Origin of the sequence: Rhodococcus sp. KB6, assembly GCF_001445685.1 — a bacterium.
Lineage (GTDB): Bacteria > Actinomycetota > Actinomycetes > Mycobacteriales > Mycobacteriaceae > Rhodococcus_F > Rhodococcus_F qingshengii.
Genome location: NZ_LNAK01000112.1, coordinates 56,200 through 113,870 on the forward strand (window position 1 = coordinate 56,200; position 57,671 = coordinate 113,870).

Below are 57,671 nucleotides of genomic sequence, written 5' to 3' on the forward strand. Positions count from 1 at the left end.
GCTGGACGTACCGGCTCACTGACGGCAAGCTGGCCGCGGTCATCACCGACGGTCCGGATTCCAAGATCTGCGGCAAGCTGAACGTCCAGACCTATGCGATCGAGGAGCGACTCGGTCTGGTGTGGGTGTACATCCCGATCGCCAACGAGCCGGCGCCGTCCATCGACGACCAGTTGCCGCGTGAGCTGGTGGAGAACAAGGGTATCGTCGGTGGTCGGATTCAGCCCCGAGAAGGCAACTGGCGCTTCGCATGTGAGAACGGTTTCGACGAGGGACATGCGAAGTACCTGCACCGCACCGCATTGTGGCGTCTGTTCAAGCCGATGCCGACGTGGAACATCACGAGCATCGTTCCGGAGGGACGCTGGATCTACCGCGTGCAGGAAGAGGTGTACTGGGAGGCGGAATTCCCGGGCGTGGGAACCTGGACGAACAAGCGGTGGTGGAAGAAGAAGCCGGACGAGACCCAGATTTCTCAGATCGGAAACGTCGGCGCCGGTCTGGACGTCAATCCTGTGATCGCAGCTCAGAACTTCCCCGGTTTTGCTTCACTGTCCATGCCGGGTGTCCTGCGCATCGCGTACCCCAAGTTCATTCACTACGAGTTCTACGTCCCGGTGGACGAAGACAACCACAAGTACGTCGGCCTCATGGTCAACTTCGTCTCCGGCGCAGCAAAATTGGGCTTCTACGCCAAGTACCTCGGCGCGATCCGCTGGCTGTTCCACGGTCAGTTCTCGGGTCAGGATGCGTGGATGGTCGAGGTCACCGACGCACCGCCGGAGAAGCTGTACCGACCGGACGTGTCGCTGACGACGTGGCGAAATCTGGCAGAGGAAGAGTACGCCGAGAAGATCGCCGACGCGGCCAAGCTCACCCCCAAGGCGCCGGTCAGGCCCACCCGAGAGCGCCGGACGCCAACGCCCCGCTCGGCCCCTGTCGCCGACGCTCAGATTCCCACCGGCACCAGCGAATAGGAGAGATACATGTTCAAGATTCTGACGGCTGTCGCTATCGGTGCCGCTGTTGCAGTGGCAGTTCCCAAGCTGTGGCAGCTGGCCGGCGAGCGCAGCAATACTCAGGTACATCAGGTCAATCCATGAGCACTGCGAGGGCCGATGCTCTCGCAGGCCTAGGCGACGAGCGCCGGGAATGGGTCGAGCGAGCCTACGCCCATGTCGATCGTGCGCGATTGCGGGATCTCGCCACTTCGGTGGTCAACATTCCCAGTCCGACGGGTGACGAAGCACCGCTGGCCCGCCACATCACGGCGGTCCTGGCAGCGTCGGGCATCGAGGCCCACACAATGGATCTCGATGATCGGCAGGCGAACTCGTGGGGAAGGCTCCGCGGTGACGGGTCCGGACCGGACCTGTTGCTGTATGCGCCGATCGACACCGTCACGACCGGCGATCCGGCGGAAGACCTGCCGTGGGTGGGAAATGAGCTGCGAGCGGATCTGACGCCGCACGCCCAGTTCGACGAGAACTACGTGATCGGATTGGGTGCGTCGAACCCCAAAGGCCACGCCGTCTGCATTGTCGCGGCGGCCGAAGCAATTGCCGCAGCCGGTATTCCGCTCCGCGGTGACCTGGTGCTCGGATTCGGCGCCGGTGGTATGCCGACCAATGCCCGCCCCGGTGTCGGAAACCCCCGACGCAACACCGGCCAGGGCGTCGGCTGCTCGTTCCTCCTGGAACAGGGAGTGTGGGCGGACTGCGCGTTGATCGCCAAGCCCGGCTGGACGGTTTCCTGGGAAGAAGTGGGACTGGCCTGGTTCGAGATCACGGTGCACGGTCTGCACACCTACGTCGGCTCGCGCCACCGGTTGCCGTACCGCAACGCGATTACCGCAGCCGGCGAGGTGGTCGCCAAGTTGGAGGAATGGTTCCCGAAGTACTCGGCGGCGCATCAGGACGGTTTGGTTGCGCCTCAGGGGATCGTTGCCAACATCCGCGGCGGGTGGGAGCGAACAGCGTCGTTCACCCCCGAGCAGGTGCGCCTTACCGTTGATCTACGGCTCAGCCCGCGGACGACGCCCACCGCGGCCAAGCGCGAACTCAAAGCCGTCGTTGCGGAGATCGCACAATCGCTGGATCTGCAGATCGACGTCGAACAGGTTCTTGCCATCCCCGGTGAGGGTTCCGACCCTCGAATGTGGTTGCGCCGCGCCGCAGTCCACGCGTGGGAAGCTGCCGAAGGAGAGCCGCATCAGGACTTCTTCGACGCGAGTGGAGCCACCGACGCAAACATCCTGCGCAGCCGCGGCATCCCGACGATTCGGGTGGGTATGCCCAAGGTGGTCGACGCACCGTTCGAGGTGGACTTCGCGATGGGGATGAACACTGTGGACCTGGCTGCGGCGGAGAGATTTACGAAGTATCTGATCCGAGTGGCCCTCGACACCGTCACCCGCTCGCTCGAGGAAGTAGGAATCGACTGATGGCGAAGATAGTTCTGGGTATCGGTGCCTCCCACAGCACCTTGATGAACACCCATTGGGAAGAGACGACGCACAAGGCGGAGGCCGAACGCTTCCGGGACGCGCTGTATCTGAGCCGGGAGAAGATCGCGGCGTCGAAACCCGATGTTGTCTTGATTCTCGGCTCCAACCACTTTCGCGGTTTCTGGCTGGATCTGATTCCGGCGTTCACTCTCGGCGTCGGAGAGTGCATTTCCAGTGGCGAGTCAGGAACACCCAAGGGGCCGCAACGGGTCGACGTGGAGTTCGCCAGGCACCTTGCAAACGAGCTGATCGAAGGTGGCCGGTTCGATCTTGCCTACTCGGCGCGATTGCAGATCGATCATGGTCAGTCTCACGCGATTCAGTACCTTCTCGACGGAATCGATGTTCCGATAGTTCCGTTGGTGGTCAACGTATTCGCGCCGCCCCTCCCGACGTTCAAGCGATGTGAGGAAGTGGCGAAGGCCCTGCGGGATGCCGTTGCGTCGTATCCGGCGGATACCCGGGTCGTGGTGATCGCGTCCGGTGGATTGTCTCATCGTCTGCCCTGGCCGGACTGGCGGGATCCGCACGGTGAGGACGAGGATTTCATGGTTCAAGCCTGGCTGGACGGCCGGGAGAACTGGTCCGACTACGACGTCCGGCGACGCCAGATCATCCGCGCAGCCGATGCCGCGATCACTCCGGAGTTCGATGACCGAATTCTTGATCTGTTTGCCAGCGGCAAGGCAAGTGAGCTTGCCGAGTTCACGACGCAGCAGATCGAAGACGAGGCGGGCAACGGTGCGCAGGAGTTGCGGACCTGGCTCATGATGGCCGCGATGCTCGACTACGTTCCGGGTGAACGCCTTGCCTACGAAGCGATTCCCGAGTGGCTCACCGGTATGGGTGTCACGATTCTCGATCCAGCTGGAACAGACAGCGCAACAACATAATCTGCACCTTCAGTAAAGGAAGTTTCTCTGATGACAATCTGGAACGAACTTGCCGGGCTCGATTTCGAGTTGACGACCGTCGACGCCGGCGGTGTGCCCACGCGCTCTCTGCAGGCAGGATCCGGTGACGAGGCCGTGATCTTCCTGCACGGCACCAGCGGACACCTCGAGGCATTTGCACGCAATATTGCACCGCACGCCGAGTCTTACCGGGTTCACGCGATCGACATGCTCGGCCATGGTTACACCGGCAAGCCTGACTACCCGTACGAGATTCCGCGCTACGTCGAGCATTTGGTGAACTACCTCGACGCGGTCGGACTGGACCGTGTGCACTTGGTGGGTGAAAGCCTCGGTGGTTGGGTCGCTGCCTACCTGGCCAGCGAGCAGCCCGAACGTGTTCTGTCGCTGCAGTTGCTGGCAGCAGGCGGAACAGTCGCGAACCCGGTAGTCATGGAGCGCATCAAGACGTCGACCGCGAAGGCCGTCCAGAGTGACGACATCGAATTGACCCGCGCACGTATGCAGTTGCTCATGCATGATCCCGCCGATGCAACCGAGGAATTGGTTCAGGCTCGTCACCGGATCTACCATCAGCCTGACTTTGTCGCCAACATCCACAACCTCCTTTCCTTGCAGGAGATGGAGGTTCGCCAGCGGAACCTGCTGCGCCCGGATCGAATGGCACTCATCAAGGCGCCGACTCTTGTGGTCTGGGGTCAGGAAAATCCGTTCGGTGATGTTCCGGAAGCGAAGAAGATGGCCGAGGATATTCCGGGCGCTCAGCTCGAACTCTACTCGGAGTGCGGTCACTGGCCGCAGCACGAGCAGGCAGCGAAGTACAACCCGCTGAGCCTCGAGTTCTTGGCAAAGGCATCAGCCAGCGCGAAGGCAGCTATCTGAGAAGTTCCTGCCAAATATGCTGCTGCGTAATGGAGCCGGTCTCTCGATTGGGAGGCCGGCTTCCGCGTTTTCGAAGGTACAGTCATCGTCTTACAGCGAAGGAGTTCTCGTGAAGAAAGTACTTCTGCTGACGGCCGACGCCGACAACGGACTCGGTACCGCAATCCGTGATGCCGTCAGGGGTGAGGCGGAGGTAGTTCGATTACCTGAGCGCACCACGGGGGCGCTCCGTGCGGAGTTGCCGACATGCGACGTCGTGGTGGGGGACTGGAGTGGTGATCTGCCACTGGGCAAGGAGGAAGCAGAGCTCGGCCGGAATGTGCTCCTCGTCCAACAGCCTGGTGCCGGAACCAATTTCATCGATGCCGAAGCCTGGCGCGCCGCCGGAGTTCCGGTGGCGAATACTCCCGGTGCAAACGCGAACTCGGTTGCGGAGTGGGCAGTGCTCGCGGCAGGTGTGTTGTGCCGCTCCATGTTCTGGGCGCACAACGAGGTTACCGATGGTCGATGGCCACAGGAATCCATCCTGACGCGCGATTGCCGCGATCTGGCGCAGCGCCGGGTCGGCGTCGTAGGTGTTGGTTCGATCGGCCGCCGGTGTGCAGAATTGTTTGCCGCCTTCGGTTGCGACGTCTACGTCACCGCGCGTTCGAGACCGCGTGACACTGTGGCTGCGACGTTTGTGTCACTCGACGAGTTACTGCCTCTCGCGGATGTCCTGGTGCTGGCCGTCCCGCTTACGGAATCAACTCGGGGACTGATCAATTCCCATCGAGTTGCGCAGTTGCCCACCGGAGCGATCGTGGTCAATGTGGCGCGCGGCGCTGTCGTCGACGACGCGGCATTGGCGCGTGCCTTGCGTTCCAGGCATGTCGGCGGCGCTGCCCTCGATGTGTTCGACGTTGAACCACTACCGATTTCGAGCCCGCTCCGTGGATTCGATTCGACCCTCCTGAGCCCGCACGTCGCCGGCGGCAGCGCCGGAGCGCGTGCGTCGATCTATTCGATGACGGCGCAGAATGTCGCCAGTGCGCTGCGCTCGCAGACAATTCGGTGGACATTGTGATTCGGTGGACATTGTGATCGAGGGCCGTGTTACCGAAGTATTTCGGTCCGCACGTTCCTCCAGGTGCAGTGTTTCGCCGAGGTAAGTTCCTGTCCCCGGTCCGCACGGTGGACCCGGTTGGTTCTCGGGTGTAGGTACACACAGCTAAGTTTGCTCTCCACGACCCGCAACTGCGGCACAGATCACAAACAAAGGTGTGAGTAGATGGCCTCGCTGTCAAAGTTTGGAAGGACTGCTCTTGTTTCGGCTGCGCTGCTGCTGACCGTTGCAACCGGCGCATGCAGCCGCCCGGCGACGCAAAGCACAGCTGATTCTGCCGGAAGTGGACCACTGCGTATCGCAGTCGGAATCGATGCTTCCTACGCTCCGTTCTTCGTAGCGGATCAGGAAGGCATGTTCGACGCTGCCGGTTTGGACGTCGAACTCGTCCAGTTCGGTCGTGGTGGCGAGGCCGTCGACGCACTCTCGACCGGGCAGGTCCAGATCGCCGGTAGCTCCGATACGACAACGATCGCCCAGTTGCGTCAGAATCCGTCGTTGCGCGCGATGTACTCGTACGAGGCGTCGGGTGACTACATCAAGGTCGTGCTGCGTAACGGTGTCGACTCACCGGCTGCGATCAAGAAGATGGGCATCGTCCCGGGTCTCAGCCAGATTTCGACGGACAAGTACCTCGCTGCCAACTCCATTGCCCCCGGTTCGGTCGAGATGATCTCGGCGACCCCGACGGACATGCCCGCACTGCTCAGTCGCGGCGACATCGACGGGTTTGTCCTGTGGGAGCCGTGGCCGGCCACCGCCCTGGATCAGGGAACCGGCCACGTGGTGGCAGTAACCGGAGACTACGGCTGGTTCTATCATCATTGGGCGATCACGACGGCTCCGTGGTTGTCGGCCAACGAAGAGACAGCGCGAACCGTCGCGAAGGTGCTCGACGAGGCAACGCGCAAGGTCGAGTCGGATCCGGGCGTGGCAGCGTCCGCGACCAAGGCGGCTGTGAACGTCAGCGAGGATCAGACTATTGCCGCGGTGGACGAGATCGACTTCGCCGTGGTGAATCTCGAAGCTGCGGATGTCGAGTCGGCTCAGTCGATCGTAGATTTCTACAAGTCGATCGGTGTTCTCAGCGACCAGCCGGATCTCGAATCGGCAATGCTTCTGGATTGGTACAAGGATGGTGCACAGTGAGTATCGCAACAAGTGGTTCAACGACCAGCTCGACGAATAGCGCGGGGACAGCCGGCCCCGGCAAGAAGAACACCGGTGTTGCCATCGACGTGGTCGACCTCGGAATCAGCTTCGGCGCGGCGGAGATCGTCGCCGGAATCGACATGCACGTGCAGCCAGGTGAATTCGTCTGTCTGCTCGGTCCGAGTGGCTGCGGCAAGTCGACGCTGCTGTCGTCCATGGCCGGCTTCGTGGAACCCAGCGCCGGCGAGATCGTGTGCGACGGAGATGTCGTCGCCGGCAGTAACCGCCACGCCGGCATGGTGTTTCAGAGCTCCGAAGCGTTGTTCGAATGGATGACCGTGAGCCAGAACGTGGCCTACGGCCCCAGGATGCGTGGAGCGAACCGCAGCGAGCAGGCGAGTATCGCGGCCGAGTACCTCGCGATGGTCGGCTTGCCCCACGCGGGTGCGAAGTTCCCCTCGCAGCTGTCCGGCGGTATGCGGCAACGTGTTCAGATCGCACGAGTTCTTGCCAACCAGCCGTCGTTGGTTCTCATGGACGAGCCGTTCGGTGCGTTGGACGCTCAGACTCGTCAGGTTCTGCAGACCGAACTCGACCGTATCTGGCGGCACACCCGCTGCACCGTGGTATTCGTGACTCACGATATCGACGAGGCACTGACGTTGGCTGACCGTGTGATCGTGATGTCGGCCGGCCCGCGGGCCCGGATCAAGAGCGTCTACGAGGTCAATGCGGCTCGTCCGCGAGACCGCAACGATCCCGAGGTGATCGAGCTCTACGAGAAGCTGCGGGACGACATTCGGGCAGAAGTGGTTGCGTCGCTGCGGAACCAAGGCATTGAGGAGGACGAGCTGTGACGGCTGTAGTGACCGGTGGTTCAGCCGGTGTGAGAACAGCGAAGGTGGCGGAGACAAAAAAGCGTTCGTCGGCGCGGCGATCCAAGATTGTCAAAGCGACGCTGATGTATGCAGCCTCAGCGGCAATCGGTTTGGGCATCTGGTCGTTCCTGGCGTGGTGGTACGGGCCGACCACCATTGCATCACCGGCCGAAGTATGGTCGGCGGCACAGGAACTGTGGGAGAGCGGCGTTCTGTGGTCGTCGATCACCGCATCGGGTCAGCGAATTCTCATCGGCTGGTTCCTGGGTGTCGTGATCGGTGCTCCCGTCGGAATTCTGATGGGCCGCATTTCCATCGTGCGACAGCTCCTCGATCCGTACATCGAGTTCTTCCGGTTCATTCCGCCTATTGCGTTTGTCACTCTCGCCGTCGTCTGGTTCGGCATCGGTGAGACGTCGAAGGTTGTTCTGATCTTCTACACCTCGGTATTCATCGTCACGGTCAGCACGATTGCCGCGACTGTAGCGATCAGCGAGAACAAACTGCAGGCAGCGGCAAATCTTGGTGCCAACAAACTTCAGATCATGAAGACGGTGGTCTTGCCGTCGTCGATCCCCGGCATCGTCACGGGCGCTCGCCTGGCGATGGGCAACAGCTTCCTCACCATCGTGTCGGCGGAGATCGTCGCCGCCGACCAGGGTATCGGTTCGATGATCTGGCAGGCTCGAAACTACGGCCGGATCGACTGGACGTTCGTCGGCATCATCGTCCTGGGCATCATGGGCTTCATCTTCGACCGGATTCTCCGCATTCTGTCCTCGCGGTACCTCGCCCGTTACGGCGTCAAATAGTCAGGAGCGCAGCATGAATCACCCGCTGAGCATTGCCGAGCAGGCCGGAATTCCGGGACCGCCCGAGTTCACCGATATCGAGAGTGAGCGGCGTCGTCGCAAGACCGCTGTCATCGGCGGGTATCGGATTTTGTCGAAATTCGGTTTGGACGAGGGAATCTCGGGACATATCACCGCCCGAGACCCAGAAGATCCGGAGACTTTCTGGACTGCGCCGTTCGGGCGGCACTTCTCCCAAGTTCAGCCGGAGGAATTGCTGCATGTGGCGTCGGACGGCGCGGTCATTTCCGGAGACGGACCGCTCAACCGAGCAGCGTTTGTCATCCACAGCAAGGTTCACGAGGCTCGTCCCGACGTCATCGGAGCTGTTCACGCTCACGGTTTGAACGGTAAGGCGTTCTCCTCGCTGCACACCCGCCTAACGCCGATCACTCAGGACGCGTGCGCCTTTCACGAGGATCACTCGATCTACGAGGAGTATCACGGGGTGGCGCTGGACGAAGAGGAGGGGATTCGCATCGCGGATGCCCTCGGATCGAACAAGGCCGTGATCCTCACCAACCACGGTCATCTGACCGTCGGAACTTCCGTGGAGAGCGCAGTGTGGTGGTATGTGTCGATGGAGCGGTCGATGCAGGCGGAGTTGACGGCGCGAGCCGCCGGTGATCCGGTTGTCCTGCACGAGAAGATCGCGGCGCAGACCTACGAAGCAGTCGGCACCGAGAAGGTGGGGTGGTTTGCGTACTCGACCATCATCCAGAAGATCGCAGCAGACGAACCCGAGGTATTCGCGCACTGAATTCTTCGCGCACTGAATTCCTGCGAGCATTGGGCCCGTCGACCGAGAGGTCGGCGGGCCCTTTTCGTGCTGTCCCGCAACTGTTACCGAGGTCTGTTGAGCGGACCGGTTTCATTTGCGTGAGTCCGTCGGCGCAATACCGTATCGAGTGTGAACAAAACGTCTTCCACGGCGACCGACAACGAGATCGGCGTCGATATTCTGATCATTGGTGCCGGCCCCGCCGGGCTGTACGGCGCGTACTACGCAGGCTTCCGCGGCCTCTCGGTTGCCGTGATCGATGCCCTTGCGGAACCGGGGGGACAGGTCAGTGCGATGTACCCGGAGAAGGCGATCCTCGACATCGCGGGATTCCCTTCGGTCAAGGGACGCAACCTCATCGAGGGTTTGATGGCGCAGGCTGCCCCGTTCGATCCGGTGTACCTTCTGGGCATGCAGGCTCGTGAGCTGTCGCATGACGACGACGGCCGGGTGCGGATCACCACCAGCACGGGCCAGGTCGTGGTGGCCGGCGCGGTTGTCATCACCGGCGGCATCGGAACCTTCACCCCGCGTCCGTTGGCGAAGGGTTCGGAGTTCATGGATCGGGGGCTGAGTTACTTCGTCCCGGATTTGTCGGCGCACACCGGGAAAGACGTTGTCATCGTCGGTGGCGGCGACAGCGCGTTCGACTGGGCCGTTCACCTGGAACCGATTGCCAAGTCCGTCACCCTGGTTCACCGGCGAGATCGTTTCCGCGCGCACAAATCCACAGTCGCCAAGGTGCAGGAAAGCAGTGTCCAGGTTCTCGTCAACGCCGATGTCTCGGCGGTACGTGGAAACGGGTGGATCGGCGAGGTCGACATCACCCACAAACAAGACAAGAGCACGTCCACGCTGCCCGCTCAATCCGTCATCGCTGCATTGGGATTCACGGCCGACCTCGGTCCGATGATGGAGTGGGGAATCGAGATCGACAATCGCCACATCGCGGTGAACACACGGATGGAGACGAATGTTCCGCGTGTGTATGCCGCCGGGGACATCACGGACTATCCCGGCAAGGTCCGCTTGATCGCCGTCGGTTTCGGCGAGGCCGCGACTGCGGTGAACAACGCTGCGGCAGTGCTGGATCCGGAAGCAGAAATCTTCCCTGGACACTCCACCGAACAGGAGAGCTAGGCAATGGCATTTGTCATCGGTGAAGCATGCATCGACTACACGGACCGATCGTGCATGGAAGAATGCCCCGTGGATTGCATCTACGAGGGTGATCGCAAGCTCTACATCAACCCGAACGAATGCATCGATTGCGGCGCTTGCGAATTGGCCTGCCCGGTGGAGGCGATCACCGTCGACCGGAAAGCAGACCCGGATTTCAAGGAAGACAACAAGCGCTTCTTCCTCGAGGTCTTGCCTACCCGTAGCGAGCCCGTCGGAAATCCGGGTGGTTCGGCAAAGATCGACATCGTCGGCGTCGATACCCCGATGGTTGCGGCGTTCTGATGGTTGGCGGCCTGCAACTCGGATACGTTGATTCGTCTTTCGGGCAATTGCATTACGCGCAGCAAGGTTCGGGTGAGGCGATTCTCCTGCTTCATCAGGCGCCCCGGTCGTGGGACGAATTCCGCGAGTTCATTCCACTCCTTGCCGACGACTTCCGCGTTGTCGCGATGGACATGCCGGGGTACGGCAACAGTGCTCCGGTACCCGGCCCGCAGACCATCGAGACCTATGCGCGAGGCGCGTGGGAATTGCTCGACACCCTGGGCGTCGATCGAGTCACGGTCATCGGTCACCACACCGGTGCGGCAGTGGCGCTCGAGATGGCGGCATCACGCCCCGAGAGGGTGCACGCTGCCGTGCTCTCGTCGTGCCCGTGGACCGACCGCAACTACCGCGAGGGGCACTCGGGACCCGGTGGGATCGACTGCGTCGACCGGGCCGCAGACGGTAGCCATCTCACCAGGCTGTGGGAGATGCGTCGCCCCTACTACCCCGAACCAGGCACCGCACTGCTCGACAGGTTCATCCGAGACGCGCTTGCCTACCGGGTAGATCCGGCGGAGGGGCACAAAGCCTGCGCCCGCTACGTCATGGAGGCGAGAGTCGGTTCGGTGACTGCGCCGGTTTTGCTGATCGGCGCGCAGAAGGATCCCTTCTCGATGCCTAACATTGCGCCGTTGCGTGCACACCTGACGGGTGCGGCAGTGGTGGAAACGGAGATCGTCGAATCGGGGACCGTCGCACTCGTCGAGGAGCACGCTCCGCAGATTGCATCCGCCGTCCGCATGTTTCTGGAGAATTACGCAGGTAGGCGCCCCGTGTAAACTCTGCGGGACGGGTTCACTGAGCGGACCGTGTGGCGTGCGTCTCATCGTGTCGTCACCATAGTGTCAGTCTCGAAGCACCTGCACCTAACGAGGACCCCGACCGATCTCGGTCGTTGTGGCACTCGGTCTCGGCAGGCTGTCACAGATCGTTCAGGAGGACACTCATGGCCGCTCCACAACAATCCGTCGGGTTCGGATCCGTACTACCCATCGCGTCGGAAACGACCGCTGCATCGCAGCCTGCAGGTGAACTGTCCTCGGTCCTGGGCAAGGCTCGAATGATCTTGGACGCTTTCGACACCGACCACAGTGACCTGTCTCTGACGGAGCTCACCCGGCGCAGTGGGGTCGCGAAAGCGACGGTTCACCGGTTGGCCGGCGAGCTGGTCGAGTGGGGATTGCTCGAGCGCGCGGGTACCAAGTACCGGCTCGGCCTGCGATTGTTCGAGCTGGGCCAATTGGTGCCGCGTCAGCGGATTCTGCGCGACGCGGCGCTGCCGTACATGGAGGACCTACTGCTGGCGACGCAGGAGACGGTTCACTTTGCGGTTCGTGACGGCATCGACGTCCTCTACATCGAGAAGATCATCGGACACCGCGGGCTCAATCAGCAGTCGCGGGTGGCCGGTCGGCTCCCGCTGTACTGCACCGCCACCGGCAAGATCATCCTTGCCTTCTCCCCGCAATCGGTCTTCGACGAGGTAGTCGAGCAGGGTTTCACCGCCTTGACCAGTCGAACGACGATGTCCGTCAGCGTGCTGCGCCAGCAAACCGAGCGGATGCGTAAGGAACAACTCGCGGTGGAGGTCGAGGAGACACGGCTCGGGTACATGAGCGTCGCAGTGCCGGTGTTCAGCGGCCCGCGCACTCTGGCCGGCGCGTTGTCTGTGACAGCGCCGACGGCTCGCCTCAACGTCAGCCGCATCACCGGGGCCCTGCGCACTGCCGGCGCCGGAATCACCCGAAAACTTCATGCCATGAAGTGCACACATTCGCCGAGCGACCCGCTGGCTCTGCGCACGATCTGCAGTCCGGTGATGTGTTCGTTCAACGGTTGCGGCAAGTAGCGAGGCGCGGTCTATCGCCGGGCGCGGAACACGCTCTTCTCGCAGTCCCAGGTGTGTGGGCCGACGCCCCTCTCACGTAGCACTGCTTTCTGTACCTTGCCGGTTTCGGTGAGTGGCAACGTGTCCACGACGTCGATGTACCGGGGAAGTGCAAAGTACGGCAGCTGTTGCTGGGAGAACTCCAGAATCGAAATGGGGTCGAAAGATACTCCGGGGCGCAGTATTACAGTTGCCATGACGTCGTCCTCGGCCAGATCCGACGGTACCGGGAAGACGGCAACCTGACCGACCGACGGATGCAACGCCAGAACGGTTTCCACTTCGGCCCCGGAAATATTTTCACCGCGGCGCCGAATCACGTCTTTGATGCGATCGACAAATCGGAACCAGCCGTCTGCTTCCCGAATCACCCTGTCACCGGTCTGTATCCAACTCTCCGTCGCCGGAATCTCCTCGCCCAGATAGCCCAGTGAACAGGCGCCGGGGATCGTGCTGCGGACCACCAGTTCGCCGGGCTCCCCGTCTGCGGCAGCAGTACCGTCGTTGACGACTGCGGCGTCGTAGCCACTCATCACCCGCCCCATGTACCCGGCCCGCCGATCTCCCGGAAGTGTGCCGATCACGAGATTGGTTTCGGTACTTCCGAATCCGTCCACGAGTTCTACACCGAATCTCTGGGCAAACGGTTTGATCAGATGAGCCGGCGTTGCGGGGGCAAGTGCCACGTGGACGCTGTGCTGTCGGTCTTGCGGCGATGGGTCCGCGTTCATCAACATGGCCACCATCGCACCCAGCAGGTAGTCGACAGTTGCGCCGATCTCGCGAACTTCGCGCCAATGATTGCGGACCGAAAAGCGTTGTCCCAGGAAAAAAGTAGACCCGGCCCAAAGGGACTGAACAAAGGCATTGAGAGCATTGGTGTGAAACAGCGGCAGGCAGTTGTACAGCACATCGTCCCCGGTGAGCCCGAGTGAGGCGCCGACGCCTTTGCCCCACTGCAGGAACTGCGCGTGCGGGCATCGGACGCCTCGGGGCAGACCGGTGGTGCCGGAGGTGAAGAGTATCGCGGCCAGGTCGAGCGGATCGAGGGTCTCGGGCTCACAGCCCGGATGCGAACCGGCAGTGGGGACGCACTGTTCACCCATGACCCACACGGTGCCGTCGAATCCGGCTACAGCGCCTGAGTATTCGGGTGAAACCAGGATCCGTTGTACACCAGCCTGTTCGAGTGCGCTGGCAACACTGTCGGCTCGGAGGGCCGTATTGAGTGGGACGACAACCGCACCGATCCACGCGCATCCGAGAACAAGGTCTGCCAGTTCGATCCTGTTGCCGGACAGTGCCGCCACGCGCTCCCCACGGCCGACACCGTGATTACGGAGATCCGCCCCCATCGACGCTGCACGATCCCGCAATTCGCGGTAGGTGACCGTGATCCCGTCGACGACGAGCGCCGGGTGCTCCGGACGCTCCAAAGCTCGCCTCCGGATCAAATCCGGAAGCGAGCGCGGAATGGCATGTGCGTCGTGGTGCATGGGTAACTGTATCCCTCAGGGTACGACGACGGCCCGGCCGGCAACCTTGCCCTCACCCATCAACTGCAGTGCCGTTGCGATGTCATCCAGCGGAAACTCCTGCACTGCAACGGAAATCTTGCCTTCGATGAGCAGCCGGATCATTTCAGGTGCCAGTTCGGCTTGCCGGGCAGTCTTGCGAATCATGTTGACGGGCAGGATCCGGACATCGCTGAGCAACCAGTTCGGCAAGTCCAGGGTGAGGCTCTTACCCAAGGTATATCCGATCAGGGCAGCCCGGCCACCGGGGACAACACTCGCCAGAAGGTGCGGCAAGCCGTCGCCGCCAAGCGTGTCGATCACGGCGTCGACGGAAGGCTCGGATCCCACCACTCCGGCAAGTTCGTCGCCTTGCCCGACGACGGGACGCACACCCTCCGGAAGCAAGGCAGCCTGATCTTCGCGCGGTACAACACCGATTACCTCGGACGCTCCGGCAAGCAGAGCGAACTGTGCTGCCATCGATCCGACAGCGCCGGATGCTCCGGCGACAACAACTCGTTCGCCGGGAGCGACGGCTGCAATGTCGTTGACGGCAACATAGCCGGTTGTGCTGGGCAGGAAGAAGGTTGCGGCGACGGCCGGCGACAGTGCGGGATCAAAGGGTGTGAACGCCTTGTCTGCCGCTACCAGATACTCAGCCCAGCAACCGTTCTTGAACAGGCCGACTCCGCCGCCTCGGACCAGAAGGCGGGTGCCAGGCTCATAGGTGTCGGATTCGATTACCGTCGCCGCTCCGTCTGTTCCACCGATATGTGGCAGGTTCGGCTTGACTCCGAAGTTTCCGCTCGCGACGGTGATGTCGAGATGGCCGAGCGCGGCAGCGTCGATGCGCACGAGCGTCTGACCGGATTCACGTGTGGGAATGTCGATGTCGTCGATGACCGGTGAAGTGCCGAACTGATGGAGTCGGGCCGCGCGCATTGTGTCTCCTAGTAGCGATCTGTGAATGGATGTACTGAATATGAGTGCGGTCAGGACAGGATCGACTGGTCGCGAAGTCCGGCGATCAGTTCGTCGCTGTATCCGAGCACCGACTCGAGGACGTCGTCGGTGTCCGCGCCCAGCACCGGCGCAGCGCGTCGGATCGAGCCGGGTTCGGAGTTCCGGCGAACGGGGATGCCTTCGTGGAGGAATGTTCCGGCGAGGGGATGTTCCTGTGCCGAATAGAAACTGCGTGCCCGAAGATGTGGATCGCTCTCGACCAGGTCGCGTCCGTCCTGGACGGTGCCGGCCGCGATACCCGCTGATTGCAAGCGTTCCATGACGGTTTCGGGTGACAGAGTCCTGGTCCAGTCGGCGATGGCGTCGTCGATACGTTCGTGATCGGCTTGGCGGCTTTCTGCACTCGCGAAGTCAGGATTGCCGATCCATTTCTCTGCTTCGATGATGCGGCACAATGCATTCCATTCCGTGGTATCGCGAACGGCAATCGAGCACCACCGGTCGCTGCCGAGGCACGGGTACACGCCGTGTGGTGCCAGTTCGTGATGGCTGTTGCCGATCGGATCGGGGGACTGTGACCGGGCGGCTCGGAGAACGCTGGTACCCATGTGCGCTGCCATGGCTTCGAGTTGTGACAGGTCTACGTGCTGTCCCCGGCCGGTCCGGTCGCGGTAGTCGAGGGCTGCCAGCATCGCGACGCCGGCTTGCAGTCCGGCGACGATGTCGCCATGGCCGTAGATGACTCCGACAACGTCATCGGCGTTCCAGCCGGTCAGTGCGGTCAAACCGGTACTTGCCGAAACGATGTCGGCATACGACACCCAGTCCTTGCGAGGACCGGTGTGACCCATCCCGGACATCGACACGTAGATGATGTCCGGTTTGAGCTCCCGGAGTTGTTCGTAGCCGAGCCCCATCTTGTCCATGACCGACGAGCTGAAATTCTCGACCACGACGTCGGAGTTCCTGATCAGGTCGCGCAGTACCGAAAGGCCCTCTGCGGATCGGGTATCGAGTGTGATGCTGCGCTTGTTGCGGTTGACGTCGTTGAAGTACCCGCTGGTGTTCGGATTGTCGTGCGGTCCTCGCGAGAGATGCATGAACGGTGCAAAGCGAGTCGGGTCCGGGCGTCCGATCGATTCGACCTTGATGACATCGGCACCGTGGTCGGCAAGGATTCTGGTGCCGTACGGGCCCGCCAACACCCACGTGAGATCCAGGACGCGGACACCTTCGAGGCTGGGCGTGCTGCCACCGCTGAACTCGTGGGTTTCGTTCACTGCCACAGGCGAGGTGGCCTTCAAGAGTTCCTGATGCTGGCCCAACCGGGCAGCCTCGAGCGTTCCGATGCGCCGGCCTTCGGGGAAAGCGAAGCCGAACCCGAGATCGCGGTAGGTACCGTGATCTCCGGTCACGTCGGTGAAGAAGTCCCGGTCGTTGAGTTGGGGGTTACGCAGCAGTTCTTCGGGCCGGTCGACCGCTGCCCACGGCAACTTGCGTGACTGCGCGCTGACCGCGAATTCTTCCTTCGGCCACTTCGCGATGAAGGCGGACAGAACGTCGAAAATGTGTTCCTGATGCGTCTTTCGGTAGACCGCGTCGGACCACTCCGGTTGATCGAGATCGTCCTGAGCATCGTTGTCGATCAGCCAGGCCAGCATGCCGTCCCACATGCGGGGGCTACCGCCGAGGCCGCCACCGACATAACCGTCGGCGGCCTGGAACAGTCCGTGCGGAACGAGCGGATGTACCCGGCCCGGACGCGGTGGTACGCGGTCCTCGTGAATGTAGGCAAGAGTGCCCGCTTCCAGCGCGGCGGCAACACATTCCTGAGCGCTGATCTCCAGCAACGGGTTGTGGCCCTTGGATCGCGAACGCAGTCCGAGAAGCACGCCGATTGCGGCATTGATTCCGGCGAGCTGCTCAGCCTGGAGTTCGGGGAGCAGCAGTGGAGGGTGCTCGGGATCGCCGACCTGGGCCATCATCCCGCCGAGTGCCGCGACGGTCAGATTTGTTGCCTTCCAGTCACTTCGCGGTCCGGTTGTGCCGAAGGGTGTCACTCGTACGTGAACGAGAGATCCTCGGTTGTCGCGTAGAGCGCCGGTCGCGCTGCCGTCGAGCAGGACGTCGGCACTGCGCAGCAGTGCTTCGAAAGCGAGGCGATCGTTGCTGTCGTCGATATCGAGGACAACGGACTTCTTGCCCGCATGCCAATGCAAGTACGAATCACCCTGGGACTCGGTGCGACTGGGGTCACCGGTGGGTGGTTCTACCAGAATGACCTCGAAACCCAGCCCGACCAGGATGCGCCCGGCGAATCGCGCAAACGGACTGGAAATCTCTACGACCCGTACCGGGGGATGCACCACAACTACTCCGTTTCAATCGAAAGATATCGCCGAACCGACTGGAGTCGAACGTAGTTCTGCGGGCCGGTGGGCGACATGATTTCGGTCTGCCCACCGGACCCGTTCTCACTCTCCGCTCAGGCGGCGTTCTGCTCGAACCATCCCGAGAGGAGGACAGCGGACGGATCGATGTCCGCGGAGATCTTGCCCTGCTCGCGGAAGAATGCAACAAGTTCGTTTGCGCGCTCCACGTCGTCCTCGGTGAATCCGCGTCCACCGAAATCGATTTGGGTCACCCGGTCTGCGGCCTCGGCCGGGTCCATCTGGATAGACGCGGCAATTGCGGTTGCAGCCCGATCCGGATCCGAGTTCACGATTGCCGACGCTTCCGAGATCACCTTGAACACCTTGCCTGCGGTTTCTTCGTTCGCGGACAACCAGTTGTCCGAAGCGATGATCCATTGGGCGTACTTGGCGCCGAAGTCGCCGGTCGTGGCAACAACGCGCCCGCCGGTATTGACACTCTGCGTCACCCAGGGGTCGAAGGACAGGAAGCCGTCGATGTCACCGCGCGCCAGCAAAGCAGGCTGTTCGGGCGGGCTTGTGCTCACGAGTGTGACCGTCGTGGGGTCGATGCCGAGACTGGCCAGGTACTGGTTCGTGAAGTAGAGGCCGATGCCGGGGAAGACGCCCATGGTCTTGATCGACTTCGGCTCGACGCCATTCCTCAGTACAACCTGGAAGTATCGGTCGGATTCCTGAAATACGCCCAGCGCCCGCAGGCTCGGATTGGCGGCCATGACGGACAGTGCCGTCGAGTCGGCATTGCCGGAGAGTTCCGAAGTTCCGGCTACGACGTTCTGGGCGCCTGCTGCCCCGCCTTCGGTCTGGATGACCTGGACGTCGAGGCCGGCGGCCTCGAACATGCCCTCGTGGTCGGCGAGGAAAATCGGGGCGTACGACGGGTCTACACCTACCGCGATCCGTACCAGGCCACCACTTTCGGCGGAGTTGTCGGTAGCGGGGCGGGTGCATCCGCTGACGGCGATCGTCAGGGCGGCGAGAGAAGCGACTGCGCCCACCCATTTCTTCTGAAATTTGTTGAGCATGATGGCCTCTCGGTAAATGGGAGCTGTCAGCGTCCCGTGAAGGTGGGGGACCGCTTGTCGAGGAATGACTGAAGTCCCTCAGCAGCGTCGTCCGTCTTGATCAGGTCGAGCACTGCCTCGAATTCGAGATCCAGCGCTTGATCGAGCGGCAACGACATGCCCTCGTCGACAATGCGTTTGATCATTCCGATGGTGGCAGTGGGTTTCGTCGCGAGTTCGCGTGCGAGGTCAGCGCAATGCGCATCGAGGTCGGCGTCCGCAACGACGGTGTCGACCAGGCCGATATCGAGTGCATGCTCGGCGCTGAGGCGCTTGCCTTCGATCATGAGCACTTTGGCTCGGTGAGCCCCGATGAGGCGTGGAAGTCGCTGGCTGCCACCGGCACCCGGAAAAAGCCCAAGTCCGATCTCGGGGAAGCCGATGGTCGCCGACTGCGCCATGATGCGGAAGTCGCAGGCCAACGTCAGTTCTGCTCCGCCGCCGAGTGCGTGCCCGTTGATCTTCGCGACGACAGGTTTGGGAGCCGACTCGAGGATCCACTGTACGTCGACCCACGGGCGCATCGCGCGCTGAGTTTCTTCCGTCAGCTCGCGCATCACGGTGATGTCCGCACCGGCGACGAAGAACCGTCCAGTGCCCGTCACGACAATGACGCGGACGGTCTGGTCCGACGCGAGTACCGGCAGTATCTCCAGAAGCTCGGCGATCATGCTGGGGTTGAATGCGTTGGCTGGAGGTTTGTCGATAGTCACGGTGGCAATCGAGTCTGTGACGTCGACGGTGACGAAGTTGTAGGTCTGGCCGGTCTGTCTCGTCAAGTGAGCTCCTGTCAGCGGGTTGGCGGGGTAAACCGGTCGAGCCGGGGGATGCGTAGTGGGAAGTATGGTGGGGACCCTCACGCGGCGGTACCGCTCGGGTTCGGTCAGTAGACCAATGTCGGATGCTGATCGCGTAGGAACTTTCTTCGCTGTGATCACGGCGATATTTGCTCCTGTGACAGGATTGAGCCCGTGACTTCTGCAGTACCGACACCGCCCGCGCCCTCCGTCGACAAGCGTCCCGAGTCGATTTTCACCATTGGGACCAGGCTCGAGGACCGGCTCGGACGAACCGGAACCATCCACACACCGCACGGCGATATCGCGACGCCGTCGTTCGTGGCTGTCGGAACCAAGGCCACGGTCAAGGCCGTGCTGCCCGAGTCCATGAAGGAACTCGGTGCGCAGTCGTTGCTCGCCAATGCGTACCACCTGTACTTGCAGCCGGGACCCGACATCGTCGACGAGGCCGGCGGGCTGGGCAAGTTCATGAACTGGGACGGGCCCACCTTCACCGACAGCGGTGGCTTCCAAGTCATGTCGCTTGGTGTCGGGTTCAAGAAGGTGCTCGCGATGGAGGCCGTCGGTGTGCAGTCCGACGACGTCATCGCGAAGGGCAAGGAGCGTCTCGCGACAGTCGACGACGAGGGCGTGACGTTCAAATCGCACCTCGACGGCAGTAAGCATCGCTTCACCCCCGAGGTGTCGATGCAGATCCAGCATCAGCTCGGCGCCGACATCATGTTCGCGTTCGACGAGCTCACAACGCTGCTCAACACCCGCGGCTACCAGGAGCGATCGGTCGAGCGCACGCAGGCGTGGGCGATCCGCTGTATCAATGAACATGAGAAGCTCACCGCCGAACGCGTTGACAAGCCCTATCAGGCTCTCTTCGGCGTGATCCAAGGCGCGCAGTACGAAGATCTGCGACGTCAAGCCTGCCGCGGACTCGAGTCGATCGAAGGCGAGAACGGATACGGCTTCGACGGCTACGGCATCGGCGGCGCCCTCGAGAAGCAGAACCTCGGAACGATCGTGCGTTGGTGTAACGAGGAACTACCCGAGAACAAGCCGCGTCATATGCTCGGCATCAGTGAACCGGACGACTTCTTCGTCGCAATCGAGAACGGCGCGGACACTTTCGACTGCGTCAACCCGTCGCGTGTTGCTCGCAATGCTGCGATTTACGTCCGCTCCGGCAGGTTCAACATCAACACCAGCCGATTCCGTCGTGACTTCACGCCTATCGACGACGAGTGCGACTGCTACACGTGCGCCAATTACACCCGCGCGTACATCCATCACCTCTTCAAGGCGAAGGAAATGCTCGCGTCGACGCTTTGCACCATCCACAACGAGCGATTCACCGTGAAGTTGGTCGACGATATCCGAGCCAGCATCGAAGGTGGGTATTTCCACGACTTCAAGGCGGACATGCTCGGAAAGTTCTACGCGGCGAAGACGCCTGCACCTCAGGCGTAGGTCGGTTCGCGCTTCTTCACGTATGCGATGACGCGGTAGGTGATCGGCATGACCAGAACCTCGACAAGCGTCTTCCACAGGAAGCCGACCAGCACGTAGTTGATGAAGTCTTCCCATGTGCTGATGCCGATGACACCGGCCGCGATGGAACAGAAGATGAGGGTATCGGCGAATTCGCCGACGACGGTCGAGCCGATCAGCCGCGCCCACAGATGCTTCTCCTGCATGCGCTTTTTCATCATGACCAGAACCAGTGAGTTCAGTAGCTGTCCGACGAGGTAGGCGGCCAAGCCCGCGACCAGTAGCCGGGGAATGACACCGACCACGGTTTCGAGGGCGGCCTGGTTCTCGTAGAACTCTGCCGACGGGAGTTGCACTGCAATCCAGAAGCACGCAGCGGCAAGAATCAGTGCGCCGAAGCCCAGGTAGATCGCGCGTCGGGTCGCTTTGAAGCCGTAGACCTCGCTGAGCACGTCACCGAGGACGTAGGCGAGCGGGAACAAGAAGAATCCACCATCGGTGATGATGGGCAGAATCTGCAAGGGACCGAGCGAGAAGTCGGAATCCGCAAAGAAGGCGACCCCCTTGGTCGCCGCCACGTTCGAGATCAGCAGCGTTGCGGTGAAGAGCGCGACGATCGTCGGGTAATAACCCCGGCTGACGTGCGCAAATTTGGTTTCGTGGGTCGATTCGTCTTGCTGATCCTGAGCTGTCACGTCCGTCATCCAAGCACCACAAGGCGCTCGGATGCGAGTTGGCGACCGTCCAGTTGCGCAGAACACACCGAAGGCCCTGCGGTTTCACGTGGAACCGCAGGGCCTTCGGTGATGCAAACGAACTGATCAGGCAGCTACATGACCGCCGGTCAGCACGCGGTATGCGTAGGTGCTGGCGATCAGTGCGACGGGCGCCGTCACCAGAAGACCGATTCCACACAGCAGCGCGCCGATGATGTTGATACCGATCAGAGCGAGCGCCAGCAGGACCAATGTCCCGACGTTCGACGAGGTCAACGCGTAACTCGATTTGATGCCCGAAATCGCATCCTGATTCTTGTCCACGATGAAGGTCAGCGTGTAGTAGAGCAGGAACGCCGCGATGATGCCGGGAATGATGCAGAGAGCCAAACCGACGTAAGTTGCCACTGCTACCAGGAAACCGCCGAGAACAACTGCGCCGATGTTGGTGAATTGGAAGAAGGTGCCGAAAGCCGGCTTGATTCCATCCAATTCGCTCAACGCTCCACGAAGGAATGCGGCTTGGATGATGTAGCCGACGATAGCGGTGACCAATCCACCCACAATGGACAGCGCGCTGAACTCTGTGTTGGTGTAGTCGAAGCCGTTGAAAGCGCCCTGGATCAGTCCGGCGATCAAGAACGCGATGATCGAGATTCCGATCCAAACCAATGCGTTGTCTTTGAACTTGTTCCAGCCGTAGGTAATTGCCGCACCCACAGAAAGCTGCGGTCCACCGAATCCTGCGCCGTAGTCGTTGGCGGGCGGCGGTGGGAAGTTACCGCCTCCGGGAGGTGGCGGGTATCCACCGGGCGGTGGGTAGTTGCCTCCGGGAGGGGGATAGCTTCCACCCTGCGGAGGCGGCGGATATCCACCTGGCGGCGGGTAATTGCCACCTTGAGGAGGTGGGGGGTATCCACCGGGCGGCGGGTAGCTTCCGCCCTGCGGAGGCCCCGCCGGCGGGGGATAGCTCCCAGGAGGAGGCGTTCCCTGCTGGCCGTAGGGATCCTGGGGCGGGAATTGCTTTCCGTCCTCGGGATTCTGGTTGGGGTCGTGCCCACCGGTTGTCATATGCGCACCTAACCCTTGACTACCTGAGTTCCACCAGCGAGCTCGTCATGCTTGCCCTGCTTGGTGGGGCTGTTGTTGATCGTGACCGCGATGACGATGTAGGCGACCAACGCGAGGATTCCGCCGATGATCGGAATGATCGAGAGCAACGTGAAGGCGTTGCGAATCGCAGACTGCTGGACGGAGGGGCGAGGTGCGCCACCCGGACCGTGTACTGAAAGGCCCAGAATCATCTTTCCCAAAGTCCGACCCTGCGTTACTTCCATTGCGATGAAGTAAGCGAAGGTCAGAATTCCCGAGAACAGTCCCGAGACCAGAATCAAGCTGTCGGAGTCACTGACCAATAGAGCCAGAATCGCGGCGATGACGCCGACGATGATGCCGTCGATGATGCGGGCACCGAGTCGAATCCACAGATCGCCCGGCTGAGCACCCGAAGGCAGCCGGTTTCCTCCGCCGTACGCACCTTGGTCGTTGAACTGCGGAGGCGGCGGGAAGTTTCCGCCCTGGGGCGGCGGCGGGTATCCACCGGGAGGCGGGTAGTTGCCACCCTGAGGGGGCGGGAAGTTTCCGCCCTGCGGGGGCGGGTAGCTTCCGCCTTGCGGGGGGCCTGCGGGAGGGGGGTAACTTCCGGGAGGAGGTGTTCCCTGCTGGCCATATGGATCCTGGGGTGGGAATTGCTTCCCGCCTTCTGGATTCTGGTTGGGGTCGTACCCACCGGTTGTCATGTGTTCCCCTCAGTCGTAAATATCGCGCTCGAGTGTGACAGTGGATATGACCCTACTGGGATCAAAGAGCGATGTGGATGACATCTGCTCACTTGGATTCGGAGGTCACCTGTGGTTTAGGCTGCGTTGTATGACGAGTTCCGGGGGCAACAACGACGATTCTTCGAGCGATTACCAGGCAAAACCTGGGTACGGAGAATTTCCGAGCCTGCCTCCTGAGGGGTACGGCGTGTCCCCGTCCGAAACGCAGTCTTCACCTGAAGTTCCCGGATATACCACTCCCAACGAGCAGTACCCGGGTTATCCACCGCCGTCGTACAACCCGCCCGGTAATAACCCCCAGCCGGGCGGAATCGGTGAACCGAACCCGTACCTGCCGCCGCAGAATTTCGGACCGCAGAATCAATATCAGCAGAATCAATATCAGCAACCCGGACAATACGGACAGGCTCAATACGGACAGCCTCAGTACGGCCAACCTCCGAACCCGTACGGTCAACCGAATCAATTCGCGGGTGGGTACGCACCGCCGATGCAGCCGGTCGGCACCAATGGTCTCGCAATTGCATCGCTGGTTGTATCGCTTGCGGGTGGTTGCTTCTACAGTCTCGGCGGAATCGTCGGAATCATTCTGGGAATTGTCGCGCTCAATCAGATCAAGCAGACAGGTCAACAGGGGCGCGGGCTTGCGATAGCCGGAATTGCGGTCGGCGCGGCCTTCTTGGCAATTTTTGCCGTGATTCTCGTGGTCGCACTCATAGCGAGTGCATCGTCGTCGTACTGAAGTGTCGTCGTGCTGAAGTGGCGAGCGCTCACACGGGAGTGACGACGGACGACGCAGGAAGTGGCTTGCCGAAGTAATAGCCCTGGCCCATGTCGCAGCCGGCCCGCAAGACGTTGGCTGCGTGTTCCGCGGTTTCGACGCCCTCTGCGATCGAATCAAGCCCTAGCTTCCGAGCGATGTCGGCGATGGACTCCATGACCATGAAGGCGCGGTCTCCAGCACGACCCGCTGCGCTGACGGCCCAGGTCAAGGATTGGTCGATCTTGAGAATGTCGAGCGGCAATTCCGACAATGCGGAGAAGGACGCGAAGCCCGCCCCGAAATCATCCAGCGCGATTCGAATTCCCTCGTTGTGCAAGACGTGAAGAGTCTCGGCGGCATGCCGGCCTACGACGCCGAGTTCGGTGACTTCCACGATTATTCTGCTCAGTGGCGTTTGTGAACTGTCGAGCGCTCCGAGGATCTCGTGAGCGGCGTGCGGGGTAGCGAGTTGGCGAGGCGAAAAGTTGACCGCGACCATCATGTGCTCAGGCCACGACGCTGTTTGGGCACAAATCATTTCCAGAGCTTGTAGCCCGATGGGAATGATGAGCCCAGAGGATTCGGCGGAGCGCATGAAATCTTGAGGTTCGATCAACCCTCGCAGCGGATGGCGCCAACGCAAAAGAGCTTCATAGCTGATAATTGCTGACGAGTTCAGATTGACCTGGGGTTGATACAACACCTCGAATTGATGGTCGTCGAGTGCCTCGCGAAGCTCGCGGACCATGCGTATTCCTTTTCGTCCTGAGTCGCCCGTGCCGCACGTGCGTGTCAGCGTGGATGCTGCAAGTGGGTACTGTGGTCGGATTCCAGGTTCAGATCCCGGGCGTGGTTTTGCAGGAACAACTCGCCCTGAATTTCCTTCGCCAGTCTCGACCGTACTTCACTATTCGAGAATTGCCAACGAATAGCTATTGCGGACGGCTTTGTCATATCGGACAATCGTAGTTTTGTTCCGACGAGGCACCGATTGATACGTCACTTACTTCGCCGGGAAAATCCACGGGGTCCGGGGGATCTTGCGAGAGTCGAATCGATCCGCCAATTGGGGTGGTGTGACAACCTCGCCGGGTTCGGCGAGACCGATGCTCGACGCGATCATCGTCAGAACCTGCTCGGCACTGCGTCCGGCCTCGAGTTGATCTGCCAGAGTCACTGCGCCGTCGCGCTTCGCGAGTCGCTTGCCTTCAATGTTCAAGGCAAGAGGAACGTGGGCGTACGACGGTGGTTCGATGTCGAGCAGCCGGGCAAGGTATGCCTGACGTGGAGCCGAGGTCAGGAGGTCGTCGCCGCGAACCACCTGGTCGATGTTCTGTGCACCGTCGTCGACGACAACGGCAAGGTTGTAAGCGGGCACCCCGTCTCCGCGGAGCAGGACGACGTCGTCGACTGGTCCCGTCACCTCGCTGAACAGTTCGTCATGGACGGTGAACGAGTCGATGCCGGCCCGTAGCCTCAGCGCGGGAGATCGGCCACTTGCCGATTTCTCGGCGCGTTCGGCCTCCGAAAGGTTCCGACACGTGCCGGGGTAGGCGCCGTCTGGAGCATGGGGCGCTGACGGTGCCTGCAGGATCTCCTTGCGTGTGCAGAAGCAGGGATAGGTCAGGTCACGCTCGCGCAATTGGTCGATAGCCTTGTGGTACAAGGGAAGACGGTGTGACTGCAATACGACTGGGCCGTCCCACGTGAGGCCGAGCCTGCGCAGATCGTCGAGTTGTCGTTCCATCGCGCCGGGGCGGACACGGTCGAGATCCTCTACCCGAATGAGGAAGTCGCGCCCGCTGGTGCGGGCGAAAAGCCAAGCCAAGAGGGCGGTTCGGAGGTTTCCCAGATGGAGATCGCCAGACGGGCTCGGCGCGAAGCGTCCTGCTCCTTCCACGTCAGCTGGCGAGCCCGACGGAGGCGAGCGGGTTCTCGGCGTCGTGCAGGGTGAGGCGGATCTGGGTTTCCAAAGCGTGATCGAGGTACTGCGGCGGATACATGGCGGGGCTTCCGAGTGCGTCGAGTGCCAATCCATTGACGGTTGAAAGCAGAAGTGCCGCTCTGGTTTCCGCTTCCGGAGTTCCGATGCCGATCAGAACTGTCGAGATGCCGGTGCGGATTGTGAACAGGGTTGTCCGGCGAATTTCGGAGAGTGACTCACTGGTTGCGGCGCGCACGGCAAACGCGGCGAGCACATGCGCCTCACGCGTGCGTTGCTCGTCGAGGGGCAGGAGTTGCGAGAGCGCCTGGAACAGGGCGGTATGCGGGTCTGCGTCGGCGGACGATTCGGCCAGTCGCGTCAACAATCGATCGACGAGTGTTCGCAGTGCGAATGCGAACATCTCGTCCTTGGTCGAGAAATGATGTTGCACTGCGCCGATCGAGACACCCGCCCGTTTTGCGACCTCGCGAACGCTGGCATTTTCCAGTCCGGATTCCGCGGCGACATCGAACAATGCCGCCGCAAGCAGGTCTGGACTCGTGGAGGATTTTCGGCGTTCCGGCATACCGCGACATTACATGCGTATGGAAGTAATGCCCACGTCAGGGGTGCTTTTTCACGCCTTCCGGCCGAGGAAGGCAAGGAGTTTCGTCGCTTTGTCAGCGTTGTCCGGAACCTGTATTTCCGGGCCGCACACACCGCTCATGCGGATCGACTCGCCCAGGCCCGCGGCGATCTCCGACACCCACTCCACGTCCGCGTCTCGCATCGTCGTATCGGTGCCGGTTGCGGCCGCGAGGTCCCAACCGTGGATGACCAGATCGAAACACAAAAACCCTTCGACCGTGGCCCCGAGGTTGGTCCTGCCGAAGTGTCCGTCGTATTCCAGGGTGGACTTTGCCGGATCGTCCAGAATTTCCTGCATCGAATCGCGGACGGCCGCCCAGGCTGCCGACGGGTCGTCGTCGACCGACGGACCGGGTGCCAATTCCAGGCCGACTACCTTGACCATGTCTCGTTCGCTGTCGAGCACGTGTCTCACCACGTCGCGGGCGGTCCAGCCCTCGCAGGGGGAATCGTCGTCCCAGCGGTCGGCGGGTACGGCGTCGATCCGGGCCGTGAATCCGGCAGCCAGATCCCGATAACGCTGGGCGGGGGAGATCTCTGTTGAAGTCATGACAACAATCCTTCACCGCCACAGCGCATCGTGATTGATTATTTCGGACATTCACTCGATCTCCGGGGCTTCCGCCCAGATGTCCATCGGTACGACCCCGGCACTCTTGCCCTCGTCGTCGAGAAGTCGGCCCACCCTCTTCATCGATCGCAGCACCACTGACCTGTTCAGCACCACCAGGCCCGGTGCCTCTTGTGCGAGTTGTACTTCGGTAATGGGAGTTTCGCGAAGGGAGTGTGCGGCGATCGCGAGCAGTGTGTTGGCGCGTCCACCGGATATCCGCATGCACACTCGTGTTCCAGGCACTCGCTCCATCAGAGCGCGAATCGTCGACCGGTCCGTGGGATCGACATATCCCCACACCCAGGTCACGAGGGGCCAGCCGGACAGCGGTAGAGACACGTCGCAGCGGAACACGATTTGGTTGCGCGACGTCAGTTCGGCAAGTCGCCGCCTGACCGTACTTTCGCTGAGGCCGGTACCGACCGTGAGCTCGGCAATCGAGGATCGACCGTCCTCGCCCAGCTTCAATATCAATTGGCGGTCGACCGCGTCGAAGGTCTTCCCGTGATGGCGCTGATCCGTCGGAGCATATTTGTAGCGCACAGGCCGGTCTGTCATCACCGCCCGCTGCGTGGCATCGAGTACCTGCAATTTCCAGTCGTCTCCGATCGCGAAGACCTCGGTGACGAGGTGTGCACGCGAACTGACGATCCCGGGCACCGACGCGAGTGAGCGAAGCAGGAAACGCGACAGGAAAGCCATGTCTCTGACCTCGACGAGAAGAGTCAAGTCGCCTGGGCCGCTTGTGTGTTCGACGCTCAGCACGTGCGGCCAGCGGGCAAGTCGTTCTGCAATCGTCAACGCGTTCGAAGTCGTGCAGTCGACTTCGACGAAAGCCAGACACGATTCCGGACGGCCATGGCCGGTTGCCCTGGCAGAGACCCAAGCGGTGCCGGAATCCTGTAACCGCTGCCAGCGGCGAGCCACGGTAACCGGATCTACTTTGAGCGCGTCGCCAACCGTGCGCCACGACGCTCGCGGGTCGAGTTGCAGGCAATTGATCAGGGCGAGGTCGACGTCGTCCAGTACGGCGGAATCCTGCGTTTATTCGATCATGGTGCAAGTATCGTGCATCTTCATTGTGTCTGGGATCACTTCATTCATGCTCGAAGGGCAGAACGCGGTGGCGAGTGCCCACCGCGTTCATGCTGTGAAAGGAGAAACCAGATGTCATCGACCACGTTGCCCGCTGTTCCGACCGAGAGAAGCCTCGAGTGGGTGCAACGCCTCATCGGAATCGATACGACGAGTGCCGTGAGCAATCGACCGTTGATCGATCTCATTGCGGCGGAACTACGTCGCCATGGGGTCGAGCCGGTACTTGTTGCCGATGACGAGGGAACGAAGCTCAACTTGTTGGCAACGTTCACGCCTCCTGACGGAAGTACTGCCGGCGGTGTGATGTTCTCCGGCCATACAGACGTAGTGCCGGTCGACGATCAAGACTGGAGTAGCGACCCTTTCACGCCCGACGTTCGCGACGGAAGCCTGTACGGACGTGGCACGTGCGACATGAAGTCGTTCATCGGGATCGTCGTCGCTGCGATCCCCGACATCGTTGCTCGGCCGCTGGCGAAGCCGATTCACTTTGCATTCTCCTACGACGAGGAAGTCGGCTGCATCGGTGCGGCCGGGTTGGTCGAGGAGGTTGTTTCCCGGAACCTGTGCCCTGATGTGTGCGTCGTCGGAGAGCCGTCGGAGATGCGGGTCATTCGCGCACACAAGTCGATGAACGTCATACGTGTTGATCTGCATGGTGTTTCGGCGCACTCGTCGCTCACTCCGCAAGGAGTCAACGCGATCGAATACGGCGCGGAGTTGATTCGATTCGTCAGAAGCGCGGCCGACGAGCTCCGTGCGTCCGGCCCGTACGACGACGCATTCGACGTGGCCTGGACGACGTGTTCGGTCAATCTCGTATCCGGCGGGATCGCAGTGAACACTGTCCCCGAGGATTGCTCCATCACTTTCGAATTCAGGAGCATCAGCTCAGCTGGCGCCGCAGATTTGCTCGAACGCTTTGCCGCCGAGGCGAATCGGATCGAAAACCTGATGCAGGAAGAATACCCGTCAGCCTCCGTGATGATGCACGTGTCGGCCTCGGTTCCTCCCCTGGAGACGGATGCGAATGCTTCGGCGGCCGCACTGGTCGAACAATGGGGTGGTCGGGCATCGGACGAAAAGGTCGCGTACGCCACCGAGGCCGGGATGTTCGCGACTATCGGTATCCCCACTGTCGTGTGTGGGCCGGGAAGCATCACTCAGGCGCATGCACCTGACGAGTACGTGACACTTGACCAATTGGCACAGTGCGAGCAGTTCGTTCGGAACGTCATCGCTCACGCCCGCGCCTGACCCACCCTGACCCCCCTAAGGAAAACCATGTCCACGGCAACTACGCCAACCTCCGGAACAGTCACCCCGGAACGCCTGGCCGCTGCACGCAAGGCGGTGATCAGCAGCTCACTCGGCGCTGCGCTCGAATGGTTCGACGTCATCGTCTACGCATCATTCGCAGTGGTCATCGCCCATAACTTCTTTCCCGGCGGCGACAACACGCTCGGTTTGATACTGACGTTCGCGACGTTCGCGATCTCGTACGTCATCCGGCCGCTTGGCGGGATGGTTCTCGGAAGCTATGCCGACCGTCGCGGGCGCAAGAACGCCTTGACGTTGACGATGATGCTGATGATGATCGGCACGCTCATCATGGCCGTGGCGCCGACGACCTCGATGATCGGACCGTGGGCCGGCGTCGTCATCCTTGTCTCACGTCTCATTCAAGGATTCTCCGCCGGCGGTGAATTCGGTACTGCTACAACCTTCCTCGTGGAGACTGCGCCACACAAGAAGGCGTTCTACTCTTCCTGGCAAGTTGCCAGCCAGGGTGCCTCGGTTTTCCTGGCATCGCTGTTCGGATACGTGCTCAACACTCACCTTTCGCATGAAGCGCTCTACTCGTGGGGCTGGCGCGTTCCGTTCTTCTTCGGCATCATCGTCGGGCCGGTCGGACTCTACATCCGTGCCAAGCTTGACGAAACGGACGATTTCAAGACGAGCGTTCCGGAAAAGGCTCCGCTGAAGACGACGCTGACCAGGCATCTCGGCCGGGTGCTGACCGGTGCCGCAGTAGTGGGCGTCGCGACTATCTCGATCTACCTCATCTTGTACATGCCGACGTTTGCCGTGAAGAACCTCGGAGTTTCCGCCTCGGCCGGCTATCTCGGCGGCATCGTCGCCGGACTGGTCACCTTGATCACCGTGCCGTTGATCGGGCATCTTGCAGACCGGGTCGGACCGGCGAGAGTTATGACCTGGGCCGCCGTTGCGGCAATCGTCTTGGCCTGGCCGCTCTTCAAATTGATGGTCGATCACCCGTCGACTCTGACCCTCGTCCTGGTTGTTTCGGTCCTGGGTGTCATCATGGCGTTTGCCTTCGGTCCCTTGCCCGCCCTGATGAGTTCGCTGTTCCCGGCAGAGATCCGGGCTACCGGAATGTCATTGTCGTACAACCTCGGAGTGACTTTGCTCGGCGGAATCGCGCCGTTGGTCTTGACCTGGTTGATCAGTACAACAGGCTCGCTCGACGCCCCGAGTTACTACTACATGACCGTCGCAGTTCTTTCCCTCGGTGGGCTGTGGTCGGCAAGGACGCTTTTCAGCCAGAAGTGACGGCGGGGGAGCGCGGTCGGGATTACGCGACCGCGTCTCCCTCCGCCAGCGTGACAACGGTATCCGACCCGTGCCAGTCGGGGGCTTGGGTGCGGAGTAGAGCCGCCGGGGTCAGCGACGAGATTCGGCGGCATTCACGGGTCAAGTGGGCCTGATCGCTGAATCCGCAGTGCGCTGCGGATTCAGCGAGTCCCAGCGCGGGTCGACTGCGAGCGAGCGCCATGAAGCGCTGGAGGCGCAGGATCGAGCGCAGCGTTGCCGGGCCATATCCGAAGGCGTCGTTGCATCGACGTTGGAGTTGGCGCGAAGTCAGCGCCGCCGCGTCGGCGAGAGAGCTGACATTCCACGAATGTTCGGACAGTGCGGTGCGAACGTGGTTGATCACCGGATCGTGACGGAAACTCGAATTTACCGAACTCCGAACAGCGCTTTCGAGGATGGAGACCTGTTCGTGGTCTTCGGAATTTTCCAAGCGGTTCAACAGTATTCGTTCCGTGCGTGCGTCGGTTACATCGCTGAGGTCAGCGCGAGAATCCCGAAGCTCGGACGCCGAGGTTCGCAAGATGGGCGATGCCGATCCCGGGCGGAATCGAACACCCACGGAGCGTGTTCCGGGCGGAAGAGTAAATGACCACGCAGCGGTTTCGGGGCCACAGACGCGTATGCCGACGCCGCGTATCCACAGCACGTCCATGCAAGCATCGGGCACGAGGAGGTGTTCTCCTTCTGCGCACGCCGTCCAGCCACACACCAGGATGTCGGAGAGATCCGGGGCGACCGATTGTGGTGTGTACCAACCCATGACAAGAGCTTATCGAGCGGCACCGACACGAAGGCGACTTCAGTCGACCGGGCCGAAGCGGTATCCGAATCCCCTGATGGTTTTGATGTACTTCGGTTTCGCGGGATCGGATTCGAGTTTGGACCGCAGGCTGAGAATGGTTGCGTCGACCACACGCGTTCTTTCGTGGTCGGAACCCCACACGTTTCGGATCAGGTGATCACGTGAGTACACGCGCCCAGGCTCGGTCGACAGCTCCAGGAGTACCCGCCATTCGGTCCGACTGAGGACCAGCAGCTTTCCGCCCATCGTCGCCGTCATCGCACGTCGATCGAGGAGCAGGTCACCGTGACGTTGGTGTTTGCCGGGGGCGGGATGTGCGGTTTCACGAAGGATTGCGGTGACCCGAAGATCGAGCGCGTGAGAATCGATCGGGTTCAGCACAAAGTCCGAGACAGCGCGATGTGGTGCTTCGTCGATGTCCTCGTAGGTATCCACCAGCATCATGATCGGCATCGAACTGCGCAAGCGGATCTGCCGTGCGATCTCGTAGCCGTCGATGTCCGGCAGAAGGAGATCGATCACGGCGATATCGAAACTGTCGGTGTCCAGGTCATCGAGTAGGCGGCGCCCGGTGCGGACGAGCTGTATCTGGTGCCCGAAATGTATTAATTCGGTACCGAGTGTCTGGGCAAGCTCCGAACGGTCGGTAGCTGCAAGTATCAAGCTCACGTGAAATCCTCCCCCCGAAGGTGTTACTAGTCGTAACAGCTTGCATTCTGGCAGATCATCGACCGCGGGACCAGACATAGGGCGGCCGATCGGAAGTCGAGGGAACCGGGGGCGTTCGTCGCTAGACTTCTTTCATGGGCACTCTGTTCGCGTTGACGCTGCCAGGCTTGCTCGTGCTGCTGGTCCTGTTCGCTTTCGCCGAGACTCTCTGGAACCGGCTCACCGGCGGCCGGGCACTGCCGTGGACTCGGGGACGTACAACTCGTCCGGTCTCGGCCGCGGGCTTCGAAGAGGTTGCTGCCCTGTTTCAGGGGTCCAAGCATCATGAATTCGAACAGCGTCAGAGCGCATTGATGCATCGTGAGGACGGAACGGACGGTGACCCGCCGTGGGTGTCTGTCGATCCGGAAGCTAACAAGGTCGTTCTCCGTCGACGGAGTTGACAGTCGCCGACAGTCGACGGAGTTGACAGTCGGGTTCAGGCCCAGTGGCCGGGGCGGGTCAGTGAATCGGGCAGCGTGGTAGCCGAATCGCCGATCGCCCCGTTGATCTGGAACTGAGTGAGAAAGATACTGCCGCGGAGTTTTGTGCCGCGAATGTCGGTGCCGCGTAAGTCTGCACCGATCAGATCGGCTCGATCGAGTTCGCAGTCGCGGAGGTCTGCACCGATCAGGTAACTCCCGCGAAAGTTGGCCCCACGTAGATCGGAACCACGAAATTTGGCGCCGATGAGGTCTGCGCCGCGGTGGTCGAGTTTTCGACCCTTCTTGGTTGAGATCGGTGAGCGCACAAGGTTACTCGTCTGCAAGAGCAGTGTGTTGACTGCCGCTCGGTGTGCTGAGACGTCGACGGTTTGAATCTGCGAAGGTGTGCCGTTGGTCAGGCTTTCCGTCTCTGCGAGTGCAGCGTCGAGTTCCTTTCGTATCGAGTGGGTTTGCTTCAGCGAGCGGGCTTCGGCGAGATACCAGAGCAGTTCGTGCAACTGGCGTATGACAGGGAAGGTTTCGAACATGTCTGACGCGGTCTCCGGGGCATCACGCCAGCTGACGCCGTCGTAGGTCTGCTGTGAAACCTTCTGTCCCGCACCGAAACAGTCGTAGACGGTGCAACCGGTGAAGCCCTTCTTTCGCAATCCGGTGTGAATGCCGCAACGGAAATCCTGCTGCAGGTTCTTGCAGGGGTCGCCGGCATTCTTGTTGGTCGCGAAGTCGGAGGACTTGGAAAAGGGGAGTGCGACGCAGCACAGACCGAAGCAACTGCTGCAATCTGCGAGCAGATTGGTCTGGCCGGCAATCACGCGTACTCCCGATGGTTGGGTTGGACGGAAAGTCTGTCCTCGGGTTTGTGAGTCTGTCAAACGAAATTGCGTGGTTCGGCAGCAAGAAGTCCAGCGGCTCCGAGGTCGTATCCCGCGCAATTGCGGGGTACCAATCCGGCAGACGTGATTCTGGACCACGCTCGTGAAGTAGGTCGAAAATCGGGTGGACGGCCCAGCTCGCTGCAACCAATCGTCGTGCGGTACCCGGCGGCAGAACCAGTGCGCCGACGAAGACCACAAATGTTGAGGCCACTGCACTCCATTCGCGAGTGGGAATGGAAACGTCGATCGTGCGCCCAATCGCCACCTAGCCCATCTGCGACCTGGCGAAAATCACTCCCCATCCAGATCGAGGAGCGATACCCCCCGTGCCGTGAGCCGGAAGCGCAGCGGTCTCTTCGTAACCGTCTCAATGATCCCGGCATCGTCCAGGCGCTGAAGTCGCGGGCGGGCGAACTGGCTGGATCGACCCACCACCTCGACCAGGGTGTTCAACTTGATGGCGCGGTTCGCCTCGAAGCAGTGGGCCTGACCCAGGGTGAACAGGACTGCGCCGATGTGGTTGCTATCAACCGGCGGCGTCGACTCGCGATCGAGTCCCAAGTTCAGCGGAAATTTCTCATCCTCCACCAGAACGCGGATACGCGCCTCGAGTGTGTCGATCTTATGGCGCCTCTCGGAGAGGTCGAGCAGCAGTCGATGTTGCGCCTCGGCGATGATCTCCAGCATATCGATCAGGTAGGGCGTCAGATCTCCGCGGTTCAATGGATTCTCCGCGTCAGAGAATGCTTTGTAGTAACGATCCTTGTTGTCGGCGACGGTCGCCGACAATGCCAGGCTCGCATACGGAGCCAACACCTGTCGAAGGTCCAGCGCGAGAAGGTAGCGTCCGGTTCGGCCGTTGCCGTCGTAGAACGGGTGCGTGTACTCGAAGATGAAGTGCGCGACCACTGCCCTGATCAGTCGTGGAATCGCGTCGTCGCCCCCCTGGCTCAGCATGAGGGTCAGCGCGTCGTCGATCGCTGACTCGGGTACCACACCGGTGTGCACGACCTTGATTCCTGACGTGATCGATACTGGCCCTTGCCGGAACCGCTTCCCATCGGGGGCGTCCTCGTCGCGAATCTCGCCCCGAGTTACCGCGTCGTAGACGTCTCGGATGTCGTCGAGCGTCTGTGGACTCTCGGCCTGGTCGTTGCCGATATTGAGATAGAGCCGCACCATCTCGGCGAACCGCTTGTTCGCGAGGGGTTGCTCCGCCCACACCATCTCGATTGCCTCGCTGATCTCCTTCCGGGTTGAGCGGACCTGTTCGATCTCGTTCGTTGCCTGGATCTCGTCGATCACCATGCGATGCAGGTAGTGGGTGCGCGCGAGGGCCGGCAGCCCGTTCCACTCAGCCCGGATCTTCGGCTCGAAGCTCATGATCCGTTCGATCAGCGCTGCGACTTCGGGTGTCATCAGTGCGAACGTCGAGTGTTCGCCGATCAGTAGGTCCCAGTGGACGGCGGCGGGAGAATCGCGTCGCGCTCGCTCCTCAGCATCGGCACCAGCACGATCTCGTTGGTGAAAGATCGATTTCAACGTCCTGTACGCCATCTGGTCTCTCCCTGTATCCACGCTATATTGCCGCCTTGCTTTCCATGCCTATCTTATCCAGAATGGGATCTGGATAAATAAGACTTGCGGCGCGGGTGTCATTTCATGACCAACGCGGGCTGCAGGAGCAGATGTGGCCATAGCTTCCCGAATCGGGTTCAGGCCATCGGCGGGCCACTCGAAGTCACGCAGCAGCATTCCGATTCGGCGCGCTGAGGGATCGAAACCACCACGAGTCGGCAGGCCGTGTGAGCTCGCAGAACATCGAGCTGAACCGAGACCCTGTTGCATTACTCGTTGCATGAGGGCAGAAAAGAACCCCTGTGAACCGCTTCTCAGCAGTTCACAGGGGTTCCTTTGGCGGAGGATAGGGGATTTGAACCCCTGAGGGCGTTAACCCAACCCGCGTTCCAGGCGAGCGCCATAGGCCACTAGGCGAATCCTCCGTGGAGCAGCATACCCAATTGCGGGCGCGAAGCGTTAAACGGGTACCTGACCTGCGAAGAACCGGTGGAACTCGAGGTTTGCATCTCGGCCCCGGTAGGTGGTGTGCAGCGGCCGGCGAAAGCCGTCTACACTGTTCATTGGATCCCGCGCGGCGCGCATCCTGTGAACTCCCCCAGGGCCGGAAGGCAGCAAGGGTCAACGGGCTCTGCCGGGTGCGCGGGGTCCTCTATTTTTTTCACATACCCGACCCCGCCTCGTCGGTGAAAGGCCGCTCCGGATGCCTATCCAAACCCAGATCGGGTTGATGAGCCATGAAGAACTCACCTCCGAGCATGAGAGCCAGAGCGCGAAGTACACGCAGCTCCAGGCGCAGAAGCTCGCACTCGATCTGACCCGCGGTAAGCCTTCCCCGGAACAACTCGACCTTTCCGCAGAGCTGCTGACGCTGCCCGGCGACGGTGATTTCCGTGACGGAAGCGGCACCGACTGCCGTAACTACGGCGGACTCACCGGTCTGCCGGAACTGCGCGCCATCTTCGGTGAGCTGCTGGGTATCCCCGTTGCGAACCTTCTCGCCGGAAACAACGCGAGCCTCGAGATCATGCACGACAACGTCGTGTTCTCACTGCTCCACGGCACTCCGGATTCGGCCCGGCCGTGGGCACAGGAAGAGAAGATCAAGTTTCTCTGCCCCGCACCGGGCTACGACCGCCACTTCGCGATCACCGAGTCCCTCGGCATCGAGATGATCGCGGTGCCGATGAACCACGACGGCCCGGATGTCGTCAAGATCGCCGAACTTGTTGCGTCAGATCCGCAGATCAAGGGCATGTGGGCGGTTCCGGTTTACGCGAACCCCACCGGTGCCGTGTACTCCGAAGAAATTGTCCGTACGCTCGCGTCGATGCCGACGGCCGCGCCCGACTTCCGCCTGTACTGGGACAACGCGTACGCCGTACATCCGCTTGTCGGCGAGACTGCGCCTTCCTACGACATTCTCTCGATGGCAGCGGAGGCCGGACACCCCAACCGTCCGCTCGTGTTCGCGTCGACGTCCAAGATCACTTTCGCCGGCGCTGGTGTGAGCTTCTTCGGTAGCTCGGCGGAAAACCTTGCCTGGTACCAGAAGTTCCTGGGCAAGAAGAGCATCGGACCGGACAAGGTCAATCAGCTTCGCCACCTGCGTTTCTTCGGCAATGCCGACGGCGTTCGTGCGCACATGGAGAAGCATCGCGCGTTCCTCGCGCCCAAGTTCGAGCTCGTACTGCGGATCCTCGAGGATCGTCTCGGTGCATCGAAGGTCGCGTCTTGGACCGAGCCGAAGGGCGGATACTTCATCAGCCTCGACGTGGTCGACGGCACGGCCAAGCGGGTCATCGAACTGGCGAAGAACGCGGGTATCGCGCTCACCGCTGCCGGGTCGGCTTTCCCGTACAGCACGGATCCGGATGACCGGAACATCCGGTTGGCCCCGAGCTTCCCGTCCACGGCTGAACTCGAAGTTGCCATGGACGGCGTGGCTACGTGTGTCCTGCTCGCAGCCACCGAATCGCGTCTCTCCGAGATCTGAGTTCTCGAAGCGGCGTGCCCGGTCGGTACTTTTCGGTCTCGTCTTGTACCGTTCGGAGCATCAATTCCCGACATAGGGTGTAAATCCCGGAGGTTGTAGTGACGGGCGCGATCAACGCTTCGGATGGGCCTTCTTTCGAGGCGCACACCGCGAACTCGGAGTCGGTCGTCGAAGCTGACATACCGCGACGCACCCTCCGTGTCGGTGTTCTCGGATTCTCTGTGCTCGGTGTTCTGGCAGTCGCGTCCGTGCTGATGGTTCTTTTCGCCGTGCCGATGAATACGCGGTACTGGGGGATCTTCGAAAATTTCCTCGATCTCGACGTCTACCGCCACGGCGGCAGCGTTGTGGTTCAGGGCCTTCCGTTGTACGACGGGCCAGTCCTGGACGGAATGATGTTCACGTACACCCCGTTTGCGGCTTTGCTGTTCACGGTGTGGGCGGTGCTCTCGTTCAAACAGGCGATTGTCGTGTGGACGGGTTTGAACATCGCTGCGTTGTTCGCAGTGATCGTGTTGTGCTGGAAGTACCTCGGTTATCGGCTCGACGTGAAGGCGTACGCCGTGAGTGCGTTGGCGACGACGATCTTTCTGTTCATGGAACCGATACGTACGACGCTCTGGCTCGGGCAGATCAACATCTTCCTGCTGCTCTTGATCGTGTGGGACCTCGGTCGGGACGAGAAGAGTCGGCTCCGAGGAATCGGGGCAGGCATCGCCGCCGGCGTGAAGCTCACTCCGGCCTTCTTCTGGGCGTACCTTTTCATCACTCGTCAATGGCGTGCGTTGGTGACGGCCGTCGTGACGTTCGCTGCGACCGTTGCGATCGGCTTCGTCGTGATCTACAACGATGCGTACAAGTACTGGACCGGCACTCTTGTCGACAGCGAACGCGTCGGACCGACGGACGCTCCGAGCAACCAGTCCGTGTCCGGTCTGATCGCTCAGCTCACTCACACTCCGACGCCGTCGCGGGTCCTGGTCCTAGTCTTCAGTGCGCTGGCAGTATGCCTCGGACTCGGTGCCGCGTGGATTGCTCACCGGCACGGCCAGAAATTGCTCGGCCTCACCATGACGGGGTTGACTGCGACTACTGTCTCGCCGTTCTCGTGGGGCCATCACTGGGTGTGGTTCGTCCCGCTGGTCGTCCTCGCCGCGCACTACGCGATGGTGTCGAAGAAGCGCTGGGCGTGGGTGGCGCCGTTCGTTTTCCTGCTCCCGGTCTTGAACTGGTCTCACACCTGGTGGGACCCGTCGGTCATTCCGGGTACGGATCGCTTCATCGGAATGGGCCTGTTCATGTTCGTGCCGCCCGAGTATCTGCGGATTCCGACCGTCGGCGTCTACCTCTGGGTCTTCACGCTTGCCGCGGTCTGGACGTTGGTTCTGTTCGGCTGGAAGAAGTGGAAGATTCCGGCCCCGGATGCGTCGGCGCCGGTCACAACTGCCGTCTGACGTGGCAGTATCGGACTCATGGCACTTCAACTGAACCTTGTCGGTGACCCCGAAGCTGATGCTCTCCTCGCCGAGGACCCGTTGGCGTTGTTGATCGGAATGCTTCTCGATCAACAGGTTCCGATGGAAACGGCCTTCCTCGGTCCGAAGAAGCTGGCGGATCGGCTCAGCGGTATCGACGTCAGGCGTATCGCCGACATGGACACCGACGAGTTCATCGCCGTCTGTGCCGAGCCTCCGGCTGTGCACCGATTCCCCAAGTCGATGGGTGAGCGTATCCAGCTCATGTGCCAGTTCATCGTCGAGAACTACGACGGCGACACCGCGGCGATCTGGACTTCGGGAAATCCCGACGGCAAGGAAGTGCTGAAGCGGCTCAAAGCCCTACCCGGTTACGGGGATCAGAAAGCCCGGATCTTCCTGGCGTTGCTCGGAAAACAGATCGGCGTCGAGCCGAAAGGTTGGCGCCAAGCGGCCGGCGACTACGGGCTCGAAGGTTCGAGGCGCTCGATTGCAGACGTGGTCGACGAACAGTCTTTGCTCGAGGTCCGCGAGTTCAAGAAGGCCGCAAAGGCAGCAGCGAAGGCCGACAAGAAGTAAGCCGCTTTCAGGACTTCCGGGACCCGCTGGCACGCACTACTTTCATCAGGTCGCCTGCGGGGCCCTCGAGCTGACGCGGCGGGCGCCACACTGCGCGCAGGGATCGGTCGAGTTCCAAGCCTTCGACGGCTACCACCCGAAGTTCTCCCTGCTTCACCTGGTCCTCGACGGCCAGCGTGCTCAGTACCGCCGGGCCGACGCCACCGAGCACGCTGGTTCGAATCGCGGCCGAACTACCCAGTTCCAACAACGGTGCACCGCGCTCGTATTCGTGTAACGCCAGGTCGAGAGTCGTTCTGGTTCCCGATCCGGGCTCGCGCACCAGCAGCGGCGTCGCTGCCAGTTCGGCGACGGTCAGCGGCTTTCGTCGACGCGCCCATGGATGATCCGGATGAACGACCACGACCAGCGAGTCACGCGCGACGGTGACGCTGGACAGGCTCTTCGGAACGGTCGGTGACTCGACGAATCCGAGGTCGCACATTCCCACCTCGACAGCCTCGAGGACGCGGGTCGAGTTGTAGACCTGAAGGTGGACGGTGACACCAGGATGTAGTGACCGAAAGATACCGAGCCAGGCCGGAATCAGATGTTCGGCGACGGTCATGCTGGCACACACGGTCAATTCCGCGGATCGTTCGGTCCGCATCCCTTCGGCGACGTCGAGAAGCTGCCTCGAGTTGGCGAGGACGCGGCGCGCCCAGTGGACGATGACGGTCCCCTGCGGAGTCAAAGTCGCCCCCGTCGACCTTCGGTGTATGAGTGGCATCCCGAGCTGCCGCTCGAGGGCTTTGACGGCGCGGCTGGCATTCGGCTGCGCAATGTTTGCTGAACGGCTTGCCGCACTGAGACTTCCGTGATCATCGATGCCGATGAGTAGCTCGAGAGTGGTGAGGTCGGGCCACCGTCTGGTCATGCAAACAGGCTATACCGAACTTCACGTTCATATCGATTTGATATGCCGTGATGGTAGAAATCGCCCTACCGGAGCGATGGTGGCTCAAGGACGCTGGATGAGTGAACCGTGATGTGAAGTCCGTGGCCGAGAAACCCGCAGTCGCACCTTCGTCAGAAGTACGACGGTGGTCCAGTGTGGCTGCATTGGTGCCCGGAGTTGCGTTGTGCGCCTTGGGGGCCACGGTCGCGCTGATAGCCGGTCAGTTCACCTCCGCCGTGAGTCCGTTGCTGATTGCGATCGTGGCGGGTGCGGTGTTGGCGAATACCGTCTCTTTGCCGGCGAAATTCCAACCTGGCCTGGCATTCTCGGCGAAACGGCTACTTCGGGTGGGTATCGCTCTGCTCGGGCTGCAATTGATGTTCTCCGACATCGTCGGTTTGGGCTGGGGAGTGATCGCCGTTGTGGTGGCGATTGTGTTCCTCGGTATCGCCGGGACCATGTATGCCGGAAAACTTCTCGGATTGAGTTGGTCGCAGAGAATTCTGATTGCCTGCGGCTTCTCGATCTGTGGCGCTGCCGCCGTGGCTGCTGCGGACGGTGTGGTGAATGCGCGAGAGGAAGAGTTGCTCACCGCTGTTGCGTTGGTGGTGATCTTCGGAACTCTGATGATTCCGACAATCCCACTGTTGGCCAACGCTTTCGGTATGAACGAGGTCGGTGCAGGCATGTGGGCCGGTGGGTCGATCCACGAAGTGGCGCAAGTGGTGGCTGCCGGCAGCGCTCTCGGCGCCACCGCGTTGGGTGTCGCGACCGTGGTGAAACTTGCGCGCGTGTTGATGTTGGCGCCGGTCATGGCATTTCTGAGCATCCGGCAACGCAGGATGGTCGACAGCACCGCCACCAAGCGTCCTCCGTTGGTTCCGTTTTTCGTCGTGGCGTTCATCGGCTGCATGGGCTTGCGCTCCACGGGCATCTTGCCGGATGAGCTTCTGGGACTGGCGAAGACGGTGCAGACGGCGCTGTTGGCCGCCGCGATGTTCGCACTCGGGCTGGGGGTGCGGTTGAGCGTCATTCGTGGAGTTGGCGCCCGGCCATTCGTGCTGGCCGCGATTTCCACTGTGTGGGTGGCAACGATCGCCTACGTCGGAGTCGTGCTGGTCAGCTGATCGAGCGCTGAGTCCGCCACGCGCTCGGGCTCATCGAGAACTGAGTGCGAAACCAGCGCGAGAAACTACCCTGCGTCGAAAACCCTAGGTGCACAGCCACTTCGGTCAATGAATAGCGAGGGTTGGAGACAAATCGTTCCGCGAGGGAGCTTCGAACCGAATTGAGAACGGCCGTGAACGTATCTCCGGATTCGGCGAGATGACGGTGCAGTGTCCGCCGGTCGAATCCGAGACTGCGTGCCACCTGCTCGACAGAGCAGCGGCCGGTCGGAAGCAGAACTTCGATCAATTCCTTGGTGCGGCTGAGGGTGTCGGAGGTTTCCGATGCGGGAAGTGAGTCGAGGAACTGGCGAGCGTACGGCCGGAGTAACTCGTCGGAAAGTTGGTTAGCCGCATCCAGGTCGGCGGCGAAGAAAACGATGCCGGTGAACTCGTGATCGAATTCCACCGTCTCGCCGAGGATTCGCCGATGCGTGCTCGTGTCTTTCGGGGCATTGTGCGTGAATCCCACGCTGACCGGTTGCCATCGAGAACCCAGGAAACTTCGCAGGATCTGCAGCGTCGCGCCGACTGCGAGTTCGACGCTCTGTCTGGTGTCGACCGGTTCGCCGACCTCGAGCGAGATTCGCAGGGTGGCGAGTCCGTTGACCTCGTTCAATCGAATGCGTAATGACTCGTTGTACGTGTGCTCGTATCGCATCAATACGTCGAGCGCGCTCCTGACGTCTGGTTCTTCCCTGATGACCAAGCTGAGGGGACCGAGATTGGACAGTCGACGCAGGCCGGCGAGTAGAAGCCCGAAGTCTTCGTGTCCGGACTCCGCTGCCGATCGCTCCAGGAGCGATGCGATGGAGGCGGCCGGTACCCATTGGTCGGGGTTCGCCAGGCTTGCCGGGCTCAGGCCGACACTTCTCATGAGGGCCACAGCGTCCACGTCCACTGTTCGGCACAGGTCGACGTATCGGTTCAGTGACGCGTAGCGGGCGAGTGGCTTCATAGGGCCCCCTTTACTCGATGTCCCGAAATGTTGTGTTGTGTGTCTCGTCAAGTTAAGCATGTGAGCCGGATCTCACATAGTTTTGTTCACATCAGTTCGGCACGACCACGAAGCCGAGCACCGACTTCTGGAAGTTGTTGCGTACGAATACAGCTCGACCGTAATCGAGTCGAGCCCGCCCACAGAATTGGAGAGCATTGATGGCAAACGCCATTCGGTTCCACGAGATCGGCACACCGTCCGTCATGCGTTGGGAAGAGATCGAGGTAGGACGACCGGGCGCCGGAGAGGTTCGGGTTCGTCATGAAGCGGTGGGGTTGAACTTCGCCGACACCTACTTTCGAAGTGGCCTCTATCCTGCGCAATTGCCTGCCGGGATGGGCGTCGAGGGCGCCGGTGTGGTCGAAGAGATCGGCGAGGGAGTAGTCGATTTTGCAGTGGGGGACCGTGTGACCTACACCGGCAGTCCGCTGGGTGCGTACGCCACCGAGCGGATCATGGCGTCGTCCGACCTGATCGCGCTACCCGACGGCATCGCCTTCGACACCGCGGCCGCCATGACCATGCGAGGACTGACTGCCGCCTACCTTCTGCGTCGCATCTACCCGTTGAAAGCGGGAGACACCGTGTTGCTACATGCTGCGGCGGGCGGGGTTGGACTGATCTTCACCCAGTGGGCAAAACTGTTGGGAATCAAAGTGATCGGAACGGTGTCGAGCGACGAGAAGGCGAGCGTTGCCCGAGCTCACGGGTGCGATGAAGTCGTCATCTACACCCGCGAGGACGTCGTCGCGCGTGTCAAGGAGATCACCGGGGGCGTCGGCGTGCCGGTTGTCTACGACAGTATCGGGCAATCCACGTTCGACATCTCTCTCGATTGCCTTGCCAGGCGGGGGCTGCTGGTGTGCTTCGGAACGGCGTCCGGACCGACTCCGCCGATTCAGGCAATGCAGTTGGCAGTCAAGGGATCACTCTTCCTCACACGTCCGGCTCTCGCCGATTACATCGCGGATCCCGAAGAACGTGCCGAACTGGCGGGCGAACTGTTCTCACACGTCGAGTCCGGGCGAATCAAGATCGAGATCAACCAGCGATACCCCCTCGAAGATGCGGTGCGTGCGCACCACGACATGGAGTCCGGTCGCAGTATCGGTTCCTCCGTCTTCTCCGTCTGAACCGAAACAGCACTTCCCAGAGGAATTGTCATGACCAACACCGCAACGCTCACAGAAAACCTTCCCTCGTCGAGGAATACGATCCGCGTCGAGAAATTGACCTGTTCGATCGGGGCAGAGTTGTCCGGGGTGGATCTCGGCGAGGTCGCGCGAGATGATGCACTCTTCGCCGAAATCAAGGCATTGCTGCTCGAACACAAGGTTCTGTTCTTTCGCGACCAGACCTTCTCCAAAGCCGAGCACGTAGAACTTGCCCAGCGATTCGGTGAACTCGAGGATCATCCGGCTCTGGGCAGCGACCCCGACCACCCGGGCCTCGTCCGCATCTACAAGGATCTGGACAGCCCGCCGGAGCATTTCGAGAATGCATATCACTGCGACGCTACCTGGCGCGTTAACCCGCCCATGGGATGTGTATTGCGTTGTGTGGAAACACCTCCTGTCGGCGGCGACACGATTTGGGTGAACATGGCACTCGCCTACGAGAATCTGCCGGCGCGGGTCAAGGAGCAGATCAAGGATCTGCGTGCCAGGCACAGTATCGAGTCGACCTTCGGCGCTCGGATGCCGATCGAACAGCGGCACCAGCTGAAGGAACGCTTTCCCGACGCCGAACATCCCGTGGTACGAACACATCCGGAGACCGGCGAGAAGATTCTCTTCGTCAATTCGTTCGCCACACACCTCGTGAACTATCACACGCCCGAGAACGTCCGCTATGGAATCGATTACGCCCCCGGCGCCGGGAATCTGCTCACTTACCTGGCGAGCCAGGCTCAGATTCCCGAGTACCAGGTTCGGTGGCGTTGGACCGAAAACAGCGTCGCGATCTGGGACAACCGATCGACACAGCATTACGCGGTGCAGGACTACTGGCCAGCGGTTCGAAAGATGGAGCGCGCCGGAATCATCGGCGACGCACCGTTCTGATCTCTCTTCCCAGCCCCGAAGATAAATTCATTCACTCGATCGGAGTCACGCTATGCATTTCCACGACGATTCACTGTTCCCCGAAACCCAGGACAAGCTTGTCATCACCGTTGCTCCCTACGGACCGGAGTGGGAGCCGGACGATTTTGCAGAAGACCTCCCTCTGTCGATGGACGAGCACGTCCAGCAAGCCGTCGACTGTTTCAACGCCGGTGCCACAGTTCTCCACATCCACGTGCGTGAACTCGACGGCAAGGGCTCGAAGCGTCTGTCGAAGTTCAACGAGATTCTCGGTCGCTTGCGTGAGGCCGTTCCCGAGATGATTCTGCAGGTCGGCGGGTCGATTTCGTTTGCCCCGGAGGGGGAAGGTGCCGATGCGAAGTGGTTGTCCGACGACGTGCGTCACATGCTGGCGGAATTGGACCCGGCTCCCGATCAGGTGACGATCGCGATCAACACCAGCCAGATGAACATCATGGAACTGATGACCGACGACGACATCGCGGGTACGTCGATGCAGCGTCCGGAATTGGCCGATACGTATCGGGAAATGACTGTGCCCGCCGGTCCGGAGTGGGTGGCAGAGCACCTGCGCCGGTTGCAGGCCGCTGGAATCCAGCCGCATTTCCAGTTGTCCAGTATTCCGCAGCTCGAAACGGTGGAGCGGTTGATCCGACGCGGCATCTACACGGGTCCGGTCAACCTCACGTGGGTCGCAATCGGCGGCGGCTTCGACGGCCCCAACCCGTACAACATGATGAACTTCGTCCAGCGTGTTCCCGACGGTGCGTGCCTGACGCTGGAAACGCTGATGCGTAGCGTCCTGCCGGTGAACACGATGGCCATCGCGATGGGCTTGCACGCGCGTTGCGGCAACGAGGACACCATCTGGGGCCGCAAGGGCGAGAAGATGACGTCGGTGCAGCAGATCGAGCAGTTGGTGCGCATTGCAGGCGAATTGGGCCGCGAGGTGGCTACCGCGAAGGAAGCTCGGGACATCTACCGGATCGGCGAGACGTATGCCGACACCGACGAGACGTTGGCGAAGCTGGGTTACGCGCCCAACCGCCGTATCGGCCAGCTGGGATTCACGCAGCACGCCTGAGTTCACACCCTCTCGTACAACAGTTCCGGGGGTACGAACCGCGACGGTTCGTACCCCCGAATCCCCCCGTCTACCTCGAGTACTTCCTAGGAGAGTCATGGGACTGCAAGCTCCCGCCACGCCACGTGTGGACACCGCGCTCGGAATCGGCGGACGACGAAAGTTATACCCGTGGATCGTTTTCGCCCTGGCTTTCGGTCTTCTGCTCTCGGACTACATGTCGAGGCAGGTGCTCAGTGCAGTCTTCCCGATCCTGAAAGCGGACTGGGATCTCTCCGATTCGCACCTCGCCTCCCTGAGCAGCGTGGTGGCATTGATGGTCGGGCTGTTGACGTTCCCGTTGTCGCTGCTCGCGGACCGCTGGGGCCGCGTCAAGAGCTTGATCTTGATGGCGGTGTTGTGGAGTGTCGCGACGTTGCTGTGCGCAATCGCTCAGACCTACGAACAGATGTTGGGCGCCCGGTTCCTGGTCGGTGTCGGTGAAGCGGCGTACGGCAGCGTGGGTATCGCCGTGGTCCTCAGTGTGTTTGCGCCCCGCGTGCACGCAGCTCTTGCCGGTGCCTTCATGGCCGGTGGATCGTTCGGTTCGGTCATCGGTGTGGCAATCGGTGGGTTCATCGCAGTCCAGTTCAGTTGGCGGTGGTCTTTTGCCGCCATGGCAATCTTCGGTCTGATTCTGGTCGCGCTCTTCCGTGCCCTCGTCACCGAGAAGAAGCTCACCGCTTACGCCGTCGAGGCCGCGCCGGATGCCGCCGGGGAAGCGGTGAGACACGACGGTTTTCGTGCGCCGGTGTCCTCGCTGTTCACCAATCCCGCCGTGTTGTTCGCCTACATCGGTGGTGGTCTCCAGATGTTCACCGCCGCTGTACTTCTGGCGTGGTTGCCGAGCTTCTTCAATCGTTACTACGATTTGGCCCCGGACAAGGCCGGCGTCACGGCTTCCGTGTTCGTCCTCCTGGTCGGAAGCGGGATGGTGGTCTGCGGTTTCATCACAGATAGATTCAGCCGCGACGATTCGGCGCGAAAATGGACCACCGCCATTGTCTACTGCGCCATCTCGTTGGTGACGCTGAGCGTCGGGCTCCGGTTGGGCACGGGGACAGCACAACTCGTGTTGCTCGGTATCGGTGCATTCTTCTCCGCCGGTTCGTCGGGGCCGACGGCAGCGATGGTCGCGAACCTTACCCATCACTCGATTCGAGCGTCGGCCATGGGAACGCTCACCGTCGCCAACAACCTTCTCGGGCTGGCGCTCGGTCCCTTCGTTGTCGGCATCCTCGCCGATCACCTGGGTCTTCTCGGCGCTCTACAGCTTTCGCCCTTCGTCTATGTCGTCGCGGCCCTCGCGTTGGTAGCCGGCAAGCGTGCCTATCCCGCCGGGATGAGGCGGCTGGCGACGTTGCAGAATCGGCCCGAGATCCCCGGCGCCACTGAAGTAACAGACGTTCGGAGCTCATGATGAATGAATCAACTACGGTAGTAATGGTTCCCGGTCTGCGGGATCATGTCGAAGATCATTGGCAGACTCACCTCGCGCGCAGGCTCGACAACGTTCTGACGGTTCCTCCCCTCGAGACCGACAAGCTCAGCCGCGATGCGCGGGTTGCGGCATTGAACGAGGTGCTGACAAGTGTCTGCGGGCCGGTGGTCCTGGTCGGGCACAGCGCCGGAGTCATGACAGTTGCTCACTGGGCGAGGGCGCATCATCGAGAGGTTGCGGGCGCACTTCTGGTCACGCCGGCGGATCTCGAACTTCCGCTGCCCGAGTCCTATCCGTCTCTCGAAGATCTCGACCGTCACGGGTGGCTACCGATACCGCGTCAGCGTCTGCCGTTTCCGAGCACGGTCGCGGCGAGTCGGAACGATCCGCTCGCCGGGTATCGCCGAGTTGTGGGTCTGGCTGAAGGATGGGGGAGTCGGTTGCTGGATCTGGGTGAGGTCGGACATCTCAATCCGGCGTCCGGATACGGGTATTGGCCGCGGGCGGAATCGTTGGTGCGGGAACTGCTCGAGTCGGTGTCGCGCGCTGCCTCGTCTCATGCCACGGATTCCGATGCGCAGGAGGAACACAGTCATGCTTGATCTTGCTGCTCTGCTGGAAGACTCGGCCCGGCGGTACCCGGAACGGGATGCGCTGGTTCTCGGGGAAGCGAGGCTGACGTATGCGCAGTTCGACGCGTACGCGAATCGCATCGCCCATCTGCTCGTCTCGCGGGGTGTCGAGCCAGGTGACAAGGTGGCGTTGTCCTGCCCGAACGTTCTCGAGTTCCCGATCGTCTACTACGGCATTCTCAAGGCCGGCGGCGTCGTCGTTCCTCTGAACATTCTGCTCAAGGGGCGCGAAATCGCCTATCACCTGGCTGATTCGGAAGCAAAGCTGTACTTCTGTTTCGAGGGAAGTCCCGAATTGCCGATCGCTGAGTACGCCATCGCCGGGTTCGAGCAGAGCGAGACCTGTTCGGCCCTGATCGTGATCAGCGCCGAGTCGGGTGCACCGTCGTCGATCCTCGGAGTCGAGACTCTAGGCGAAGCACTGGCGTCCGTGTCCGGCACGGAAACGCCTGCAGTCGCGGTTGTTCGTGAACCGACGGACACCGCGGTCATCCTCTACACCAGCGGCACGACCGGAAAGCCCAAGGGCGCCGAACTCACTCACTGCAACATGGTCTTGAATGCACTGTCGACCAACCGGTTGTTCGAGAGCGTTCCGTCCATGCATGAGCGTTATCTCCTGACTTTGCCGTTGTTCCACTCGTTCGGCCAGACAGTGACCATGAATGCGGGAATCTGCGTCGGTGCCACCTTGGTGTTGATGCCGCGCTTCGATGCGACCGCGGCACTCGAGATCATGGAACGCGAAAAGATCTCGGTCTTCGCGGGCGTCCCGACCATGTATTGGGGACTGCTCGGCGTGCTGGACGAGGTAGTGAAATCCGGGGTGGATATCGAGACCGTTGCACAGAACATGCGGTGCGCGATCTCCGGTGGCGCAGCGCTTCCCGTGGAAATATTGACACAGTTCAGGGAACGCTTCGGTGTTCAGATCCTCGAAGGGTACGGGTTGTCCGAGACCTCTCCGCTGGCCTTGTTCAGTGACCCGGAGAGCGACCCCCGGCCCGGTTCGATCGGCGTGCCGATCTGGGGCGTCGAAGCGCGGCTTGTCGACGACTCTTGGCACACGATTGCCGGCCCCGACGAAGTGGGAGAGTTGGCCATTCGCGGGCACAACGTCATGAAGGGCTATTTCAACCGACCAGAGGCGACGGCGGAAGTCATGCGCGACGGATGGTTTCGCACCGGGGATTTGGCACGGGTCGATACCGACGGAAATTACTACATCGTCGATCGCGCGAAGGACATGATCGTGCGGGGCGGATTCAACGTCTACCCACGCGAAATCGAAGAGGTTCTGCTCACTCACCCAGCCGTCTCACTCGTCGCCGTCGTCGGGGTGCCGGACTCGAGCCTCGGCGAAGAAGTTGTCGCGTTCGTGATCCGAGAGCCGAGTGAGGAGATCTCCGAATCGGATCTCGTGGAATGGACGCGGGAACAGATGGCCGCCTACAAATATCCGCGTCGCATCGAGTTCGTGCCGTCGCTGCCGATGACGGCAACCGGAAAGATTCTCAAACGTGAACTGAATCAAGCATTTTCGATGGTCTGAGGAGATCGATGACTGACGTTCGAGCAAGTGAAGCTTTTCCCGTGACCCAGGCCATGAAGGATTCGGGTGGCTGGAATCCGTTGTGGGACGGACTTTCGGAGCTGGATCCCGAGTGGACCGAGCTGTACATGAAGACAGCGATGCAGCCCTGGAACAGCGGGGTGCTGTCACCTCAGGTGATCCAGTTGCTGTGCATAGCCGTCGATGCGGCGAGCACACACATGTACGCACCCGGCGTACGACGCCATATTCGCGCCGCGCTCGACATGGGAGTGACCTCGAAGGAGATTCTCGAGGTGCTGAAACTGACCACCGTCGTCGGGATTCATTCCTGCAATGTCGGCGTTCCGATCCTGATGGAGGAAATCGCGAACCGGTGAGGGCGGTCAGTCCCGCTCGCGGTTCTCCCGTTCCTCCCGCTGACGCTGGAGGAACGGGCTCGGGTTCTGTCCGCCGATCGGACCGTGGCCGAGGACTCCGTGCTCGTAGGCCGACTCCGCGTGCAGGGCAACGTCGATTCCGCGGGCCTCGTCTTCACGCGAAATGCGGAAGCCGAAGGTCTTGTCGATGAGCTTTCCGAGACCGTAGGTCACACCGAAGGCATAGAGCGCGACCACGACGACGCCGACGAACTGCTTGCCCAACTGCGCGAATCCACCGCCGAAGAACAAACCTTCCGGACCGCCCGTCATCACGGCCGTCGCGAGGAGTCCGATCAGCAACGAGCCGACGATTCCACCGACGAGGTGCACGCCGACGACGTCGAGGGAGTCGTCGTAGCCGAGCTTGTGCTTCCATCCCACGGCGTACGAGCAGACGATGCCGGCGATCAGACCGATGACGAGCGCACCGAACATGTTCACCGTTCCGCACGACGGGGTGATCGCGACCAGACCGGCGACGACGCCCGAAGCTGCGCCGAACGTCGTGGGGTGTCCGTCACGATTCTGCTCGACGAACAGCCAGCCGAGTAGTCCGGTGCAACCGGCGACGAGTGTGTTGAGGAAGATCTGCGAGGCCATACCGTCGGCCGCAAGGGCCGAGCCGGCGTTGAATCCGAACCAACCGAACCAGAGCAGGCCTACGCCGAGCAGGACGAACGGCAGATTGTGCGGACGCATCGACTCGGCCTTGAAACCCATCCGCTGGCCGAGGACCAGTGCCAATGCCAGACCCGACGCTCCGGACACGATTTCGACCACGAGGCCACCGGCGTAGTCGAGTGCGCCCATCTGGGCGAGCCATCCCTGCGGATTCCACACCCAGTGAGCAACGGGGACATAGACGAGCAAGGACCAGATGGGGACGAAGATCATCCAGGCGGAGAACTTCGCGCGGTCGGCGATCGCACCACTGATGAGCGCTGCAGTAAGGATTGCGAACGTCAGTTGGAAGGTTGCGAACAACACTTCCGGGACATTCCCGTGCACCGTCGACGGGTCGATGCCCGCCATGCCGATGTGCTCGAGTCCGCCGATGATGCCACCGTGATCGTCGCCGAACACGAGGCTGTAGCCCACGAACAACCACGCAACCGTGACGAGTGCGATCGAGACGAAACTCATCATGATCATGTTGAGTACGCCCGTCGAGCGGACCATGCCGCCGTAGAACAGTGCGAGTCCTGGCGTCATCAGAAGTACGAGTGCAGTACTGACGAGCAACCAGGCAGTTGCTCCGGCATCGATGGTGGCGGGCACAGTTTTCTCCTCACGCACGCGGACCAGCCCGCGTGCACGGAACCCACGATGGGTGCGTGCGGTTTCCTCCGCACTGCGATTGTGTTGCGAACATGTTTCGGGAGAAGTCGGCGTTGCACCCGCACCGGACCACCTGTCGTGGGTCGCCGGTAGTCTTTGCGCGTGGCCCTGTACCGGAAGTATCGACCCGCGTCCTTCGCCGAGGTGGTGGGGCAGGAGCATGTCACCGCACCGCTCAGCACGGCCCTCGACACCGGACGCATCAACCATGCCTACCTGTTTTCCGGCCCGCGCGGCTGCGGAAAGACGTCGTCGGCGCGAATCCTGGCGCGTTCGCTGAACTGTGAGCAGGGACCGACGTCGACGCCGTGCGACGTGTGCGACTCGTGCGTTTCGCTGGGCCCGGGCGGCACAGGCAACCTGGATGTGACGGAACTCGACGCCGCAAGTCACGGTGGCGTCGACGACACCCGAGAACTCCGAGACAAGGCGTTCCACGCACCCGCTGCTTCTCGCTACCGCGTCTTCATCATCGACGAGGCACACATGGTGACGGCGGCGGGTTTCAATGCGCTGCTCAAGATCGTCGAAGAGCCGCCGGAACACCTCATCTTCATCTTTGCGACGACGGAACCGGAAAAGGTTCTCCCGACCATCCGTTCGCGTACACACCATTACCCGTTCCGCCTGTTGGCGCCGTCGACCATGCGCGGACTCCTGGAAAAGATCTGCGCCCAGGAGGGCGTACCGGTCGAGCCTGCGGTGTATCCACTGGTCATCAAGGCCGGCGGCGGTTCCCCTCGTGACTCGTTGAGTGTCCTCGATCAGCTGCTCGCGGGCGCAGGAGAAGAAGGTGTCACGTATCCGCGCGCGCTCTCTCTTCTCGGAGTCACCGACGTCGCGCTCATCGACGAAGCAGTAGACGCCCTGTCTGCCAGTGACGGGGCCGCGTTGTTCGGCACTGTCGATCGCGTGATGGACGCCGGTCACGATCCACGCCGATTCGCGCTCGATCTTCTCGAGCGCCTGCGTGATCTCATCTTGATGCAGGCTGTTTCCGACGCCAGCGAACGAGGATTGGTCGACGCTCCGGAAGCGGAGCTGGTCACGATGCGTGAGCAGATTCAACGAGTCGGCCCGGCCACGCTCACCCGCTTCGCCGAGACTGTCCATGCCGGACTCAGCGAAATGCGTGGTGCGACGGCGCCGCGGCTGCTGCTCGAAGTGATGTGCGCGCGAATGCTGCTGCCGTCGGCCTCCGACACCGAGTCAGCTGTATTGCAGCGGCTGGAGCGCCTGGAACAAGGTATTCCGGCTGCCGGAGTCGCGGCTGCCCCTCGCGCGGCAGCAACGCCGGCACCCACCGTGCCGCCGCTCGAACCGGAGATTGCTTCCAAGTTCCAACGGCCCTCTCAACGCAAGGCCGAGCCTGAGGTGCGGCCGGAACCAGCCGCGCCTGCTCCAGCTGCGGCGCCGCCGGTTGTGGAGGCTCCTGTCGTCGAACCTCCGGTAGCGGCAGTTCCCGTCGTCGAGACTCCCACTGTCGAGATCGTGGAACCGCCGGTTGCCGAAGCTCCGGTGGTTGAAGCTCCGGTTGCCGAAGCTCCAATAGTTGAAGCTCCTGTGGTTGAACCACCGGTTACTGCTTCTGTCGAGGCGGAAGAGCTGATCGGGCTTGCCGAGCCGGAACCCGACTACGAGCCCGAGCCCGAGTTCGACGAGCCGGCGGTTGCCGAAGCGGCGCCGGTCTCGGCAGGCCCCACAGTCGAGACTCTCCGTGAATCGTGGAACACCTTGCGCAACAAGGTCGGTGAACGAAACAAGGTTCTTCCGGCCATGCTGTCCGCTGCGACGGTTCACGACGTGCGTGGACATGTCGTTGTCATCGCTCACGGCTCACCGGTTCTGGGTGCTCGTGTGACGCAACCGCACAACGCGGCGGTCATTTGCGAGGTCCTTGCCGAAATGTTCGGTGGCACTTGGCAGGTCGAGTATCAAGAAGGTGCGCCTACAGCGCCGACAGTATCGAGCGCAACCAAGGCGACGGAAGCTCCGAGCCGCCCTGCCGCTGCGCCCCGCTTCTCGCGGCCCAGTCAGGAGCGCGCAGCGCAGCAGCCCAAGGCCCCGCAGCCCCAGCGCGGAGATTCGGACGACATTCCGCCGCCCGAGGCCCCCGACTATCCGGAAGACCCTGGACCGGCCCCTGCTCCTGAGGTCGACTACGAGGCAACTCCTCCGCCTGCAACGCCGGAGGACGAGGACGAGATGTTTGCGGAGGCGGCTGAGCCCGCTGATCCGACTGCCAGACGTGATCCCGAGGATGTTGCAAAGGAACTCCTCAAGGACGTACTCGGAGCTCGCCGCCTCGAAAGCTGAGTTGCCGAGTCGGTCCGTGTGCGTGAAACAGCTGTCGGAATCCAGCTGCACCACTGTGTGATCGAATTGTTATAAGTGCCGTTCTCTTTGTGTGCGCGCGTCTCGAAAGCGCGCCGGCTCGGCCTCGCAAAGCTGAATTGTATGTGGCTGGTTTGCTGGCACATTCGTTCGCTCAGTTCCGGTGTAACGAAACGTCGATTCGGACGATGGTCGCCGAAGAATATCTGGAATTTCTCGTTGTCTGATGGGCATTCGAGTGCTGCTGTTAAATTTCGGTGTGTCACGAATGTTCAGATTGATAGTTGTCGGATGTTTGATTTGCGGGGATCGACCAATTTGGGACATTCGGCGAATTGGCCACATATTCGGCATTGCGGCATTTCGGTGCATATTCAACTGAATATTTGCCGATCGCGAGAAAATGGCGGCCGTGAAACCGGGATCCGGTACGGATGTTCAAGCAGGAGCATGACCGGTTACGAAGCAAATAGGTAACTCCGAGTTACAGCTAACTCTCGATTGCTGTCAAATTGCTGAAACACGTTCATTGCGCCGAACAACCTTTGTTATTTGTTTATGCCTTGAGGTGAATCTGCGTTTTACACACCGATGAGGGCGTGGTTAGTCTTCGGTCGATTGAGTCTCCCGTGGATGCGCGCGAAAATAGGAAGTGTAAGATGACTGAAGATTCAACTAATCCTGCGATTGCGATAGTCGGGATGAGCATGTGGTCCCCCGGTGCACATGATCTGCAAGGATTTTGGGAGAACGTCCTCGCGCGTCGGATGCAATTCCGAAAGTTTCCGGAGTCACGGATGTCCCTCGACGACTACTGGAGCGCGAGCCCTGACGACGTCGACAAGACATACGCCGATCGCGGCGCGTTCATGGATGGTTTCGAATTCGACTGGGTCGGTCGCCGGATACCGGAGCGGACCTTCAAGTCGACAGATCTCACACACTGGTTGGCTCTGGAAACAGCACTCGGGGCTTTGACGGACGCGGGCTACAGCCGAGGATCGGTACCCACTGGACGCAGCGCCGCAATCGTCGGCAACTCCCTCACCGGTGAAGAATCCCGGATGTGGTCGATGCGTTTGCGTTGGCCTTACGTCAAGCGCGCACTCGCTGTGGCAGCCGAAGCGCGCCAGTTGGACAGTTCCGTCGCCGATGCTCTCGCCGAGACGATGGAAGAGGTCTACAAGGGCCCATTGGTGGAGCCGAGTGAAGACACTCTCGCCGGCATGTTGTCGAATACGATTGCCGGCCGGATCTGCAATTATCTCGACTTCAACGGCGGCGGGTACGTCGTGGACGGTGCGTGCGCGTCCGGAATGCTCGCGGTGGCGACTGCAGCCGAAAAGCTGGCGTCCGGCGCGGCCGACTTCGTCTTGGCAGGGGGAGTCGACGTCAGCTTGGATCCTTTGGAACTGGTGGGATTCGCCCGTTTGGGTGCACTGACCCGTGGCGACATGAACGTGTACGACGCAAGCCGAAGCGGATTCATCCCGGGTGAAGGTTGCGGATTCGTGGCCTTGAAACGACTCGAGGACGCCAGGGCGGACGGCGACTACGTGTACGCGACGATTCGCGGCTGGGGCATCTCCACCGATGGCAAGGGTGGAATCACCAAGCCCCGCGCCGAAACTCAGGCCGAGATGATCCGTCGCGCATACTCGCGAGCGGGATTCGCGGCCAGCGAGGTTGCCTTCGTCGAAGGACACGGAACTGGTACTCCCGTCGGAGACCCCGTCGAACTGGCCGGCGTCCAGCAGGCCGCTCAGACGGACGGGCCCGTCGAGGCTCGTAGCATCGGCATGACGTCACTGAAGTCGTTGATCGGGCACACGAAGGCGGCGTCGGGCATCCTTGCGCTGATCAAGGCGACCATGGCCGTCAATCAACGAATCCTTCCGCCGCTCGCCGGTTGCACCGACCCGAACCCGGCGTTCGGAACCGAAGCGCCGGCACTCTTTCCGCTCGTCAACGGTGAGATCAGAGATCCGTCCGAGAAGATGCGTGCCGGTGCGCAAGCCATGGGTTTCGGCGGTATCAACTGCCACGTCGCGATCGAATCGGCTGATGCACCATCCAGCAAGCTGACACCCTCGCAAGACGTCCGCACGATGATGGCGTCGTATCAGGACACCGAGGTTTTCGTACTTTCTGCAGATTCCGCGGTGGACTTGGCGACCCGAGCGCGGGATGTTGCAGATCTGGCGGTTCCGTTGAGTGTTGCCGAGCTGCTGGACTTTTCGGCGAAACTCTCTCGAGTGATCTCGCCGACCGCGCCCTTCCGTGCCGCAGTGGTGGCCGGACGTCCCGCGCAGTTGGCCGAACGCATGCGTCAGCTTGCCGTGATCTGCGAGAACTCCGCTCCTGCATCCGGTCAGGTGAAGGTCGTGAGCAACGAGATCTCGATCTCGAACGCCGTCCACCACGACATCGGATTCCTGTTCCCGGGACAGGGATCCCAACAACTAGAGATGGCGCGCGTGCTGATCGAGCGCTTCGAGTGGGCACGCGAACTGGCGACCGAGGCGGACGGCTGGTTGGAGGGAGTTGGAGCGGAGGCGATCACGCCTCGAATTCTGCGGAACCCGGTCAAGAGCGCTGACGCTGCGGAATTGGCGAAGTGGAAGCGGGATCTCGCCCAGACGCAGTTCACCCAGCCTGCCGTCGCTTTGGCTTCGCTGCTCTGGTTCGAGTACCTCCGCCGATTGGGTGTCACACCCAGTGCTGTCGCCGGCCACAGTCTCGGCGAGTTGACCGCGCTCTACGCGGCAGGAGCTTACGACCAGAAGACGCTGATCACCTTGGCTGCGGCGAAGGGTGCGGCCATGGCTGTCAGTGGTGGTGGAAACGGCGCGATGGCGAGCCTGACCTGCGACCGATCGACGGCTGAGGCGATCATCGCGGAAACAAAGGGTTACGCGACCGTCGCGAATCTGAATACGCCTACACAGACCGTGGTTTCGGGCACCAAAGACGCGGTCGACGATGTGGTTGCCATCGCGAAGACGCGCGGAGTGTCGGCTCAGGCGCTTGCCGTGTCGAATGCTTTCCACTCCGAGATGATGAACGAGGCCGAGCGGGAGCTGAAGTCCACTGCGCCCGTTGACGAGCAAGTCGATTCGCTGACTTGCCCCGTGTATTCCTGCGTCGAAGGGAAACGCGTACAGACGCCACTGGCACTTCGCGAATTGGTCACCAAACAGGTTGTCTCACCGGTCGACTGGGTCAAGACGGTAAGTGGAATCTCGCAGGACGTGGACCTGCTCGTCGAGGTCGGTCCCGGCCGTGTGCTGACCGGGCTCACCAAGGCGATCAATGGGACCGACGGCGTGCGCTGCTTCCCCGTTGCGTCCAAGTCCGGACGCGACGAGGACTTCAATGTCGCACTGGCCGCGATGTACGTACACGGCGCTCAGGTCCGATGGAACGAACTTTTCGACGGCCGGTTCGTGCGCGAATTCGTTCCTGCCGATCAGAAGGTGTTCATCGAGAACCTGGCCGAGGCGAAGCTGACGGTTACCTCTGCTCCCGAACCGCTCGCACTTGGTACGTCCGGCGGGGATCCGGCTGCGGCGCTGGCCGATTACCTGAGCCGACGCGGGACCTTCCTCGTCGACGTGATTCGTGCTGATGTAGGCAGTGGAGCGTCTTCTCCATCTGCTCCGACTTCGCGGGCAGTCACCAACGGCCACGAATCCGTGGCAGCGAAAGCTCCTTCGCCGGTTTCGGCTCCGGTAGTCGAAGAGCCGGCTGACGCGGGCGCTGGGTCCGTGGAAAGTGAGCTGATCAGGATCCTCGCCGATACGACGGGATTCCCCGCCGAGTCGATCACGACGGATCTGCGTCTGCTCGATGATCTGAATCTCGACTCGATCAGTGCGGCAGAGGCTATTTCGAAGGTTGCGCATCAGTTCGAGGTTGTCGACCTCGACCCTGCCGAGTTGGCCAATGCCACGATCGGAGAAGCAGCATCGCTGATCCTTGCGGCATCACCGAATCTCGGTTCTGCCGTTCCAGCAGCGAGTTCGGTGCAGTCGGACGTGTCGCGAATACTGCTCGAGGTAATCGCGGAGGACACCGGATTTCCGGTGGAGTCTCTCGATGTGGATCTCCACCTGCTCGACGACCTGAACATGGACTCGATCAAGGCTGCCGATGCGATAGCAACTGTGGCAACGCGATTGGGTGTTCAGGGTGATCTGGATCCGGCCGAACTCGTCAACGTCAGCCTGGGTGAACTGAT

The 57,671-nt window shown here is 61.4% G+C and carries 51 protein-coding genes, 1 tRNA gene and 1 other RNA gene (2 of these 53 only partly in view); 32 read left to right on the forward strand and 21 right to left on the reverse strand.

The genetic code is table 11. The annotated features are described in order from the left end of the window. From ASU23_RS15410 to ASU23_RS15470, 13 genes are all read left to right on the forward strand, one after another. Positions 1-977 carry the 3' portion of a Rieske 2Fe-2S domain-containing protein gene (locus ASU23_RS15410; RefSeq protein ID WP_058038205.1) on the forward strand. 313 nt of this gene lie to the left of the window's left edge, so the window shows 977 of its 1,290 coding nt (coding positions 314-1,290); the start codon falls outside the window, past its left edge; the stop codon is at positions 975-977. 122 nt (positions 978-1,099) lie between these two features. After that, positions 1,100-2,443, forward strand: coding sequence for a M20 family metallopeptidase (locus ASU23_RS15415; protein WP_058038206.1), 1,344 nt, complete (start codon positions 1,100-1,102; stop codon positions 2,441-2,443). After that, positions 2,443-3,399 (forward strand): 3-(2,3-dihydroxyphenyl)propionate dioxygenase, encoded by a 957-nt coding sequence (locus ASU23_RS15420; RefSeq protein WP_007731630.1) that lies wholly within the window; start codon positions 2,443-2,445, stop codon positions 3,397-3,399. The genes ASU23_RS15415 and ASU23_RS15420 overlap by 1 nt, the downstream gene beginning before the upstream one ends. A gap of 30 nt (positions 3,400-3,429) precedes the next feature. Then, positions 3,430-4,302 (forward strand): alpha/beta fold hydrolase, encoded by an 873-nt coding sequence (locus ASU23_RS15425; protein WP_019746500.1) that lies wholly within the window; start codon positions 3,430-3,432, stop codon positions 4,300-4,302. Between the two features lie 109 nt (positions 4,303-4,411). Continuing rightward, complete coding sequence (locus ASU23_RS15430; RefSeq protein ID WP_019746501.1) at positions 4,412-5,368, forward strand: NAD(P)-dependent oxidoreductase; 957 nt, start codon at positions 4,412-4,414, stop codon at positions 5,366-5,368. A 204-nt stretch (positions 5,369-5,572) separates the two neighbouring features. Next, positions 5,573-6,556, forward strand: a complete 984-nt coding sequence (locus tag ASU23_RS15435) for an ABC transporter substrate-binding protein (RefSeq protein WP_007731624.1) — start codon at positions 5,573-5,575, stop codon at positions 6,554-6,556. Further along, on the forward strand, positions 6,553-7,416 hold the full coding sequence (locus ASU23_RS15440) for an ABC transporter ATP-binding protein (RefSeq protein ID WP_007731623.1): 864 nt from the start codon (positions 6,553-6,555) through the stop codon (positions 7,414-7,416). Before ASU23_RS15435 ends, ASU23_RS15440 begins: the two co-directional genes overlap by 4 nt. Beyond that, positions 7,413-8,249: an ABC transporter permease gene (locus tag ASU23_RS15445; RefSeq protein WP_019746502.1), complete on the forward strand. Its 837-nt coding sequence runs from the start codon at positions 7,413-7,415 to the stop codon at positions 8,247-8,249. Before ASU23_RS15440 ends, ASU23_RS15445 begins: the two co-directional genes overlap by 4 nt. Positions 8,250-8,262: 13 nt before the next feature. Next, the gene (locus ASU23_RS15450; protein ID WP_054188628.1) at positions 8,263-9,048 is read left to right on the forward strand and encodes a class II aldolase/adducin family protein; all 786 of its coding nucleotides are present in this window, start codon (positions 8,263-8,265) and stop codon (positions 9,046-9,048) included. Between the two features lie 150 nt (positions 9,049-9,198). Next, entirely contained in the window at positions 9,199-10,209 is a 1,011-nt protein-coding gene (locus ASU23_RS15455; RefSeq protein ID WP_050655582.1) for an NAD(P)/FAD-dependent oxidoreductase, read from the forward strand. A gap of 3 nt (positions 10,210-10,212) precedes the next feature. Further along, positions 10,213-10,533: a DUF362 domain-containing protein gene (locus ASU23_RS15460; RefSeq protein ID WP_007731605.1), complete on the forward strand. Its 321-nt coding sequence runs from the start codon at positions 10,213-10,215 to the stop codon at positions 10,531-10,533. Next, the gene (locus ASU23_RS15465; RefSeq protein ID WP_058038207.1) at positions 10,533-11,357 is read left to right on the forward strand and encodes an alpha/beta fold hydrolase; all 825 of its coding nucleotides are present in this window, start codon (positions 10,533-10,535) and stop codon (positions 11,355-11,357) included. The genes ASU23_RS15460 and ASU23_RS15465 overlap by 1 nt, the downstream gene beginning before the upstream one ends. A 167-nt stretch (positions 11,358-11,524) precedes the next feature. Next, positions 11,525-12,427 (forward strand): IclR family transcriptional regulator, encoded by a 903-nt coding sequence (locus ASU23_RS15470; RefSeq protein ID WP_007731601.1) that lies wholly within the window; start codon positions 11,525-11,527, stop codon positions 12,425-12,427. Positions 12,428-12,438: 11 nt separating this feature from the next. On the opposite strand, the gene ASU23_RS15475 is transcribed toward ASU23_RS15470, so the two are convergent. The 5 genes from ASU23_RS15475 to ASU23_RS15495 all read right to left on the reverse strand — a co-directional run bounded on the left by ASU23_RS15475 (position 12,439) and on the right by ASU23_RS15495 (position 19,221). Then, entirely contained in the window at positions 12,439-13,962 is a 1,524-nt protein-coding gene (locus ASU23_RS15475; protein WP_058038208.1) for an AMP-binding protein, read from the reverse strand. Between the two features lie 15 nt (positions 13,963-13,977). Next, a complete protein-coding gene (locus ASU23_RS15480) occupies positions 13,978-14,925 on the reverse strand; it encodes a zinc-binding alcohol dehydrogenase family protein (RefSeq protein ID WP_007731598.1) in 948 nt (315 codons plus the stop codon). A 50-nt stretch (positions 14,926-14,975) separates the two neighbouring features. Then, positions 14,976-17,312 carry a CoA transferase gene (locus tag ASU23_RS15485; protein ID WP_228232382.1) on the reverse strand — a complete coding sequence of 779 codons (2,337 nt, stop codon included), beginning with the start codon at positions 17,310-17,312 and terminating at the stop codon, positions 14,976-14,978. Between the two features lie 119 nt (positions 17,313-17,431). Next, positions 17,432-18,403 (reverse strand): ABC transporter substrate-binding protein, encoded by a 972-nt coding sequence (locus tag ASU23_RS15490; protein ID WP_007731596.1) that lies wholly within the window; start codon positions 18,401-18,403, stop codon positions 17,432-17,434. Positions 18,404-18,429: 26 nt separating this feature from the next. After that, entirely contained in the window at positions 18,430-19,221 is a 792-nt protein-coding gene (locus ASU23_RS15495; RefSeq protein ID WP_058038209.1) for an enoyl-CoA hydratase/isomerase family protein, read from the reverse strand. Positions 19,222-19,413: 192 nt separating this feature from the next. On the opposite strand from ASU23_RS15495, the gene tgt reads away from it, so the two are divergent. Then, positions 19,414-20,703, forward strand: coding sequence for a tRNA guanosine(34) transglycosylase Tgt (gene tgt / locus ASU23_RS15500; protein ID WP_054188626.1), 1,290 nt, complete (start codon positions 19,414-19,416; stop codon positions 20,701-20,703). On the opposite strand, the gene ASU23_RS15505 is transcribed toward tgt, so the two are convergent. The 3 genes from ASU23_RS15505 to ASU23_RS35330 form a co-directional block, all read right to left on the reverse strand. Further along, positions 20,694-21,428, reverse strand: a complete 735-nt coding sequence (locus ASU23_RS15505; RefSeq protein ID WP_030535741.1) for a queuosine precursor transporter — start codon at positions 21,426-21,428, stop codon at positions 20,694-20,696. The genes tgt and ASU23_RS15505 overlap by 10 nt on opposite strands. Before the next feature lie 117 nt (positions 21,429-21,545). Continuing rightward, positions 21,546-22,511 (reverse strand): hypothetical protein, encoded by a 966-nt coding sequence (locus ASU23_RS34910; RefSeq protein WP_207624207.1) that lies wholly within the window; start codon positions 22,509-22,511, stop codon positions 21,546-21,548. Positions 22,512-22,519: 8 nt separating this feature from the next. Beyond that, positions 22,520-23,239: an RDD family protein gene (locus tag ASU23_RS35330; RefSeq protein ID WP_047271549.1), complete on the reverse strand. Its 720-nt coding sequence runs from the start codon at positions 23,237-23,239 to the stop codon at positions 22,520-22,522. Between the two features lie 130 nt (positions 23,240-23,369). Between ASU23_RS35330 and ASU23_RS15520 the strand changes: the two genes are divergently transcribed. Then, entirely contained in the window at positions 23,370-24,023 is a 654-nt protein-coding gene (locus tag ASU23_RS15520; RefSeq protein ID WP_030535740.1) for a DUF4190 domain-containing protein, read from the forward strand. Positions 24,024-24,051: 28 nt separating this feature from the next. On the opposite strand, the gene ASU23_RS15525 is transcribed toward ASU23_RS15520, so the two are convergent. The 5 genes from ASU23_RS15525 to ASU23_RS15545 all read right to left on the reverse strand — a co-directional run bounded on the left by ASU23_RS15525 (position 24,052) and on the right by ASU23_RS15545 (position 28,255). Beyond that, the gene (locus tag ASU23_RS15525) at positions 24,052-24,792 is read right to left on the reverse strand and encodes an EAL domain-containing protein (protein ID WP_003943863.1); all 741 of its coding nucleotides are present in this window, start codon (positions 24,790-24,792) and stop codon (positions 24,052-24,054) included. 255 nt (positions 24,793-25,047) lie between these two features. Beyond that, a complete protein-coding gene (gluQRS, locus tag ASU23_RS15530) occupies positions 25,048-25,944 on the reverse strand; it encodes a tRNA glutamyl-Q(34) synthetase GluQRS (protein ID WP_058038210.1) in 897 nt (298 codons plus the stop codon). Position 25,945: 1 nt separating this feature from the next. After that, positions 25,946-26,554, reverse strand: coding sequence for a TetR/AcrR family transcriptional regulator (locus tag ASU23_RS15535; RefSeq protein ID WP_019746515.1), 609 nt, complete (start codon positions 26,552-26,554; stop codon positions 25,946-25,948). 51 nt (positions 26,555-26,605) lie between these two features. After that, positions 26,606-27,166: a TIGR03086 family metal-binding protein gene (locus ASU23_RS15540; protein ID WP_007731584.1), complete on the reverse strand. Its 561-nt coding sequence runs from the start codon at positions 27,164-27,166 to the stop codon at positions 26,606-26,608. A 51-nt stretch (positions 27,167-27,217) separates the two neighbouring features. Continuing rightward, entirely contained in the window at positions 27,218-28,255 is a 1,038-nt protein-coding gene (locus tag ASU23_RS15545) for an Lrp/AsnC family transcriptional regulator (RefSeq protein ID WP_301336400.1), read from the reverse strand. Between the two features lie 141 nt (positions 28,256-28,396). On the opposite strand from ASU23_RS15545, the gene argE reads away from it, so the two are divergent. Together argE and ASU23_RS15555 are read left to right on the forward strand one after the other, a co-directional pair. Continuing rightward, positions 28,397-29,584 carry an acetylornithine deacetylase gene (argE, locus tag ASU23_RS15550; protein WP_058038211.1) on the forward strand — a complete coding sequence of 396 codons (1,188 nt, stop codon included), beginning with the start codon at positions 28,397-28,399 and terminating at the stop codon, positions 29,582-29,584. A 27-nt stretch (positions 29,585-29,611) separates the two neighbouring features. Further along, positions 29,612-30,901, forward strand: a complete 1,290-nt coding sequence (locus tag ASU23_RS15555; protein WP_003943831.1) for an MFS transporter — start codon at positions 29,612-29,614, stop codon at positions 30,899-30,901. 22 nt (positions 30,902-30,923) lie between these two features. Here ASU23_RS15555 and ASU23_RS15560 read toward each other — a convergent pair whose 3' ends face one another. Both ASU23_RS15560 and ASU23_RS15565 read right to left on the reverse strand, forming a co-directional pair. Beyond that, a complete protein-coding gene (locus ASU23_RS15560) occupies positions 30,924-31,703 on the reverse strand; it encodes a helix-turn-helix domain-containing protein (protein WP_058038212.1) in 780 nt (259 codons plus the stop codon). Between the two features lie 39 nt (positions 31,704-31,742). Continuing rightward, positions 31,743-32,414 (reverse strand): response regulator transcription factor, encoded by a 672-nt coding sequence (locus ASU23_RS15565; protein ID WP_007731581.1) that lies wholly within the window; start codon positions 32,412-32,414, stop codon positions 31,743-31,745. A gap of 134 nt (positions 32,415-32,548) precedes the next feature. On the opposite strand from ASU23_RS15565, the gene ASU23_RS15570 reads away from it, so the two are divergent. Then, positions 32,549-32,857 (forward strand): DUF6191 domain-containing protein, encoded by a 309-nt coding sequence (locus ASU23_RS15570; protein ID WP_007731580.1) that lies wholly within the window; start codon positions 32,549-32,551, stop codon positions 32,855-32,857. Positions 32,858-32,892: 35 nt separating this feature from the next. Here the strand turns inward: ASU23_RS15570 and ASU23_RS15575 are convergent, their stop codons facing one another. The 3 genes from ASU23_RS15575 to ASU23_RS15585 form a co-directional block, all read right to left on the reverse strand. After that, entirely contained in the window at positions 32,893-33,711 is an 819-nt protein-coding gene (locus ASU23_RS15575; RefSeq protein ID WP_058038213.1) for a pentapeptide repeat-containing protein, read from the reverse strand. A gap of 354 nt (positions 33,712-34,065) precedes the next feature. Then, the gene (locus ASU23_RS15580; RefSeq protein WP_253741360.1) at positions 34,066-35,157 is read right to left on the reverse strand and encodes a Fic family protein; all 1,092 of its coding nucleotides are present in this window, start codon (positions 35,155-35,157) and stop codon (positions 34,066-34,068) included. 532 nt (positions 35,158-35,689) lie between these two features. Then, positions 35,690-35,777 (reverse strand) — tRNA-Ser (locus ASU23_RS15585). 136 nt (positions 35,778-35,913) lie between these two features. On the opposite strand from ASU23_RS15585, the gene ffs reads away from it, so the two are divergent. The 4 genes from ffs to ASU23_RS15600 all read left to right on the forward strand — a co-directional run bounded on the left by ffs (position 35,914) and on the right by ASU23_RS15600 (position 39,402). Next, positions 35,914-36,013, forward strand: an RNA gene (gene ffs / locus ASU23_RS33445) — signal recognition particle sRNA small type. A gap of 42 nt (positions 36,014-36,055) precedes the next feature. Next, positions 36,056-37,348, forward strand: coding sequence for an aminotransferase class I/II-fold pyridoxal phosphate-dependent enzyme (locus tag ASU23_RS15590; protein WP_019746524.1), 1,293 nt, complete (start codon positions 36,056-36,058; stop codon positions 37,346-37,348). A 98-nt stretch (positions 37,349-37,446) separates the two neighbouring features. Further along, positions 37,447-38,802, forward strand: a complete 1,356-nt coding sequence (locus tag ASU23_RS15595; RefSeq protein ID WP_058038215.1) for a glycosyltransferase 87 family protein — start codon at positions 37,447-37,449, stop codon at positions 38,800-38,802. 18 nt (positions 38,803-38,820) lie between these two features. Next, the gene (locus ASU23_RS15600; protein ID WP_003943868.1) at positions 38,821-39,402 is read left to right on the forward strand and encodes an HhH-GPD-type base excision DNA repair protein; all 582 of its coding nucleotides are present in this window, start codon (positions 38,821-38,823) and stop codon (positions 39,400-39,402) included. Between the two features lie 7 nt (positions 39,403-39,409). Here the strand turns inward: ASU23_RS15600 and ASU23_RS15605 are convergent, their stop codons facing one another. Further along, on the reverse strand, positions 39,410-40,318 hold the full coding sequence (locus ASU23_RS15605; RefSeq protein ID WP_003943906.1) for a LysR family transcriptional regulator: 909 nt from the start codon (positions 40,316-40,318) through the stop codon (positions 39,410-39,412). Between the two features lie 101 nt (positions 40,319-40,419). On the opposite strand from ASU23_RS15605, the gene ASU23_RS15610 reads away from it, so the two are divergent. Continuing rightward, positions 40,420-41,466 (forward strand): YeiH family protein, encoded by a 1,047-nt coding sequence (locus tag ASU23_RS15610; RefSeq protein WP_082661410.1) that lies wholly within the window; start codon positions 40,420-40,422, stop codon positions 41,464-41,466. On the opposite strand, the gene ASU23_RS15615 is transcribed toward ASU23_RS15610, so the two are convergent. Beyond that, positions 41,459-42,463, reverse strand: coding sequence for an AraC family transcriptional regulator (locus ASU23_RS15615; protein ID WP_007731570.1), 1,005 nt, complete (start codon positions 42,461-42,463; stop codon positions 41,459-41,461). The two genes, ASU23_RS15610 and ASU23_RS15615, sit on opposite strands and share 8 nt — an antisense overlap. A gap of 200 nt (positions 42,464-42,663) precedes the next feature. On the opposite strand from ASU23_RS15615, the gene ASU23_RS15620 reads away from it, so the two are divergent. From ASU23_RS15620 to ASU23_RS15650, 7 genes are all read left to right on the forward strand, one after another. Next, the gene (locus tag ASU23_RS15620) at positions 42,664-43,638 is read left to right on the forward strand and encodes a quinone oxidoreductase (RefSeq protein WP_003943928.1); all 975 of its coding nucleotides are present in this window, start codon (positions 42,664-42,666) and stop codon (positions 43,636-43,638) included. A gap of 30 nt (positions 43,639-43,668) precedes the next feature. After that, positions 43,669-44,568 carry a TauD/TfdA family dioxygenase gene (locus ASU23_RS15625; RefSeq protein WP_007731564.1) on the forward strand — a complete coding sequence of 300 codons (900 nt, stop codon included), beginning with the start codon at positions 43,669-43,671 and terminating at the stop codon, positions 44,566-44,568. A gap of 52 nt (positions 44,569-44,620) precedes the next feature. Beyond that, positions 44,621-45,673: a 3-keto-5-aminohexanoate cleavage protein gene (locus ASU23_RS15630; protein ID WP_058038216.1), complete on the forward strand. Its 1,053-nt coding sequence runs from the start codon at positions 44,621-44,623 to the stop codon at positions 45,671-45,673. A 97-nt stretch (positions 45,674-45,770) separates the two neighbouring features. Then, positions 45,771-47,132: an MFS transporter gene (locus ASU23_RS15635; RefSeq protein ID WP_058038217.1), complete on the forward strand. Its 1,362-nt coding sequence runs from the start codon at positions 45,771-45,773 to the stop codon at positions 47,130-47,132. Next, complete coding sequence (locus tag ASU23_RS15640) at positions 47,132-47,755, forward strand: alpha/beta hydrolase (protein ID WP_050656466.1); 624 nt, start codon at positions 47,132-47,134, stop codon at positions 47,753-47,755. The genes ASU23_RS15635 and ASU23_RS15640 overlap by 1 nt, the downstream gene beginning before the upstream one ends. Then, positions 47,748-49,337, forward strand: a complete 1,590-nt coding sequence (locus ASU23_RS15645) for a long-chain fatty acid--CoA ligase (RefSeq protein WP_058038218.1) — start codon at positions 47,748-47,750, stop codon at positions 49,335-49,337. Before ASU23_RS15640 ends, ASU23_RS15645 begins: the two co-directional genes overlap by 8 nt. An 8-nt stretch (positions 49,338-49,345) precedes the next feature. Then, positions 49,346-49,717 (forward strand): carboxymuconolactone decarboxylase family protein, encoded by a 372-nt coding sequence (locus ASU23_RS15650; RefSeq protein WP_007731560.1) that lies wholly within the window; start codon positions 49,346-49,348, stop codon positions 49,715-49,717. Between the two features lie 6 nt (positions 49,718-49,723). Here ASU23_RS15650 and ASU23_RS15655 read toward each other — a convergent pair whose 3' ends face one another. After that, complete coding sequence (locus ASU23_RS15655; protein ID WP_003943791.1) at positions 49,724-51,037, reverse strand: ammonium transporter; 1,314 nt, start codon at positions 51,035-51,037, stop codon at positions 49,724-49,726. 162 nt (positions 51,038-51,199) lie between these two features. On the opposite strand from ASU23_RS15655, the gene ASU23_RS15660 reads away from it, so the two are divergent. Beyond that, positions 51,200-53,413: a DNA polymerase III subunit gamma and tau gene (locus ASU23_RS15660; RefSeq protein WP_058038219.1), complete on the forward strand. Its 2,214-nt coding sequence runs from the start codon at positions 51,200-51,202 to the stop codon at positions 53,411-53,413. Between the two features lie 677 nt (positions 53,414-54,090). Continuing rightward, positions 54,091-57,671 carry the 5' portion of a type I polyketide synthase gene (locus tag ASU23_RS15665; protein ID WP_058038220.1) on the forward strand. 2,521 nt of this gene lie beyond the right edge of the window, so the window shows 3,581 of its 6,102 coding nt (coding positions 1-3,581); it begins with the start codon at positions 54,091-54,093; its stop codon lies beyond the right edge, outside the window.

Excerpts from the sequence above, each read along its gene's own strand:
- ASU23_RS15415 (WP_058038206.1), top strand. The coding sequence starts at position 1,100 with ATGAGCACTGCGAGGGCCGATGCTCTCGCAGGCCTAGGCGACGAGCGC.
- ASU23_RS15420 (WP_007731630.1), top strand. The coding sequence starts at position 2,443 with ATGGCGAAGATAGTTCTGGGTATCGGTGCCTCCCACAGCACCTTGATG.
- ASU23_RS15425 (WP_019746500.1), top strand. The coding sequence starts at position 3,430 with ATGACAATCTGGAACGAACTTGCCGGGCTCGATTTCGAGTTGACGACC.
- ASU23_RS15435 (WP_007731624.1), top strand. The coding sequence starts at position 5,573 with ATGGCCTCGCTGTCAAAGTTTGGAAGGACTGCTCTTGTTTCGGCTGCG.
- ASU23_RS15450 (WP_054188628.1), top strand. The coding sequence starts at position 8,263 with ATGAATCACCCGCTGAGCATTGCCGAGCAGGCCGGAATTCCGGGACCG.
- ASU23_RS15460 (WP_007731605.1), top strand. The coding sequence starts at position 10,213 with ATGGCATTTGTCATCGGTGAAGCATGCATCGACTACACGGACCGATCG.
- ASU23_RS15465 (WP_058038207.1), top strand. The coding sequence starts at position 10,533 with ATGGTTGGCGGCCTGCAACTCGGATACGTTGATTCGTCTTTCGGGCAA.
- ASU23_RS15470 (WP_007731601.1), top strand. The coding sequence starts at position 11,525 with ATGGCCGCTCCACAACAATCCGTCGGGTTCGGATCCGTACTACCCATC.
- ASU23_RS15475 (WP_058038208.1), bottom strand. The coding sequence starts at position 13,962 with ATGCACCACGACGCACATGCCATTCCGCGCTCGCTTCCGGATTTGATC.
- ASU23_RS15480 (WP_007731598.1), bottom strand. The coding sequence starts at position 14,925 with ATGCGCGCGGCCCGACTCCATCAGTTCGGCACTTCACCGGTCATCGAC.
- ASU23_RS15490 (WP_007731596.1), bottom strand. The coding sequence starts at position 18,403 with ATGCTCAACAAATTTCAGAAGAAATGGGTGGGCGCAGTCGCTTCTCTC.
- ASU23_RS15505 (WP_030535741.1), bottom strand. The coding sequence starts at position 21,428 with ATGACGGACGTGACAGCTCAGGATCAGCAAGACGAATCGACCCACGAA.
- ASU23_RS34910 (WP_207624207.1), bottom strand. The coding sequence starts at position 22,511 with ATGACAACCGGTGGGCACGACCCCAACCAGAATCCCGAGGACGGAAAG.
- ASU23_RS35330 (WP_047271549.1), bottom strand. The coding sequence starts at position 23,239 with ATGACAACCGGTGGGTACGACCCCAACCAGAATCCAGAAGGCGGGAAG.
- ASU23_RS15520 (WP_030535740.1), top strand. The coding sequence starts at position 23,370 with ATGACGAGTTCCGGGGGCAACAACGACGATTCTTCGAGCGATTACCAG.
- ASU23_RS15525 (WP_003943863.1), bottom strand. The coding sequence starts at position 24,792 with ATGGTCCGCGAGCTTCGCGAGGCACTCGACGACCATCAATTCGAGGTG.
- ASU23_RS15535 (WP_019746515.1), bottom strand. The coding sequence starts at position 26,554 with ATGCCGGAACGCCGAAAATCCTCCACGAGTCCAGACCTGCTTGCGGCG.
- ASU23_RS15540 (WP_007731584.1), bottom strand. The coding sequence starts at position 27,166 with ATGACTTCAACAGAGATCTCCCCCGCCCAGCGTTATCGGGATCTGGCT.
- argE (WP_058038211.1), top strand. The coding sequence starts at position 28,397 with ATGTCATCGACCACGTTGCCCGCTGTTCCGACCGAGAGAAGCCTCGAG.
- ASU23_RS15555 (WP_003943831.1), top strand. The coding sequence starts at position 29,612 with ATGTCCACGGCAACTACGCCAACCTCCGGAACAGTCACCCCGGAACGC.
- ASU23_RS15560 (WP_058038212.1), bottom strand. The coding sequence starts at position 31,703 with ATGGGTTGGTACACACCACAATCGGTCGCCCCGGATCTCTCCGACATC.
- ASU23_RS15570 (WP_007731580.1), top strand. The coding sequence starts at position 32,549 with ATGGGCACTCTGTTCGCGTTGACGCTGCCAGGCTTGCTCGTGCTGCTG.
- ASU23_RS15580 (WP_253741360.1), bottom strand. The coding sequence starts at position 35,157 with ATGAGCTTCGAGCCGAAGATCCGGGCTGAGTGGAACGGGCTGCCGGCC.
- ASU23_RS15590 (WP_019746524.1), top strand. The coding sequence starts at position 36,056 with ATGCCTATCCAAACCCAGATCGGGTTGATGAGCCATGAAGAACTCACC.
- ASU23_RS15600 (WP_003943868.1), top strand. The coding sequence starts at position 38,821 with ATGGCACTTCAACTGAACCTTGTCGGTGACCCCGAAGCTGATGCTCTC.
- ASU23_RS15605 (WP_003943906.1), bottom strand. The coding sequence starts at position 40,318 with ATGACCAGACGGTGGCCCGACCTCACCACTCTCGAGCTACTCATCGGC.
- ASU23_RS15615 (WP_007731570.1), bottom strand. The coding sequence starts at position 42,463 with ATGAAGCCACTCGCCCGCTACGCGTCACTGAACCGATACGTCGACCTG.
- ASU23_RS15620 (WP_003943928.1), top strand. The coding sequence starts at position 42,664 with ATGGCAAACGCCATTCGGTTCCACGAGATCGGCACACCGTCCGTCATG.
- ASU23_RS15625 (WP_007731564.1), top strand. The coding sequence starts at position 43,669 with ATGACCAACACCGCAACGCTCACAGAAAACCTTCCCTCGTCGAGGAAT.
- ASU23_RS15630 (WP_058038216.1), top strand. The coding sequence starts at position 44,621 with ATGCATTTCCACGACGATTCACTGTTCCCCGAAACCCAGGACAAGCTT.
- ASU23_RS15635 (WP_058038217.1), top strand. The coding sequence starts at position 45,771 with ATGGGACTGCAAGCTCCCGCCACGCCACGTGTGGACACCGCGCTCGGA.
- ASU23_RS15640 (WP_050656466.1), top strand. The coding sequence starts at position 47,132 with ATGAATGAATCAACTACGGTAGTAATGGTTCCCGGTCTGCGGGATCAT.
- ASU23_RS15645 (WP_058038218.1), top strand. The coding sequence starts at position 47,748 with ATGCTTGATCTTGCTGCTCTGCTGGAAGACTCGGCCCGGCGGTACCCG.
- ASU23_RS15650 (WP_007731560.1), top strand. The coding sequence starts at position 49,346 with ATGACTGACGTTCGAGCAAGTGAAGCTTTTCCCGTGACCCAGGCCATG.